36 protein-coding genes (1 of these 36 running past the window's edge) are annotated in these 48,598 nt (G+C 53.1%); 5 read left to right on the top strand and 31 right to left on the bottom strand.

The features are described from left to right. Positions 1–234 precede the first annotated feature (234 nt). Positions 235–1,812, bottom strand: coding sequence for a glutamine-hydrolyzing GMP synthase (guaA, locus tag NNN64_RS05215; protein ID WP_271440706.1), 1,578 nt, complete (start codon positions 1,810–1,812; stop codon positions 235–237). A 63-nt stretch (positions 1,813–1,875) separates the two neighbouring features. Then, on the bottom strand, positions 1,876–3,342 hold the full coding sequence (guaB, locus tag NNN64_RS05210; protein WP_271440705.1) for an IMP dehydrogenase: 1,467 nt from the start codon (positions 3,340–3,342) through the stop codon (positions 1,876–1,878). Between the two features lie 160 nt (positions 3,343–3,502). Here guaB and xseA point away from each other — a divergent pair, with 160 nt between their 5' ends. Further along, positions 3,503–4,876: an exodeoxyribonuclease VII large subunit gene (gene xseA, locus NNN64_RS05205; protein WP_271440704.1), complete on the top strand. Its 1,374-nt coding sequence runs from the start codon at positions 3,503–3,505 to the stop codon at positions 4,874–4,876. Positions 4,877–4,882: 6 nt separating this feature from the next. On the opposite strand, the gene NNN64_RS05200 is transcribed toward xseA, so the two are convergent. The 16 genes from NNN64_RS05200 to NNN64_RS05125 form a co-directional block, all read right to left on the bottom strand. Further along, positions 4,883–10,399 carry an adhesion domain-containing protein gene (locus NNN64_RS05200; RefSeq protein WP_442870699.1) on the bottom strand — a complete coding sequence of 1,839 codons (5,517 nt, stop codon included), beginning with the start codon at positions 10,397–10,399 and terminating at the stop codon, positions 4,883–4,885. Between the two features lie 125 nt (positions 10,400–10,524). After that, positions 10,525–11,496, bottom strand: a complete 972-nt coding sequence (locus NNN64_RS05195) for a SinI family autotransporter-associated protein (RefSeq protein WP_271440703.1) — start codon at positions 11,494–11,496, stop codon at positions 10,525–10,527. A 46-nt stretch (positions 11,497–11,542) separates the two neighbouring features. Further along, positions 11,543–13,735 (bottom strand): intimin-like inverse autotransporter SinH, encoded by a 2,193-nt coding sequence (gene sinH / locus NNN64_RS05190; protein WP_271440702.1) that lies wholly within the window; start codon positions 13,733–13,735, stop codon positions 11,543–11,545. A gap of 193 nt (positions 13,736–13,928) precedes the next feature. Continuing rightward, entirely contained in the window at positions 13,929–14,150 is a 222-nt protein-coding gene (locus tag NNN64_RS05185) for a zinc ribbon domain-containing protein (RefSeq protein ID WP_271440701.1), read from the bottom strand. Positions 14,151–14,202: 52 nt separating this feature from the next. Beyond that, entirely contained in the window at positions 14,203–15,285 is a 1,083-nt protein-coding gene (locus NNN64_RS05180; protein WP_271440700.1) for a Gfo/Idh/MocA family oxidoreductase, read from the bottom strand. Positions 15,286–15,348: 63 nt separating this feature from the next. Beyond that, the gene (locus tag NNN64_RS05175) at positions 15,349–16,890 is read right to left on the bottom strand and encodes a peptide MFS transporter (RefSeq protein ID WP_271440699.1); all 1,542 of its coding nucleotides are present in this window, start codon (positions 16,888–16,890) and stop codon (positions 15,349–15,351) included. A 299-nt stretch (positions 16,891–17,189) separates the two neighbouring features. Beyond that, a complete protein-coding gene (gene der, locus NNN64_RS05170; RefSeq protein ID WP_271440698.1) occupies positions 17,190–18,662 on the bottom strand; it encodes a ribosome biogenesis GTPase Der in 1,473 nt (490 codons plus the stop codon). Positions 18,663–18,780: 118 nt separating this feature from the next. Then, positions 18,781–19,959 carry an outer membrane protein assembly factor BamB gene (gene bamB, locus NNN64_RS05165; protein ID WP_137384790.1) on the bottom strand — a complete coding sequence of 393 codons (1,179 nt, stop codon included), beginning with the start codon at positions 19,957–19,959 and terminating at the stop codon, positions 18,781–18,783. A 10-nt stretch (positions 19,960–19,969) separates the two neighbouring features. Continuing rightward, a complete protein-coding gene (locus tag NNN64_RS05160; RefSeq protein WP_005120429.1) occupies positions 19,970–20,590 on the bottom strand; it encodes a YfgM family protein in 621 nt (206 codons plus the stop codon). Between the two features lie 13 nt (positions 20,591–20,603). Further along, complete coding sequence (hisS, locus tag NNN64_RS05155; protein WP_137384792.1) at positions 20,604–21,878, bottom strand: histidine--tRNA ligase; 1,275 nt, start codon at positions 21,876–21,878, stop codon at positions 20,604–20,606. Between the two features lie 110 nt (positions 21,879–21,988). After that, positions 21,989–23,107, bottom strand: coding sequence for a flavodoxin-dependent (E)-4-hydroxy-3-methylbut-2-enyl-diphosphate synthase (ispG, locus tag NNN64_RS05150; protein ID WP_040233471.1), 1,119 nt, complete (start codon positions 23,105–23,107; stop codon positions 21,989–21,991). Between the two features lie 26 nt (positions 23,108–23,133). Beyond that, on the bottom strand, positions 23,134–24,126 hold the full coding sequence (rodZ, locus tag NNN64_RS05145; protein ID WP_271440697.1) for a cytoskeleton protein RodZ: 993 nt from the start codon (positions 24,124–24,126) through the stop codon (positions 23,134–23,136). A gap of 285 nt (positions 24,127–24,411) precedes the next feature. Beyond that, a complete protein-coding gene (locus NNN64_RS05140; protein WP_271440696.1) occupies positions 24,412–25,578 on the bottom strand; it encodes a bifunctional tRNA (adenosine(37)-C2)-methyltransferase TrmG/ribosomal RNA large subunit methyltransferase RlmN in 1,167 nt (388 codons plus the stop codon). Positions 25,579–25,868: 290 nt separating this feature from the next. Further along, complete coding sequence (gene ndk, locus NNN64_RS05135; protein WP_003037710.1) at positions 25,869–26,300, bottom strand: nucleoside-diphosphate kinase; 432 nt, start codon at positions 26,298–26,300, stop codon at positions 25,869–25,871. Positions 26,301–26,438: 138 nt separating this feature from the next. Continuing rightward, positions 26,439–28,751, bottom strand: a complete 2,313-nt coding sequence (gene pbpC, locus NNN64_RS05130) for a peptidoglycan glycosyltransferase PbpC (protein ID WP_271440695.1) — start codon at positions 28,749–28,751, stop codon at positions 26,439–26,441. After that, the gene (locus NNN64_RS05125) at positions 28,752–33,686 is read right to left on the bottom strand and encodes an alpha-2-macroglobulin family protein (RefSeq protein WP_271440694.1); all 4,935 of its coding nucleotides are present in this window, start codon (positions 33,684–33,686) and stop codon (positions 28,752–28,754) included. A gap of 206 nt (positions 33,687–33,892) precedes the next feature. Between NNN64_RS05125 and sseA the strand changes: the two genes are divergently transcribed. Next, positions 33,893–34,738, top strand: a complete 846-nt coding sequence (sseA, locus tag NNN64_RS05120; protein ID WP_271440693.1) for a 3-mercaptopyruvate sulfurtransferase — start codon at positions 33,893–33,895, stop codon at positions 34,736–34,738. A 98-nt stretch (positions 34,739–34,836) separates the two neighbouring features. On the opposite strand, the gene sseB is transcribed toward sseA, so the two are convergent. From sseB to trmJ, 11 genes are all read right to left on the bottom strand, one after another. Further along, a complete protein-coding gene (gene sseB, locus NNN64_RS05115; protein ID WP_271440692.1) occupies positions 34,837–35,613 on the bottom strand; it encodes an enhanced serine sensitivity protein SseB in 777 nt (258 codons plus the stop codon). Between the two features lie 93 nt (positions 35,614–35,706). After that, positions 35,707–36,990 (bottom strand): aminopeptidase PepB, encoded by a 1,284-nt coding sequence (pepB, locus tag NNN64_RS05110; RefSeq protein ID WP_271440691.1) that lies wholly within the window; start codon positions 36,988–36,990, stop codon positions 35,707–35,709. Positions 36,991–37,051: 61 nt separating this feature from the next. Beyond that, positions 37,052–37,252 (bottom strand): Fe-S cluster assembly protein IscX, encoded by a 201-nt coding sequence (iscX, locus tag NNN64_RS05105; RefSeq protein ID WP_003037694.1) that lies wholly within the window; start codon positions 37,250–37,252, stop codon positions 37,052–37,054. Positions 37,253–37,263: 11 nt separating this feature from the next. After that, a complete protein-coding gene (gene fdx, locus NNN64_RS05100; RefSeq protein WP_003037690.1) occupies positions 37,264–37,599 on the bottom strand; it encodes an ISC system 2Fe-2S type ferredoxin in 336 nt (111 codons plus the stop codon). Between the two features lies 1 nt (position 37,600). Next, positions 37,601–39,451, bottom strand: coding sequence for a Fe-S protein assembly chaperone HscA (hscA, locus tag NNN64_RS05095; RefSeq protein WP_271440690.1), 1,851 nt, complete (start codon positions 39,449–39,451; stop codon positions 37,601–37,603). A 15-nt stretch (positions 39,452–39,466) separates the two neighbouring features. Beyond that, entirely contained in the window at positions 39,467–39,982 is a 516-nt protein-coding gene (gene hscB, locus NNN64_RS05090; RefSeq protein ID WP_271440689.1) for a co-chaperone HscB, read from the bottom strand. A 108-nt stretch (positions 39,983–40,090) separates the two neighbouring features. Next, positions 40,091–40,414: an iron-sulfur cluster assembly protein IscA gene (gene iscA, locus NNN64_RS05085; RefSeq protein WP_003835203.1), complete on the bottom strand. Its 324-nt coding sequence runs from the start codon at positions 40,412–40,414 to the stop codon at positions 40,091–40,093. 20 nt (positions 40,415–40,434) lie between these two features. Further along, a complete protein-coding gene (gene iscU, locus NNN64_RS05080; protein WP_002913991.1) occupies positions 40,435–40,821 on the bottom strand; it encodes a Fe-S cluster assembly scaffold IscU in 387 nt (128 codons plus the stop codon). A gap of 34 nt (positions 40,822–40,855) precedes the next feature. Continuing rightward, positions 40,856–42,070: a cysteine desulfurase gene (iscS, locus tag NNN64_RS05075; RefSeq protein WP_271440688.1), complete on the bottom strand. Its 1,215-nt coding sequence runs from the start codon at positions 42,068–42,070 to the stop codon at positions 40,856–40,858. Between the two features lie 167 nt (positions 42,071–42,237). Continuing rightward, complete coding sequence (gene iscR / locus NNN64_RS05070) at positions 42,238–42,729, bottom strand: Fe-S cluster assembly transcriptional regulator IscR (RefSeq protein WP_005120405.1); 492 nt, start codon at positions 42,727–42,729, stop codon at positions 42,238–42,240. Between the two features lie 242 nt (positions 42,730–42,971). Then, on the bottom strand, positions 42,972–43,703 hold the full coding sequence (gene trmJ, locus NNN64_RS05065) for a tRNA (cytosine(32)/uridine(32)-2'-O)-methyltransferase TrmJ (RefSeq protein ID WP_271440687.1): 732 nt from the start codon (positions 43,701–43,703) through the stop codon (positions 42,972–42,974). A 118-nt stretch (positions 43,704–43,821) separates the two neighbouring features. Here trmJ and suhB point away from each other — a divergent pair, with 118 nt between their 5' ends. Then, positions 43,822–44,625 (top strand): inositol-1-monophosphatase, encoded by an 804-nt coding sequence (suhB, locus tag NNN64_RS05060; RefSeq protein WP_003835237.1) that lies wholly within the window; start codon positions 43,822–43,824, stop codon positions 44,623–44,625. 67 nt (positions 44,626–44,692) lie between these two features. On the opposite strand, the gene NNN64_RS05055 is transcribed toward suhB, so the two are convergent. Together NNN64_RS05055 and NNN64_RS05050 are read right to left on the bottom strand one after the other, a co-directional pair. After that, positions 44,693–45,673 carry a nickel/cobalt transporter gene (locus tag NNN64_RS05055; protein ID WP_271440686.1) on the bottom strand — a complete coding sequence of 327 codons (981 nt, stop codon included), beginning with the start codon at positions 45,671–45,673 and terminating at the stop codon, positions 44,693–44,695. After that, positions 45,664–46,302 (bottom strand): DUF1007 family protein, encoded by a 639-nt coding sequence (locus tag NNN64_RS05050; protein WP_271440685.1) that lies wholly within the window; start codon positions 46,300–46,302, stop codon positions 45,664–45,666. The genes NNN64_RS05055 and NNN64_RS05050 overlap by 10 nt, the downstream gene beginning before the upstream one ends. A 417-nt stretch (positions 46,303–46,719) precedes the next feature. Here NNN64_RS05050 and NNN64_RS05045 point away from each other — a divergent pair, with 417 nt between their 5' ends. Further along, the gene (locus NNN64_RS05045) at positions 46,720–47,703 is read left to right on the top strand and encodes an autoinducer 2 ABC transporter substrate-binding protein (RefSeq protein WP_006683457.1); all 984 of its coding nucleotides are present in this window, start codon (positions 46,720–46,722) and stop codon (positions 47,701–47,703) included. 103 nt (positions 47,704–47,806) lie between these two features. Continuing rightward, positions 47,807–48,598, top strand: the 5' portion of a protein-coding gene (locus tag NNN64_RS05040) for a sugar ABC transporter ATP-binding protein (RefSeq protein ID WP_271440684.1). The gene runs 717 nt beyond the window's last position; 792 of the gene's 1,509 nt are visible here — the first part of the coding sequence; it begins with the start codon at positions 47,807–47,809; the stop codon falls past the right edge of the window.

Below are 48,598 nucleotides of genomic sequence, written 5' to 3'. Positions count from 1 at the left end.
TAATTAAGTTATAAAAAACAAATACCATAACTCAACCGAAATTTATCACATGGTACTTTTTCAAACCTGAATTCAAAACCAGAGAGTACCATCAAAAATTCCATTGAAAAAACCGTGCTTCCCGTTGCTAACAGCTGCCAGAAAGTGCCAGACATAAAAACAAAAAAACCCGCAGTTACGCGGGCTTAGAGGTACTTTACTGCTTTTACGTGCAGGCTGTTGCCAGACGCGAAATCATTCCCACTCAATGGTCGCTGGCGGCTTACCGCTGATGTCATATACGACGCGGGAGATGCCGTTAACTTCGTTGATGATGCGGTTGGAAACGCGGCCCAGGAAGTCATACGGCAGGTGTGCCCAATGCGCGGTCATAAAGTCGATGGTTTCTACAGCACGCAGGGAGACAACCCAGTCATACTTACGGCCATCGCCCATTACGCCAACGGAACGAACCGGCAGGAATACGGTGAACGCCTGACTTACTTTGTTGTACAGGTCAGCTTTGTGCAGTTCCTCGATGAAGATAGCATCCGCACGACGCAGCAAATCACAGTACTCTTTCTTCACTTCGCCCAGCACGCGAACACCGAGCCCAGGACCCGGGAATGGGTGGCGGTACAGCATGTCATACGGGAGACCCAGTTCAAGACCAATTTTGCGCACTTCGTCTTTGAACAGTTCACGCAACGGTTCAACCAGGCCCATCTTCATCTCTTTCGGCAGGCCGCCTACGTTGTGGTGAGATTTGATAACGTGTGCTTTACCGGTTGCCGAAGCAGCGGATTCGATCACGTCAGGGTAGATAGTTCCCTGCGCCAGCCATTTAACGTCTTCCAGCTTCAGCGCTTCTTCGTCGAATACTTCAACGAACACGCGGCCGATGATCTTACGTTTGGCTTCCGGATCGTTCTCGCCTTTCAACGCGTCGAGGAAGCGTTGCTCGCCTTCCACGTGAATAATGTTCAGACCGAAGTGATCGCCGAACATATCCATCACCTGCTGAGCTTCGTTCAGACGCAGCAGACCGTTATCCACGAAGACACAGGTCAGGTTTTTGCCAATTGCGCGGTGCAGCAGCATTGCGGTAACGGAGGAGTCAACGCCACCGGACAGACCGAGGATCACTTTGTCATTCCCAACCTGCTCACGAATACGTGCAACAGCGTCGTCGATGATTTTTTCCGGCGTCCACAACGCTTCACACTGGCAGATGTCACGCACAAAGCGCTCCAGCATGCGCATACCCTGACGGGTGTGGGTGACTTCCGGGTGGAACTGCACACCGTAGAAGCGTTTTTCTTCATGCGCCATGATGGCGAACGGGCAACTGTCGGTGCTGGCAACGGTAACAAAACCTTCCGGGATAGCAGTCACTTTATCGCCGTGGCTCATCCATACGTCCAGCAGAGGCTTGCCTTCGGCAGTCAGGGAGTCTTCGATACCACGGATCAGCGCGCTATCGGTCTGGACTTCAACCTGTGCATAACCGAACTCACGCTCGTTAGAACCTTCAACATGTCCACCCAGTTGCATTGCCATGGTCTGCATGCCATAGCACACGCCAAAGACCGGCACGCCAGCATTGAACACGTACTCTGGTGCACGTGGGCTGTTTGCTTCGGTGGTACTTTCCGGACCACCGGAAAGAATAATACCGCTTGGGTTGAATTCGCGAATTTGTGCTTCCGTAACATCCCATGCCCACAGTTCACAGTAGACGCCCAGTTCACGTACGCGACGTGCAACCAGTTGAGTGTACTGCGATCCGAAATCGAGGATGAGAATGCGATGTTTATGAATATTGTCTGTCATTGACGCTAATTCCGAGGCAAGTGAAACAAATTCGCCCGGCATAGAGCCGGGCGCGGAAACTTATCAGGAGCCCATGCGGTAGTTAGGGGACTCTTTGGTGATGGTCACATCGTGAACGTGACTTTCCTGAATACCCGCACCGCTGATACGGACAAATTCAGCCTGAGTACGCAGCGCGTCGATAGTACCACAGCCGGTCAGACCCATACAGGAGCGCAGGCCGCCCATCTGCTGGTGAATGATCTCTTTCAGGCGACCTTTATACGCCACACGACCTTCGATACCTTCCGGAACCAGTTTGTCAGCAGCGTTATCGCTCTGGAAATAACGGTCAGAAGAACCTTTGGACATCGCACCCAGGGACCCCATACCACGGTAAGACTTGTAAGAACGCCCCTGGTACAGTTCGATTTCCCCCGGAGACTCTTCGGTACCTGCCAGCATAGAACCCACCATGACAGCAGCAGCACCTGCAGCAATCGCTTTAGCAATATCGCCAGAGAAACGAATACCGCCGTCGGCGATAACCGGAATGCCTGTCCCTTCCAGTGCTGCAACCGCATCAGAAACGGCGGTAATCTGCGGAACACCCACACCGGTAACGATACGGGTAGTACAGATTGAGCCAGGACCGATACCGACTTTAACCGCGCTACAGCCTGCTTCGGCCAGAGCGCGCGCGCCTGCCCCCGTAGCAACGTTACCGCCGATGATCTGCAGATCAGGGTATTTTGCACGTGTTTCGCGGATACGCTGCAGAACGCCTTCAGAGTGGCCATGAGAGGAGTCGATCAGCAAAACATCAACACCGGCGGCAACCAGCGCATCAACACGCTCTTCATTACCTGCGCCTGCACCAACCGCAGCACCCACGCGCAGACGACCATGCTCATCTTTACAGGCGTTAGGTTTACGTTCTGCTTTCTGGAAATCTTTTACGGTGATCATGCCGAGAAGATGGAAGCTTTCATCAACAACCAGCGCTTTCTCAACACGTTTTTCGTGCATTTTTGCAAACACAACATCACGCGCTTCACCTTCGCGTACGGTTACCAAACGCTCTTTCGGCGTCATGTAAACGCTAACCGGCTGGCTGAGGTCGGTCACAAAGCGTACGTCACGGCCAGTGATGATACCGACCAGTTCGTTGTCTTCCGTTACAACCGGGTAGCCTGCAAAGCCATTACGCTCGGTCAGTTCTTTCACTTCACGCAGCGTGGTGGTTGGCAGTACGGTCTGCGGGTCGGTCACCACGCCAGATTCGTGTTTTTTCACACGTTTAACTTCTTCGGCCTGGCGCTCGATGGACATGTTTTTGTGGATAAAACCGATGCCGCCTTCCTGAGCCAGGGCAATTGCCAGGCGTGCTTCCGTCACGGTGTCCATTGCCGCAGAGAGCATAGGAATGTTCAGGCGAATGGTTTTCGTCAACTGCGTGCTGAGGTCAGCTGTATTCGGCAGAACGGTAGAATGAGCGGGAACGAGGAGGACGTCGTCAAACGTCAGGGCTTCTTTAGCGATACGTAGCATGGGCAATATCTCACCTGGGAGGTTATTAAATATTGCCGCGGCATTATACAGAGCGTAACCGATTGCATCCACACTTTTTTGCAAAAAAACCTTGCGCTCCTCTGTGAGCATGTTACTTTCGATTGAATAACCTGCTGATTTAGAATTTGATCCCGCTCACATGTTATCCTCTCAAACCACCTCAATTTTTACCGTAAGCCGCCTAAACCAGACGGTTCGTCTGCTGCTTGAGCAGGAAATGGGACACGTGTGGATCAGCGGCGAAATCTCGAATTTCACCCAGCCCTCGTCAGGCCACTGGTATTTCACGCTTAAAGATGACACCGCCCAGGTACGCTGCGCAATGTTCCGCAACAGTAACCGCCGGGTGACCTTCCGCCCGCAGCATGGACAGCAAGTGCTGGTACGCGCCAACATTACGCTGTACGAGCCGCGCGGCGACTACCAGATAATCGTCGAGAGCATGCAGCCTGCGGGCGAAGGTTTGTTACAGCAAAAATATGAACAGCTGAAGGCCAAATTACAAGCTGAAGGGTTGTTCGATCAGCAATACAAACAACCGTTGCCCTCACCGGCCCATTGCGTCGGGGTGATCACCTCGAAAACCGGGGCTGCGCTGCATGATATCCTCCATGTTCTGAAGCGTCGTGACCCTTCCCTGCCCGTGATAATTTATCCAACCGCCGTGCAGGGTGATGACGCACCCGCCCAGATCGTACGCGCCATTGAACTGGCTAACGCACGTCAGGAGTGCGATATCTTAATCGTCGGCCGTGGCGGCGGATCGCTGGAAGATTTATGGAGCTTTAACGACGAACGCGTGGCGCGGGCAATATTTAACAGCGCCATACCGGTTGTTAGCGCCGTCGGCCATGAAACCGATGTCACTATCGCTGACTTCGTCGGCGACTTGCGTGCGCCTACGCCGTCTGCGGCTGCCGAAATTGTCAGCCGTAATCAACAAGAGCTGCTACGCCAGATTCAATCTGTACAGCAACGCCTGGGAATGGCGATGGATTACTACCTTGCCAACCGTACCCGTCGCTTTACTCAGATCCATCATCGCTTGCAACAACAGCACCCTCAGTTGCGTCTGGCACGCCAGCAGACCTCACTTGAGCGTCTGCGTCAGCGGATGAACCTCGCCCTGGATAATCAACTAAAACGCGTAGCATCACGTCAGTTGCGTATTACCCAGCGATTGAACCAGCAAAACCCGCAGCCTCGGATTTATCGTGCCCAGACGCGTATTCAGCAACTGGAACATCGTCTGGCACAGAACATTCGTACACGGCTGAGCGATCAACGTGAACGTTTCGGCAATACGGTGACGCATCTGGAAGCTGTCAGCCCGTTAGCCACGCTGGCGCGCGGCTATAGCGTGACCACAGCCAGCAGCGGCCAGGTACTAAAACAGGCCAGGCAGGTAAAAGCAGGTGATGTCATGAAGACACGACTGGAAGATGGCTGGGTGGAGAGCGAAGTCACGACTGTAACCCTGCAGAAAAAGTCACGCGCCCGTAAGGCGCGTTAAGTTTTCCTACTCCACGCAGGTGGCAAAACCAGCTGTTTTCTTAGCGTCGATATACGAATTCACCGAGCCATTGGTCTGGTTAACGCCGCAATAGTTACTGCCGCACTTGGTGCCCGACAGATAGGCATAGCTTGATGTCGATGGCCACCCTGAGCTGCTGAAGACGAAAACCAGTGCTTTCAAATCATCCAGCGACGCTGCCTGGCTCAGGCTACCGCACTGCGCCGCTAAATCCCATGTACTGGTATCCACCGTATGTGCCAACGCCCACTCTTCTTTGTTGAGTAAAATAAATAACGGCGGTGTTACGCCTGAAGGCAACTCTGCCACCAGCAGCGGGCGATGTAACATTTTACCGTTAGCGCTTACTGTATCAGGCATATGTCCCCAATAATGAGCCTTATCAGTATCCGGGCTGGTTGGTACCGTGAAGATGGTATCCAGCGACGATTGCAGCCGGGTATCGCTCACTAATGTCGCAGTCAGCGTTGTTTTCAACCCCAGGCTCTTGTCCTGACTTAGCGTAAAGGTTGCCTTGCCATCCGTGCCGGTCGTTCCTGTAAAAACACTGGCGGCAGTTGTCATATCGCTGATATCACTTGCTGGAGTCAGTTCTCTGAGAACAAGGTTGTCACCTCCCATATCAGCTTCTACATCACCATCAGTAATCACTACGCCCGCCCGGTTCGTCGAATCGCTACGAGAAAGTGTGAAACTCGCACCCGACACCGGATTACCACTACTGTCTTGTACGGTAACCGTTAATGGCATGGCATCGCCTTTTTCTGCCACGGCGGCATCTTTTTCCGCCTCCATCGCCGTTGAGCTCAACGTAATCGACGATGCCGTTATACGGGGATCAACCAGACACACCTGCGCAGCCGTGGCACCTGAGCTACTTGTTGAACTGTTACCACCACTGTTCAGCTGAACAAACTGATAATTCCCGGTGCCTGCCTCGCGATCGGCCGCCCACCAGAATTTATTTGCCCCAACCGGCCAACCGTAAATCGTCCCGATACCACCGGAAGTCCTCATGTTATCGATATACAGCGTTTGCATATCAGCCACCAGCGGCTGATAGGCTAAATCGCAGCCTGTTGCACCCGCTTCCTGTGCCTTTGCCGCAGTAACCAGCGGCCAGACTTCGTTGTTATAGGTATATGTTGAACTGTACGATGACATCTCTGCGGCCAACAAAGGACGGCGGAAGGTCACTCCCGCGCTATTCGTCGCCGTTTCCGGCATGTGGCCCCAGTAATTTGCTTTATCCGTATCCGGGCTGGTCATCACGGTGAACACGGCAGGTAATGACTGTCTGCTCTCACTCAGACCATCGATCGTCGCCTGCAGCGGCGTGATAAATCCCGCACCGTTATCCTGACTGATGTCCAGCGTCAACGTCCCATCATCCCCGGTAACCGTATAATATTCGGCGCTGCTGGTACGCCCTTCTTCATGGTTAATCTGCATCATGGCGGCATCGCTGCTGTTGATGTCTTTACTGGCACGTCCTGTACTCTCGCCTCGCGCAAAAATCACTGGTGTATTTCCGACAGGATTGCCCTGCGCATCCAGCGTCGTTATCACCAGCGGAATAGTTTCACCCACCCTGGCTTTAGCGTACCCCTCACTCGCGATATACAGCGATGATGTCAGCGTGAGCTGTGTCGCGACGGTATGCGCATTTTGCAAGCAGGAAAAATAGAGTTTTTCACTCCAGAGTTGCGAAGTAATGCCGTTATCTCGGAGATTGAGCGATTTCACATACCGGTTTTCACTGCTTCGGCTGAGATCGACCGTGCTGTTTTGATAGTTTTTTTCATCCAGTGGCCACCCCTGCTGTGTATTCATTGCCCCGCCCGGCCAGGCCTCATAGAGCGACTGCAAATCGGCAAGAGCCGGGACATATTCAGCACCACAGATGTTGGTAATGCCATGATAATCTGCGGTTCCCCAAGTTTCGTTGTTCTCTTTGCTGCTGCCGGCAACACTGTCAGAGATCTCAGCGAGCAACAGCGGGCGCTTGAATACTGTACCGTTAGCCGCGGTCGTCGTTTCCGGCATATGTCCCCACATCGCTGCTTTATCGCTGTCCGGGCTGGTTGCGACGGTAAAAATAGTATCGATACTGTCACTCACGCTGGCATTGTCGTACAGCGAAGCGGTAATCGCGACTTTCGTTCCGTGTGTGTTTGGACGGGTAACATTGATGATTTTGCTGCCGTCTGCGCCCGTCAGTCCGCCGATTTTGGTAGAAGTATCGTTAAGCGATTCACCATCAATCACGACGGGTGACACAATACCGTCGCCACTGCCGGCTGTATGCTGAACCCCCTGGCGGGTGTAGCCGTCTCCGCGACGCAATACAAACGGCGTATCCGGTAGCGGTTCACCGCTGGCATCTTTCACTGTGACCCTGAGTTGCAGGGTATCGCCTTTCTTCACCTTTGCAGCCTGCTGAGTATCGCTCCACTCAGTGGCATCAACCACCTCAAGGGTAATGGTGGTGGCGACAGCGTTGTCACTTGCCAGACAGCTGGTATAAATGGATGCGCTACCGTCGCTCCCCTCATTGCCGCTGGCAAGGGAGAGCGTTTTCCACGTCGTCGGGCTGGCAAATGTCGCTGACCAGTACGGCTCAGTAACTGGCCAGCCCTGGGTGTTGTGTATTGCACCATTGCTATTAGCGCTATAGAGCTCACTTAGTTGGTCAAGTCGCGGTAACCGCATTGTCGCACACCCACCGACGCCCGTATTACCGGCTGCATCGGCATGGGTAACCCGCGCCCAGGTTTCGTTATCTTCTTCCTGAGTGCGCGTTGCATTGACTTCCGACGCCAGTTTGGGGCGTTCAAACGTCAGATTACCGACGGTAATGGTATCCGCCATATAGCCCCACATCTGCGCATCTGCTGTATCGGGGCTGGTAGGAACCAAAAACTTAACGCTGCGTGATACCGGTGTAGTGATGTACGAGTTAACAGGTACAACGGTGAGTTGCGTCAGCAGTCCCACGCCCTGCGGTTGCTCTATCACTATCGACGCATTGCCCTCGGCATCGGTCATCCCTTCATAAGTCATGGATGACTCAGAAGAACCGTAGGTTTCGCCCCCCATAACCAACGCGCCGTCAGTGCTGTCGCTGAAACCTGTTGTCAGGCCGTTGCGGTTTTTACCGTGTGTCATCGTGATCGTAAATTTGGCACTCGGCACCGCCAGGTTGTTCAGCGCATTCACGGAATGGACATGCATCGTAATCGGTTCGCCCACTTTTGCTGTAGCCTGACTGAGGGTCGCATCGTCGTTGAACCAGACCTCCAGCCGGGTCACCAGTTCATTACCCGAACAACTGAGGTAGTTCGCTTCCATACCGCTGAACAGTGTATCAGCACCGTTTACCAGATTGACATGCGCGGTCTCTGTGCCATCAGTATCAGCAGAGATATAGCTATGGCCAGCTGTTGGCCAGCCATAGTTCGTCGCCATCGCATTGCCGGAATGTGCCTGATACAGCGAGTCCAGTGACAACTGCCCTGGTACCTGATTAGCACCGCACTGGTTGGTTGCCGCCGTCACCGAGTTGAAAGTAGCCCAGTCTTCGTGGTTCTCCACCGTCGAGCCCGTCTGCGCCCTCGCTTCAGACGCCAGTAACGGGCGCTTATAGATATTACCGGCTTCAACCACCCCCTGCATATGGCCCCACATCCGCGCCTGCGAGACATTCGGGCTGGTCACTACGGTAAAAATAACGTTAGCGAAAGCTTCAGTGCCGTCGGTCAGCACCACGCGCAGCGGCGTCATCACGCCAGCGCCGTTATTCTGCGTCAATTCAACGGAAAGCTGACCATCTGCACCGGTAATACCATGATAATGTTCCGGTGTCCCTGAACCTTCGATGCTCGCCAGCACCGGATTATCATTCCAGCCATAGCTCTCGCCCTCAGCTTGTGCCTGGGCATTCGTCTGCCCTTTTCGGTTCTGTTCATCACCCAGATACAGATCAAAACTGCGGTACGGTAGCGCTTCCCCCGTTACGTTATCGGTGACGGCAACCTTCATATTGATTGACTGGCCCACGTTAACCTTCGCTGCATTGGCTGTGCTGTCCATGCTATCCAGCGTAAGCGTGACAATCGGTGTCACCGCTGGCGAGGCCTTATCAACACAGCTCACCACGGAGGTGGTGCTATCTGGCTCATCAGCAACGCTACGGCTGAGCATATTGACGCCCAGATGGTTCTGGCTCAACGTCCCTGTCGAAGACGACCAGTATTCGTTGGTTCCCGCCACTGGCCACCCCAGAGAAGTGACCAGGTCGCCGCGGGCAATTTTTAACCCCATAAGCTGACGCGCATCCGGCAGAATGTCACAGTCGTTATCCGCTCCGCTCCAGGTAAACAACGCCCAACTTTCATTGTTAGCCGCCACAACCCCATTTTCGCCATCGGTTTCCGCCGCCAACTTTGGCCGTGTAAACGTGTACGTATCCCCATCAACCGTTGCACTGGCACTCTCGGTCATATGGCCCCACATATTAGCGTTGGCGCTGTCCGGGCTGGTTAACGTTGTGAAAATCACATTGATATCGGCTTTTAACGTTACGGCATTCGTGGGATAAACCGTCAGTTGCGTTTTCACGCCAGGACCATTGGTCTGCGTAACCGTGACGGTAGCCTTTCCGTTAGCATCAGTGGTACCGTGATATTCAGTGCCCGGCGTAGTCAGTTCAGTATCCCCCACGTGCACAGGTGCGTTATTGTTGACCTCTCCCTGGCGATTCAACGCATCACTACGGGTGATAACAAATGCCGTATTACCAACGGCCTCCCCCTGACAATCACGCGTAGTAATGCTCAACGTAATGCTCTCTCCAGCCTTCACCTTCGCCGCCTGCAACGTATCATCATAATGATCGGCCGAGATCGATATTGGATCGCCCGCCGCCGCTGCGATGGAAATCGGTATCTTCTGACTCAGCAACGAGACGGTATTATTAAATGGCGTGCCGGTCGTGGTTTGCAGATAGAGCGTGGTGGCGGTATCGGCATCAATTTGCGGCCAGACGACAAACTGCCGTCCAGCCATATTTTGTGCACAAAAGGTCTTATTGGCGGCAGGCTGTGGATCCAGCGGCTCGTCCGGCGTACTGGCATCTGCCCAGATGAGTTCAACGACAGGCATCTGACTTGCCCAGCGTAATGGTGGTATAGCGAAAATATCGCCTTCGGTGTCAACAGGGTTCACCAGTTGCAATGCACTCGGCGTATCATCCGTACTGAAGTCACGGGGCATCGCACTAAAGCTGACAGTGTTTGTGTCCTCCGGATTAAGCAAAACACTCCCCTGATAAACCGGAATTGTCGCACCATCGGCCTGCGGGACAGTACCGTTGATGGCATCTGTGGCACTGCTCAGTTCCTGCCAGGCCCCGCTTTTCAGCGCCGCAGAGGCGGGCAATGCCATGCAGTCAACAAACAGCAGCATAGCCAGTAAGAAACGATATATTTTGTAACAACGCAGATTGCCATCCATGAGCGATATCCACCTGTAATTTCGGGAGCTTTTTCAACACGTTTTGCTTAGCGTGCGGCTAAGCAAAACGCATGGAAAAGGCCATCCCCTTGCGGGAATGGCCTCGTTGAGTATTACTTGCGTTGGTAATCGATTGACAGTCCGTAACCCTGGACACCATCGTTGCCAAGGGTAACACCACCGCTCTCGCCGTTGTCGAATGCCGTTTTCGCCTCAGCATTGGTGACAGGAATAACCAGATCGCTGTTGTTGAAGCTTTCGTTGACGATACCGCCCGCCGCGCCAAGCTGCAGGCTGGTCCCGGTAAATTTCCAGCGATAGTTATAGCTGCTGGTAACATCTTCACCGGTATCATAAGTATTGTTGCCGTTTTTATCTTTCCACAGCAGAACTTTATAGGTGGTATTGGTTTTGAGTTTGGTGGACGTATTACCCAGCAGGTTCGCCGTTGTTCCAGACTCATAGATAGCCACTTTCACGTTATCATCAACAACCGGGCCTTCCGGAATATCATCGTCGTCCGCACCGCCGCCCGCGTTGGTGGAAAGGTCATTCAGCAGTAAGACTGTCGCGACATTCGGATCACCGGTGGTTGTGGTTGGCGTAATCTTGATACCAAGATAATAATCAGCATCATCGGCCTGGATGGTGTAGGTGTCCTGGCCCGTCGTTCCACTAATCTCTTCAGCATCCGAGCCGTCCTGGTTCTTCGAACGCACCCAAATAACAGTGGCTTTGGTGGCAGTATTGCCCTTATCCAAATCGCCTTCTGTATCACCAATCGCCCAGTTGACTGTTACCTTATCGCCAATATGGAACTGCTTATCACCGTCGCCGGAGCCAATAGTACGACTGCCGCGATCGATAGTGACAAGAACGTGGTTCTTATCGGTTTCCGCAACCTTATCTTCCGCCCGAGTGATCCACGGAATCGTCCCCTGGATAGACCCTGTGCTATCAGTCAAAATCTGCCATTGACCGCTTTTTAAATTGCCGTCCGCCGCCATTGCCGGAACCGAGCAGTATCCTGCAACCACCAGCGCCAGAGCGACCCTGGTCAATCGTCTATTAAATAATACCTGCATTAAGACTCTCCTTTTTCTTCAACAATCAGCGGTAAACTCACTGACGCTATTTCTGGCTATACATCACCCGTATGCCGTAACCCTGAACGCCATCTTCCTCATTGGCAGTAAATTTTTGTGCCGCCTCTTTATTGGTTATTGGCAGCACTAAATCTTCATTACGAGTATTGGCCAGCGCCCCGGTATGTCCGTTGGTGCTCTGCCCGATAAATTCCCACTGGTAGTCGTACCGCGTCATTTCATCCTCCACGAGCTGCTCTGACATTTGGAATACGCCATCGTTGTTTTTGTCGCGCCAGAGGACGAAACGGTAGGTATTGTTAAGTATGGGGTGGCGGTCTTCCTTGCCCGCCAGATTCGCCGGATTTACCGCTTTTAACTGATAGATGATGGCCTTGAGGTCAGTGGTGCTCTCACTCAGGAAAGTAATATCGACATAGTTGCTATCGCCATAAGCATCCTCTTTGACCTTCCAGCGGAAGGCTCCCGGCAGCGTACTCGCCAGGGTGATTGTCCCTGCAGTTTTATCGCGGCTGGTGATGAATACACAGGGTGTTGTTGTGGTGCAGGCCGTCGACCCTAATGTAACTTTGTTGTCGTTACTGTCGTACAACTCAGGAGTCATTGCCTTATCGACCAGTTCGTTGCCATTGCTGTCGGTACTTTCACCAAAAGAATCCGTTAGCAGTACCCCCATTACAACACCATCTACGCCATCTGCCAGTGCGCTGGCAGCATGGCTACGATCGGTACGATCGGCATCAGCAATATTATCGACAACGAGCTCAATCTGACGATTCTGCTGAACCGTTATTTCCGCAACGCCCGAATTCTGTTTATTGCCCTTTTCATCTTCCAGGGTAATACGTACTTTCCAGGTGTTTTGCGCTAGTCGTGCTTCTTCTGTGCTGGCATTCACCCATGCAGGAAGCACCAGATTCCAACGGTTGTTGTTGCCTTCGGTGAGCGTATTGGCTTTGACCACGGGCATAACCAACGTGCGATTCGCATTGTTTTTCGCCTGCCACGATGCCGTCACTATCTTGTAGCGATGGTTGATTAACGCGTTGATCGTCCATTTACACTTTTCCAGCCCCACTCCCGCTTCAGGCTGATCCTGGATGATGCATTCGGGGTGTTCATTGGTTGTATCCGCCTTCAGCCACAGGGTGACATCAAGAGGATCTTTCTCGCGGTACTCAAGAACAATAAAGTTATTACGATCAACAAAATCGGTACGACTCCCGATTAACGAATGTTGTGTTTTTACATTTTCCGGATCAAGTTGTGCTGCTATCGGTGTACCAAACTGATACGTCAATGAAGCACTCATACTTAAATCAGTGTTGTCTCCGGTACCCGCTTTATAATCGGTACTCAGCGTAACCAGAGGAACTGGCGTGTAGCTAAGACCAACCGTCAGTGCATGCGGATCTTTTTGCAGATTATCGGTCCCGAACAACGCCACTTCATCGCCATAATACTGTTCATAAATTAGTTTTCCGCCAAGTTGCGGATAAAAGGGTAACCACGCTTCAGTACGAACATCCCATCCCCGTGCCGGGCGTTCTTCGTAGAATTCAAAATCTTTAGAATCTTTCCAGCCTGACAGCGGATGGTAATAGTTACCGGAAAAACGCAGAAAATCGGTCCATGCTTCACTGCCTAAACCCAGTCGGCGATGACCACGCGTAAAATCGTAGTCATAAAACATGTTGCCGCCCAGTAGCCAGTTTCCAACATTCTGCCGCACACCAAACCCCAGATTACCAATAGTACGATCTTCTTTACGCTGGGCTGAAAGCTGGCTAAAAAGCAGCGTCTGCTGGTTATCATACCAGGGGACAAAATAATCCAGACTACTGCCTTCCAGATTACCCCTCTCGCCAATCGCCAGATTAGTACGCACCTTGCCATAAGGTGACAGGAGTGATTCAACGCCAGATTGTGCAGATGACGTGATTTGTCCCTGAAGATAGCTTCGGGCCTGAGATTCAAGGGCTTCTGGTGTCAGGTTATCGAACCCTTGAGTGGCAGAATTAATAAAATAGTCGGCACCTTTATCCGTATATGCTTTGCCGCTATTATCCTGTTCCGTTTTTTTCGCAGAATCGCTCGCTAAATCAGGCAATGCTGATTCACTGAGTTCTCCTGAAATAGTCGATGCATTAGCACCTGAAACTGAAATAGCCACACAAGGTAGCCACAGCAGAATAAAAATGCGCATCCATTGCGCCATACGACAACCATCCTTGAGTTCATCGCAGTGATTAATATAATATTATTTACGGTGAAAAAAAATAACAGAACCCATTTCATCATTAATATCTATTTAATATGCCAATAGATATTAATGACTCAATGAATACTGTCTTATTCAATGGTAGCAAACGTAAAAACAGACAATCAAATAAGAAGTTCTTAACTCACTTTTAATTATTTTTAATCAAGAACGCCACGCGTTTCTTAGAGATAAGCCCGTGCCCATTCTGGCAGAAATAATCGACCGCACCGCAGGCTTTTAACACCTGCAGCGGCTGATGGCACTCCGGGCAATGCGCTTCAAGCAGAATATCTTTATTACAGTTTTCGCAATATGCCACGCCGTTTTGAGGCTCCAGCGAAGTATGACAATCAGGGCAGATAATAGACATGGTGACTCCTGTACGGGGAATTCATTACTACCCTGATGTTAACACGGTGCACTTAATGTTGCCCGCGCAACTGCTGCTGTAGCATTAACAAGCGCTCCACTTCTTCCAGTCGGCGCTGCGTTGTCCGCCCGACTTCCTGCGGGCTACGTTCAAACAAACTTTGCCCCCCCAGGATATGCTCTGCCAGGCAGTGCGCATAAACCGCCCCCGCAAGACTCCAGCGCAAAACAGTATCGCCCTCAATAAGTTCCAGCACATCTTCTGCACCGCGCCGGTCATGGCTAATGATTCGCCCATCTCTCAGATACAGGCGCAGACCTTTTTGCCCTCCCGCAGGTCCCGCATATTTGTTGAGCCAGATATCCAGCGGAATACCGCTAATCTGCCCCTGAAGATGAGCTTCACCTTCTGCCGTGGTCAGGTCACCGCGGGAGATATCACGCCCCAGACGGTCTTTCGCGGTTATCACCTGCAGCACCATCTCATCACTTCCCCCGAGGTAGCGAACCGTTTCACGCAACATTGCCAGCACATGCGTACCTATATCCAGAATCACACCATCCGGGTGTCGAAGCTCGCGCGCATCCGGCTCACCGGTGGCAAAGTTGAGCGCGATAGGTTCCCCGGCGGTGTTAAACCCGCTTGGCTCCTGCAAGAATCCTTCAATTTTAACAATGTCCGAAAAGTGGGAAACCAGTGCCGGTTGTGGGTTATCGCCCAGCCACAACGCTCCGAGTTTCCCCAATGCCAGCTGCATTGCGCCATTACGCGCCATCCAGTGGTCTAGCGCCAGTACACGATCAGCGACGCCGGGTTGAACCAGCAGCATTTTCAGTTTTTCAATTTGGGAAAGCGTGGCGACAATCGGTTTTTCGACCACGATACGTGCGATGGGCGAAGCGAGCGCCTGTTCCAGCACTTCAAGATGGTGCAGGGATGCGGTGGTGATAAACAGGGTATCAAGCGGTGTTGCAAGAAGTTCAGCAAGCGATGCGCAGCGTGTCACATCTGCAGGCTGTTTTGCGGGTTGCACATCAAATCCCACACAGCGGAGTGAATCACCGAACATGTGACGTAATGCGGGCAAGTATGCCGTTTCAACCACCGCGCCAAGCCCCACAAACCCTAACAGCATACTCTTACCTCGTAGATTGAATTGCCGGAGCAGAATGCCCGCCCCGGCAATGTCGAGGTTTTATCAGGCGCTGGTAACCGGTTTAGTCTGTGCATTCTCCAGCATACGGCGTACCGGAACAATGAGGACTATCAGTACCGCAGCACAGATTATCAACGCGATGGAACAACGTGCAAACAGATCCGGCAGCATATCCAGCTGATCGGCTTTCACGTGGCCGCCGATCAGGCCCGCAGCCAGGTTACCCAGTGCACTTGCACAGAACCACAGTCCCATCATCTGACCGCGCATTCTTTCCGGTGCCAGCAGCGTCATTGTCGCCAGGCCAATCGGACTCAGGCACAGTTCACCAAGTGTCAGCATCAGGATGCTGCCCACCAGCCAGAAAGGCGAAACGCCTGCACCGCCATTATTCAGCACGTTTTGTGCTGCCAGCATCATCAGGCCAAAACCCGCTGCGGCACACAGAATACCGATAACAAATTTAGTGATACTGCTCGGGCGAATGTTCATGCTGGCAAGCTTTGGCCACGCCCAGCTAAAGACCGGGGCCAGCAGGATGATAAACAGCGCGTTAATCGACTGGAACCAGACAGCCGGGATTTCAAAATCGCCGATCATACGGTTAGTGTAGTCGTTAGCGAACAGGTTAAACGACGTTGGCTTTTGCTCAAATGCCGACCAGAAGAAGGCAGCGGAAACCAGCAGAATAAAGCAGACCAACAATCTGGCGCGCTCTTTACGGTTCAGCCCTGCAAATACAAACAGGTAGATGAAGTAGAGGGCTACGGATGCCGCAATCACATACACCAACACGCTGGCTACCGCGACCGGGTTAATCACAATCACACCTTGAGCTATCAGGGTAACAATGACTGCCACACCTACCGCCAGCGCCAACAACCACGTGCCTACGCCCTTTCTTTTGACTACCGGGCTGTTCCAGGTAGAGTCCAGCCCGACTTCGCTGTCGTAGCGCTTCATCGCCGGAACAGCAAACACGCGGAAGATAATCAACGCGACCAGCATCCCGATGCCACCGATACCAAAACCCCAGTGCCAGCCATGAGACTTAATCAGCCACCCGGAGATCAACGGAGCAATGAAGGAGCCCATATTGATACCCATGTAGAACAGCGAGAAACCGCCATCACGACGCGCATCGCCTTTTTTATACAGCGTCCCAACCATTACCGAGATACAGGTCTTGAACAGACCTGAGCCGAGCACGATAAACATCAGGCCGATAAAGAACAGGTTGTCACCCATGATGGCAGAGAGCGCAATCGACAGATGGCCAAGGGCAATCAGGATAGAGCCATACCAGACAGCTCTTTGCTGACCGAGCCAGTTATCCGCCAGCCAACCGCCCGGCAGCGCGGCAAGGTACATCGTACCGGCAAAAATACCGACAATTGCCGATGCATTTTCACGCGCCAGCCCCATACCGCCGTCATAAACGGTAGCAGCCATAAACAGGATCAGTAACGGACGAATGCCATAAAACGAAAAGCGCTCCCACATCTCAGTGAAGAACAATGAGCCGAGCGGATAAGGATGACCGAAGAACGTTCGGCTTTCTTTTTGATTAACAGAGGATTGCATAATTCTCCCGAAAAATATGTCGTGTGCTTGTAAACACCGTGATGTACGCCGGCCAGTTACGTAGCTGGTCGATTTTTTACATACGGCGAAGAGTTATTTAACCATTTGATAACCTGACAGTAGTTTTGTCTAGTACCAACCGGGTGACTTTAAGATGAAAATTCGACAATTGTCTACTTTCTTAGATTTAAACTTGGTAAAAAGCGAATAGTCATTGACAGCAAACAGACAGGTACAGACTAAAAAAGGGCGAAAAAAAGCCCGCGATTTACGCGGGCCTCTATCGCCATCAGCAAGGGTTACTTGCTTTTTTTGATGTGCTTAATCAAACGCTTACGCTTACGCATCTGCGTTGGTGTCAGTGTATTACGTTTATTCGCAAACGGGTTTTCCCCTTCTTTGAACTGAATACGGATTGGCGTCCCCATTACTTCCAGTGATTTGCGGAAGTAGTTCATCAGATAGCGCTTGTATGAATCCGGCAGGTCTTTCACCTGGTTACCGTGAATCACCACAATCGGCGGGTTATAACCACCGGCGTGAGCATACTTAAGCTTCACACGGCGACCACGCACCAGCGGCGGCTGATGGTCTTCTACCGCCATGGTCATAATGCGGGTCAGCATCGCGGTGCTAACGCGGCGGGTTGAGCTGTCATACGCTTCGCGCACGGATTCGAACAGGTTGCCTACGCCGCTGCCATGCAGCGCGGAAATAAAGTGAACGCGGGCAAAATCGATAAAGCCCAGGCGGAAGTCCAGAGTCTCTTTTACCTGTTCTTTCACTTCCTGCGTCAGGCCGTCCCATTTGTTGACGACGATAACAAGTGAGCGCCCACTATTGAGGATAAAGCCCAGCAGCGAGAGGTCCTGATCGGAAATCCCTTCGCGTGCGTCAATCACCAGCATCACCACGTTGGCATCTTCAATTGCCTGCAACGTTTTGATTACGGAGAATTTTTCTACCGCTTCGGTAATTTTACCGCGCTTACGTACACCCGCAGTATCAATCAGCACATATTCGCGTTCATCACGTTCCATCGGAATATAAATACTGTCGCGCGTGGTCCCCGGCATATCGTAGACCACAACGCGGTCTTCACCGAGAATACGGTTAGTCAGTGTGGACTTACCTACGTTCGGGCGCCCGACAATGGCCAGTTTGATGGGCAGATCCTGTGGATTGAAATCATCTTCAGGCTCTTCTTCACCGTTTTCTTCGGCTTCCAGTTTCGCCCAGTATTCCGCATCTTCATCTACTTCTTCCTGCGGCGCGACATCGTCCATCCACGGTAGCAGAACGTGTTCCAGCAGGCTAAGGACACCACGACCATGAGACGCCGCGATAGGGTAAATTTCACCCAATCCCAGTGAATAGAAATCGACAACGGCCTGATCTGGATCGAGTCCGTCAGTTTTGTTGGCAACGAGGAAGGTTGGTTTCTGGCGCGCACGCAGATGCTTGGCAATGGCTTCATCTGCCGGCATCAGACCAGCACGCGCATCCACCATGAACAGCACAACGTCTGCTTCTTCGATAGCCAACAACGACTGCTCAGCCATACGGGTTTCAACACCGTCTTCGGTGCCATCAATACCGCCAGTATCAATGCAGATAAACTCGCGGCCTTCAATTTCCGCACGACCGTACTTACGGTCACGAGTCAGACCCGGGAAATCCGCAACCAGCGCATCTCGGGTGCGAGTTAGACGGTTAAATAACGTGGATTTGCCAACGTTAGGGCGCCCGACAAGCGCGACCACAGGTACCATGTTTAAAGCCTCATTTAAAAAATCATCAGACAATGGACGCTATTTTTGCGCCATTGTTAAAAACAGTAAAACGGCCCCTGCACCAGGAGCCGTTTTTCAAAGCGAGCGGCCAGGACGATTAACGCGTAATGGAGTACAACGTACCGTCTTTCGCCTGGATCAGCAGTTTACCATCAGCAGAAACCGGCTCGGTCAGGAAACCTGAGCTGTCGACCTTCTGCTGAGCGACAAAGCGACCATCTTCAACGTTAATCCAGTGCAGGTAGCCTTCGCTATCGCCTACAACCAGGTTACCGTTATACAGAGCCGGAGACGTCAGCAGACGGTGCAGCAGATCGCTTTGCGTCCACAGCGTCACGCCGCCATCGGTCGTCAGCGCCAGCACACGGTCATTCTGATCAACCAGATAGATACGATTACCATCAACGATGAAATCATTCACCGAGCCGAGCTCACGTTTCCACATGATCTGGCCGCTGCGCAGATCCAGCGCCGTCAGGTTACCATTATAAGCCAGTGCGTAAACTACGCCATTGACGATAACCGGCGTGGTATCGACATCACTCAGACGATCGATTTCGGTTGGGCCAGTGGCCTGAGAGATACGCTGCTGCCAAATCATCTGGCCCTGCTGCATCAGTACGGCACTTACGCGACCATTATCGCCACCCACAATCGCAGCGCCAAAGGCGGTCGCCGGAGCAGATTCACCACGTAAGGAAAGTGATGGCATGTCGAGGTTCACAGTCCATTTGATGGCACCGTCAGCTTCGTTCAATGCCTGCAACTGACCGTTACTGGTATGGATCAATACCACGCCATCGCTCACCACCGGGCGAGACAACGCTTCACCGGCAACTTTCGTTTGCCATGCAGTTGTACCGTCACTGGTGTTAAGCGCATAAACCTGTGCTTTTTCGCTGCCAATATAAACATGGCCGCCCGACACGGTTACACCGCCAGAAAGCTGAGCAGATGCACGGGAGAACCAACCGTCTTTCTCACCCAGATTAACAGACCAGACTTCTTTGCCGTCGTCTGCATTCAGCGCTTTCACCACACCTGCGCGATCGGCTGCATAGACCACGTTATCCGCCAGTGCAGGATGAAGGTTAGAATAGAAATCGCCAATACCGTTGCCTACAGAAGTGCTCCAGGCAGTAGACGGAGTAAACTGGTTTTCAACCACCGGTAACGGGGACATCTTAACGACATCTTCTTCGCCACTAAACAGTGAACAGCCGCTCAATAGGGTAACGGAAAGCAGCCCTGGCAGAAGTAATTTACGCAATTGCATCGGGTCCCTCTCAGATGGACAAATTATTGATTTTCATCTGCATCATTTCGCTCAGAGCAGGAGAGGCATCGCTTTTCACACCCGCTTCCCATGCGCTACGCGCACCTTGTTTGTCGCCTTTGCTCAGCAACGCTTCACCACGCAGATCGGCCACAATTGCCGCCCACCCTTCACCTTTAATGGTATCGAGTGTTTTCAGCGCGGTATCAGCCTGCTTAAGCTGAACCTGAACACGAGCAAGACGCAGATTAAGCACCGCTTTGAGATTCTCATCGCTGGTGGCGGCCAGGCCTTGTTGTAACTGGGCCGCGGCTTTCTCTAGTTCGTTTTGGTCAACAAACTGCTGTGCCAGTTCCATTGACGCTAACGCGCCATAGGTGTTTTTGTTTTCCGCTGCAAATTTCTCTGCGGCAGGAATACTATCAGGCTTACCTGCGCTAACCGCAGTCACCGTATTTTGATATGCCAGAGAAGCAGAGCGTGCGGACTCCGTCTGATGACTGGTCCAGTAACGCCAGCCGACCAGCGCGCCAACCCCTAAAATGACCCCAACAACCAGCGCTTTGCCGTTTTCAGCAAAGAAGCGTTTTACCGCATCAACCTGGTCGTGTTCGTTCTCGTAAATTTCCACGCTGTCCTTCTCCTTAGCCCAGTAGAGTGCGCAAATGCGTGGCAACGCTATCCTGCGCTACTGCCGTTTGCTCACCAGAGCGCAAATCCTTCACTACAACGGTACCGTCAGCCACTTCGGACTCACCCAGTACCAGTGCAACGCGGGCGCCCCACTTATCGGCGCGAGCAAACTGTTTCTTAAAGTTGCCGCCACCGTGGTTAGTCATCAATTTCACACCGGGAACGTCATCACGCAGACGTTCAGCAAGCCGCATTGCGGCTGACTGCGTATCCGCACCTGACGCAACCAGGTATATATCGACAACAGGATCTGCGTTAAATTCCGGATTAACTGCCTGAACTAACAAAACAAGTCGTTCCAGACCCATAGCGAAACCTACCGCTGGCGTGGCACGACCTCCAAGTTGCTCAACCAGACCATCATAGCGACCACCTGCACAGACGGTACCCTGTGAACCCAGGCTATTGGTTACCCACTCAAATACGGTACGGTTGTAGTAGTCGAGGCCGCGAACCAGACGCTGATTAACGGTGTAGGCAATACCTGCGGATTCCAGCAGTTTGCACAACCCCGCGAAATGTTCGCGAGAATCATCATCAAGATAGTCACCCAGTGCAGGGGCATCGTTCAGCAGCGCCTGCACGTCCGGGTTTTTGGAGTCGAGAACACGCAGCGGGTTGGTGTACATGCGGCGCTTGCAATCTTCGTCCAGTTTTTCTTTGTGCTGTTCCAGGTAGGCGACCAGCGCATCACGGTAGTTAGCACGAGCTTCAAGCGAACCGATAGAGTTCAGCTCAAGGCTAACATGCTGGGAAATACCCAGTGCACGCCACCAGCGGGCAGTCAGCATAATCAGCTCAGCATCAATATCTGGGCCTTGCAGACCAAACACTTCGACACCCAACTGATGGAATTGACGATAACGACCTTTTTGCGGACGTTCGTGGCGGAACATCGGCCCGATGTACCACAGACGCTGTTCCTGATTGTACAGGAGACCATGTTCGATGCCGGCGCGTACGCAGCCCGCAGTGCCTTCAGGACGCAGGGTCAGGCTGTCGCCATTGCGGTCCTCAAAGGTATACATCTCTTTTTCAACGACGTCGGTCACTTCACCGATCGCACGTTTGAATAACGGGGTCTGCTCTACAATCGGCAAGCGGATTTCACTGTAACCGTAGCTGCCGAGCACGTTTTTGAGAGTGCCTTCAATGCGCTGCCAGATGGCGGTTTCGCCAGGCAGATAATCGTTCATGCCGCGAATGGCTTGAATGTTTTTTGCCACGTTTATTCTCTTTATGGATATAAAAATGAACCCTCAGCGCTAACCCGAATAATACGGGCGCCATGCGGGTTCAATCATACACGGGAAGCACGCCGCTTCCCATCACGTTATTATTTTTCAAGCTGCTGCACGTCAATGCGTCGCGCTTCGTCCAGGATACTCGCTTTGGCGCGAATACGGGCTTCGAGCTGCGTGATCATGTCATCGTTGTCGAGTCTGTCTTTACGCACGCCGTCTTCATACAGGCCGCTTTTCTTGTTGCCGCCCGTCACGCCCAGCGTGGAAACCAGTGCTTCACCAGGACCGTTTACCACGCAACCGATGATCGAAACGTCCATTGGCGTAATGATATCTTCCAGGCGTTGCTCCAGCGCGTTAACCGTACCAATAACGTCGAACTCCTGGCGTGAGCAGGTTGGACACGCGATAAAGTTAATGCCGCGCGCGCGAATGCGCAGCGATTTCAGGATATCAAAGCCCACTTTGATCTCTTCGACCGGATCTGCCGCCAAAGAAACGCGCAGTGTGTCGCCGATCCCTTCAGATAACAGCAGGCCAAGGCCGATCGCGGACTTCACCGAACCACTACGCAGGCCACCAGCTTCGGTGATCCCCAGGTGCAGCGGTTGATCGATCTGTTTTGCCAGCAGGCGATAAGATTCTACGGCGAGGAAAACATCAGACGCTTTCACGCTGACTTTGAACTGATCGAAGTTCAGGCGATCGAGATGATCCACATGACGCATCGCAGATTCCAGCAGCGCCTGCGGCGTCGGCTCACCGTATTTTTCCTGCAGGTCTTTTTCCAGCGATCCGGCGTTTACACCAATGCGGATAGGAATGTTTTTATCACGCGCGCAATCCACCACCATGCGAATACGCTCTTCGTTACCGATGTTACCTGGGTTGATACGCAGACAGTCGACACCGTATTCCGCCACTTTCAGCGCAATACGGTAATCAAAGTGAATATCGGCAACCAGCGGGACATTAACCTGCTGTTTGATAAGCTTGAACGCTTCTGCAGCATCCATTGTCGGTACAGAGACACGAACAATATCTGCGCCTACACGTTCCAGCGCTTTGATCTGATTAACCGTCGCTTCCACATCCGTGGTCCGCGTATTGGTCATAGACTGTACGGCGATGGGAGCCCCATCGCCGATCGGCACGTTCCCAACGTAAATGCGTGTCGATTTTCTACGTTGAATTGGAGCCTGATTATGCATTAAAAAATCTCCCGCATTGCCGTCTGTTACTGAGCCGGTGATTGTTCGGCATTAACGGTCAGACGCGCAACCTGGTTAGTTCTGATAAAACGACTCAGGTCGACAGGTTTACCCTGGAACTGAATCTGCACTGCCGCCGGAGCACCAATTTTCAGTTTGTACGGTGCCTGACCGGTCAGATTCAAATTGCCATCTTTACGCTGCATGCCGCTAAACAGTTTTTTACCGGTTGCGTCGGTCACTTCCAGCCAGCAGTCAGCGGTGAAATTCATCACCAGCGCGTTAGGATCGGCAGTCGGCGTTGTTACACCCGCCTGGTCAGTCGGCAGTGGTGCCGCTGTCGCGGGTGCAGTAGGCGTGGTCATTGCAGTATCAACATTGGCCTGAGACGGAGCCACAACGGCATTTTGATCTGCGCCAGGCGCCGGGGTCGCTGCAGTATCCGGCGTTTGAGCGGCATCAGCCACTGCGCCATCATCCGGAGCCGGCGTATTGTCCTGGCTTGCGGCAGCGCTGGTATCCAGCGGCACGCTCTGCGCGTTATCTTTACCGGCATTCAGTTCAGCGGAAGATTGATCGGCCATCGTGGTGATTTCTTCCTGCTGCGCTTTATGGTTCTGCCACCACCAGGCACCAGTCAGTCCGACAACGACAAACAGTACCAGCCAGGTAAAGGTCATTAGCCAGCCGTCACGCTTCTTGCGGCGCTTACCGAGCGAAAAACTCTGCATCGGCGCAACTTTGGCAGGGCGAATCGGAGCCTGTTTTTCCAGCCCTGGCAACAGTTCTTCTTCAGGAATATGCACCAGACGCGCATAAGAACGGATATACCCGCGCAGGAATGTTGAAGCGAGATCGGCTGGTGCCTTATCTTCTTCAATATCGCGTACCGTGGAGACCTTCAGGCAGAGTCGTTCCGCGACCACCTGTTGGCTGAATCCGAGTTGTTCACGGGCATTGCGCAGACGAACGCCGGTGGATAGTGCTTCATTTTTGTCGTGCGTGGCTTCAGTATTCATTCGCTACAGCTGCGTAAATTTGGGTTCTGGCGCCGGCGAGCCACAATGCTCACCCACACCGCGAAACATCTGGTCAGTTAACCTTCGTCAGACAGTATAAAACGGTCAGACTATCAATGACAAAACAGCGTAAACCTGAGGGTCTAAACTCTTGTTGCACCGCTACATACTGCCTTAAAGTCGACTAAAACGCACCGTTATTATTGATCAGACGACTACAACAAAGGACCTTATGTAACTTACATTGCACTACGGTACATTATTTATACCGTAGTGCATTCGGCATCAAACGGTTTTGATATCGATAGCATCGCCCTGCATACGCTTACGCAGAGTACGCTTGGTACGGTCGATAACGTCTCCCGCCAGTTGGCCACAGGCTGCATCGATATCATCACCACGTGTTTTACGCACGATGGTCGTGAAACCATAGCTCATCAACACTTTAGAGAAACGATCGATACGGCTGTTAGAACTACGGCCATACGGCGCGCCCGGGAACGGGTTCCACGGAATCAGGTTGATCTTACACGGCGTGTCTTTCAGCAGTTCTGCAAGCTGATGAGCATGCTCAGTGCCATCGTTGATGTGATCCAACATCACATACTCGATGGTCACGCGGCCCTGGTTCGCATTGGATTTCTCCAGATAGCGGCGCACTGCCCCGAGGAACGTTTCGATATTGTACTTTTTGTTGATAGGTACAATTTCGTCACGAATTTCATCATTTGGCGCATGCAGAGAAATCGCCAGCGCGACATCAATCATATCGCCCAACTTATCCAGCGCAGGGACAACGCCTGAGGTGGACAGCGTGACGCGACGCTTGGACAACCCGAAACCGAAGTCATCAAGCATAATTTCCATCGCCGGAACGACGTTAGTCAGATTAAGCAGTGGCTCCCCCATCCCCATCATCACCACGTTGGTGATGGGACGTACGCCTGTAGCTTTCACCGCGCCGACGATTTTCGCCGCACGCCAGACCTGACCAATAATTTCCGACACACGCAGGTTACGGTTAAAACCCTGCTGCGCCGTTGAGCAGAATTTACACTCTAATGCACAACCAACCTGTGAAGAAACACACAGGGTCGCGCGATCGTCTTCCGGGATATAAACCGTTTCAACACGCTGATCGCCAACCGCGATGGCCCATTTGATAGTGCCATCAGAAGAACGCTGCTCTTCCACCACTTCCGGGGCGAGAATTTCAGCCACTTCTTTCAGTTTGTTGCGCAGCACCTTATTGATGTCAGTCATGTCATCAAAATTGTCGCTGCAATAGTGGTACATCCATTTCATAACCTGATCGGCACGAAACGGCTTTTCGCCCATCTCTTTGAAGAATTCGCGCATCTGCTGACGGTTCAGATCCAGCAGGTTAATTTTTCCATTTTTATTTGGAACCGCAGCAATGACGACTTCAGAGGTGTTAACTAATTCAGACATAATTTTTTCCGGCCTCGTTGTTACACGTTATGGCCCGTGGAGGGTTAAAAAGAAACGCCCCGGTAAGCGGTCTGCTCTTCCGGGGCGTTGCATTGTACAAAGTCTGGCGCAGGGATGCCACGTTTGCACGAAGCATTAGCGAAAATAATATGTAAATCGCTAATTCATCTCCAAAGGATTTCGCGTCGCAGGAAGGCGGCAAGTTCGAGCATCCCCGGGAGCATAGAAAACTATGTGACCGGGGTAAACGAACGCAGCCAACGCATCTGCGACGTGAAAGACGCAGGAGATTAGCGAGTGCGCGGGCAAACCTCGCCTTCACCGAAGAAATAGGCGATTTCACGGGCTGCGGATTCAACGGAATCGGAACCGTGGGTACCATTTTCGGTGAAGCTGTCCGCGTAGTCGGCACGCAGCGTACCGGCCAGCGCATTTGCCGGATTCGTTGCGCCCAGCAGATCGCGATGACGCTGTACGGCATTTTCGCTTTCCAGTACGGAAACGACGATTGGACCGGAGGTCATGAATTCAACCAGGCCATCAAAGAACGGTTTGCCGTCGTGCTCAGCATAGAAGCCACGCGCCTGCTCAACGGTCAGGTGCAGCATTTTAGTGCCGACAATTTTGAACCCTGCTGCTTCGAAGCGCGCAAAGATGCTCCCAATAACGTTTTTTGCCACCGCGTTTGGTTTGATGATGGAAAAAGTACGTTCAATAGCCATGATTACCTCTGAAAAAAGATGTTCTGTTATGGTTTACCTGGCGCGGATTATAAAGAGCATCCTGGCCGTTGACTATTGACGAAGGTAACATTTCTTTAAAATAAGATGATTTTTAGCAACAAAACATCTCAACCTGGTCTATTGCAAAGAAAATCTCACCGTCGCCACTTGCCCCGCGTCATCCATCACCAGGAGTTGGTAATCCCCTTTTACTGTGAGTCGCAGGGTAAGACGACGCCCGCGCTCATCCAGTCGTTCACCGTTAAGAAACCACCAGCGCTCACCTGTCCCACCGCTGGTTTGCACCGGTAATGAAGCCTGTTGAATACCGGGTAAACGCTTCACAATCGCGCCATCGCGCACACCTGTCAACTGCAGCGGTAATGAAGCATCCTGCCCCAGCGGCGGACAGATTGTAGAAACCGGCGGTAACCTCGCGCCCCGACGCTCTGATTCCGGCAGCCAGGGTTCCAGCGGCAATGGCCAGACGATTAATGTTTGCTCACGAGCCTGCGAGCAATCCGCTGCAACGCGTTTTCCCTCATCGTCCAGCCAGACAGGAAAACGAATGCCACTCACGCCTTCTTGTTCGGGTAATAGCAACGTTGGCGGTTGGCTACCGTCCAGTAGCCACGTGGCTAAACGACGACGACAGTTACCATCACCATTCGGCAGAGATTGTCCACCAGGCCAGCACACCACACCGCGGCTAACCGAATCAGGACGCGGATCCTCCGGCTGAGCGCTTCCCCGCGCCAGCAGCAAATTATTCACCTGATTTAAAAGAGGAACGGCGCTGGCAAAACCAAACTGCCCGACCACCGGCGTACCGTCGGGTCGGCCGGTCCAGATACCTATCACATAACGTGAATTAACGCCGATTGCCCATGCGTCACGATAGCCATAGCTGGTACCCGTTTTCCACGCCAGAGGAACCACTCTGCTCAGCGCGTTATCCGGTAGCGGTTGTGCTTCGTCAGCCATAATCCGACGAATAATCCACGCCGCGCCTGCTGACATCAACGGGCGCTCCAGCAGTGGATCTGTCGGCTGCAAACGCAGTTTTCCCGCCTTACCATGACGGGCAAACGCGCTGTATGCCGCCGCCATATCTTCAAGTCTCGCCCCCGCACCGCCCAGGATCAACGACAGATTCGGCGTAGCTCCTGCGGGTAAGTACAACGGCAAACCCACATTACGCAATTTTGCGGCAAAACGCTTCGGTCCATAAGCTTCAAGCACCTGAACTGCGGGTAAATTTAGCGAACGTACCAGCGCTTCACTCATGCTCACCGGGCCATGAAAGCCACTATCAAAATTCCCTGGACGATAATCCCCGGTACGACGCGGCACGTCCTGCAGCAACGAAGCCGGGTGAATCAATCCGTCATCCAGCGCCAGGCCATAAACAAATGGCTTCAGCACCGATCCCGGAGAACGAATCGCGTTCACCATATCCACATGACCAAAGCGGGAGTCGTCATTCATATCTACCGACCCCACCCAGCCACGCACGCTCATATCGGTATGATCGACCACAATCATCGCCAGCGAAGTGCGCGCAGGAAGCCGCCCCTTCCAGTTTTGCGCCAGCTCTTCCAGTTGACGTTGCAGCCCGGCATCCAGCGTGGTCACTATTTTGTCACTGCGACTTTTTCCCAGCATCATGCGCGAGAATAAGGGCGCTAACTGTGGCATCTGTCTGGGAGCTAACCAGACTGGTTCTTCGCGCGACTCCTGTACCTGCTTCGCGGGCCAAATCCCTTGCGTCGCCATACGCTCAAGCACTTTATTGCGCGCAGCTTCGGCGCGATCTGGCCAACGATCCGGGCGCAGACGACTCGGCGCTTGCGGCAGAACAGCCAATAGTGCGGCATCGGAGTAACTCAATTGTGCGGGCGATTTGCCCAGATAGGCCCAACTTGCTGCCCCCACCCCCTGAAGCGTGCCGCCAAACGGTGCACGGTTCAGATAGAGCGTCAGGATATCGCGCTTGGAAAGGTGCCACTCCAGTTGCATTGCGCGCCAGAGCTGGCGGAACTTACCGCCAAAGGTGCGAGGATGAGGGTCAAGCAATCTTGCCACCTGCATGGTGAGCGTACTGCCGCCCGAAACCACGCGTCCAGAGGAGAGATCCTGCCACGCCGCGCGTAGCACCGAAAACGGATTAACACCGGGATGTTTCCAGAACCAGCGATCTTCGTAATTGATTAACGCGTCGAGGTATCGCGGCGAGACCTCATCAATTGTGACCGGATAAAGCCAGATACCGTCCGCATCGGCAAAACGCCATAGCGGTGTACCATCGTACGCCACCACGACACGCGCAGGATCGACTTCATGAAGCGGCAGCGGCCAGATTTTATCTGCCGACCAAACCGCCGCCACGAGTAATAGCATAACGGCGACCAGCCAGAGCCAGCAGCCGCGTTTCCCCAACCGGTGCATCATTTACGGTCTGACAATCAGTGGCCCCTCTGCCGTTCCAGTCGCACGCCACTGCGGAACATACATTGATTCCACCTGCGGTACAGGAATCTGATAGGTCCCCGGCGTTACCGCCCGCGCCAGATACACCAGCGTGACCGGTTGTCCTTCGTTGACTGCCACCGCCGCGACAAAACGGTCGTCGCGGAACTCCATATGCTGAATATCAGCCTGCTGCATCTGATTGAGCAGATTCGCCACTTCGCTACCACTGTCCTGCAGACTGGCACTGCCGTTGGCCAGATTCTGGTTTTCCAGTTCCAGCCCAGCGGGCAGCAGATCAACGACTAACGCATCAGGCACGTTCTGGCTGGCATTTACCGTCAGCCAAACCAGCACCAGTTCGCCGCTGCGCAGAGAGTCCAGCGATTTGCTGTGACCATCCAGCCCCAGGATCTGACGTTCAATATGCAGGACATTGCTGGCAAGCGTCGGCGGGTTTTGCGGGTAACCACTGACATCCAGACGCAGCCATAGTGGCAAATTGCCGGTGTTGGTGACCGACAGCGTAGAGAGCGTGTCCGCATCCAGATTATAAGTTTGCGATTTTTCACCTGTCAGAGGCGGTTCGGCAAGTGACGTCTGCGCCTGCCACGTGCCAGGTAAATCCTGTAGCGTACGCGCGGCAAGGAATAGCGCATTATTTTCCTGAGTAGAGAGCCAGCGCTGGCCGAAGGCCTGTTCTGACAACGTATTCAACAGCGTATTCTGCACGTCAGGTTTGAGCTTATTCTCTTCCAACAATGCCAGCATCAGCGCATTATCGCGCAGCTGACTACCGTAATCCGCCATCCATTGCTGCGCATCGCGGAGTGGTGTATTCAATGCCAGCGTCAACGCCTGTTCACTGCGATTCGCATCACCCATGTTTTTCAGCGCAATACCCAGTTGCAGCAGCGGCAAACCAGACGCCGCTTGTGCACGACGCTCCCAGATTTCGCGTAGTGCGCCGAGCGGGGCTTTCTGCTGACGAGCCAGCACCAGTGCTGCGTAAGCCTGTACTGCAAAGCGACTTGCTGAGGTATCGTCGGTATAGCGAATCGACATCATGCCCGGGTCCTGTAAATAGCGCAGCAACCGTTCATTCCCCCGGTTAATCACCTCTGTCGGTACGCTATAACCTTGTTCGTTTGCTCGCACGAGGAAGTCCATAACGTAGGCCGTCAGCCAATACTCTTCCGGCCCGTTCTTGTCCCACAATGCAAACCCCCCGTTATCACGCTGCATCTGCAGCAACCGGGAAATCCCGAACTCTACTGCCGCACGGCGTTTCTCATCGCTGTCGCCCGCTATGCCCAACGCTTTCAGCTGCGCGGCATTGGTATATAACGACGGGAACAGTCCACTGGCGGTTTGCTCGAGGCAACCGTAAGGATAGGCTTTCAGTTCACGGATGTAGCGCGCCAGATTTAGCGGCGGCTTACCGCTGAACAACAGTTGTCCCTGCACTGTAGCCGGTGAAAAATCAACCAACTCTTCACCAGGCAATTGCCAGGTTTCACCCGGCTGGAGCGCAACACCGTTATTGACGGTTTGCGCCGGGAACGCCGGACGCACGCCGATCTTCCATTGCTTGAGTGAAGCAGAGAACGTTTCGCCAGGCAGTTCCAGACCTGAAATCTCAGCCTGAATTTCACCCTCGCCAAATCCCTCCCGGGCACGCACTGGAACAAACAGCGTGGTACGTACGCCTGGTGCCAGATTCACGGGTGCCGGATCTTGCCCCATCAGTTCCAGTAATCCACTGGCGGCAAGCTTGATATTCAGCGTCTGCGGTTTGTCTGTCAGGTTAGTTACATCCAGCGTCAGTCGCGACGTATCGCCCCCGGCCAGGAAACGCGGGGTATTCAATTCAGCAATCACCGGGGCGGCAACGATCGCTTTACTTTCGCTGCTGCCAAAATCATCCGCCGTCCAGGCCTGCGCCATTACCCGCAGCTCGCCGTTGAAATCACCAATCGGTAACGTCACTGTGCCTTCACCCTGCTCGTTGAGCGTAACCGGCAACGCCTGTTGTGCGACGATATTGACGTGATTGACTGGCGGTTTTCCGCCTCGTTTTAACTCATCGCCATCACCGCCAAAACGCAGTGCCGCCAGACGCCCCTGACCTTCGATCACCTGGCCGTAAATATCATAAATATCTGCACCGTAGCGCTTTTGCCCGAAAAATGCCTGCCACGGGTCTGGCGTGACGTAATCCGTAATATTCAGGACCCCGCTGTCAACGGCAGAGACCAGCACGTTAACCTGTTTTGGTACGTCGCCATTTTTAACGCTGGCTTTAATCTTGACGGTCAATGGTTGATTTGGACGTATTTTCGCCGGGCTTTCCAGCGCCAGCGACAGCCGACGATTCTCATCCCCCAGCGGTAAATGCAGCAGTCCAACCGCACGTTTAGGCGTTGCTGAACGGGATTTGTCACCAGGGCGGATCACCAGCGCACTGAGATACAAATCATGGCGGTTCCAGCTTTTATCGACCGGAATAGAGAGCTCAAGACCATCTGCAGGCACCTCGATTTCTTGCCACCACAGCGGACCCTCACTCGATTCCACCATCGCATAGCCTTTACCCGCTGCTGGCGCAGCAATGTGCAGCTTCATGGTATCGCCGGGACGATAATTAGGTTTGTCCAGTTTCAACGTCACGCGATCGGGACGGACCGCTCCGCTACCGTCGCTGTTATCCTGCCAGCTATAACCCGCCCAGAAGCGTACACTGCTGACCGTATCGTTTGGCGCTTTAACCTCGAGGCGGTATGCGCCCCACTCTACCGGGAAGCTAACTTTACCGGTTTCATCGGCCTTAAGATCCAGCGTCTGCTCACCCTCAACCAGATCTTTTTGGTCAAACTGTGATTGCCAGCCCTCGCCATCAGACCAGTTCCAGTAATAATCCCGACGTTCACGGATCAAACGCACCTGCAAACCGGTTACCGCTTTTTTCTCGCCTTGCGCATCGGCATACACGATATCGAAAGCGGCATTGCTGTCTTCATCAACGATGGGCTGATTTACGGTGGTATCGGTGCGGTAGTCATACACGGCTTTCGCCGCAAACTGCGGACGAATACCCGGCAGCGTATCCGCAGGCCAGATAGCTTGTTCTGCCCGACGGGTCACCGGACGGCCGCCCGACTCCAGCAGACTGGCCTGCAAAATTACCTGCAGCGGCGAATGCGTTTCTTGCCACTGGCTACTGGCGATGACCTCACCGCGACCTTGTGCATCTAACGTAAGCTGAACTTCATCGAGGCTACGGGACAGGTTTTCCTCAGCAATATTACCGAACTGGAATCCTGGTAGCGCCTGCACCGCTTCACGCAGCGGCCGCAGGAAAAGCTGGCCTTGCAGGGCGTTACCGTTGGCAGGTGCGCCATACAGGTAGTAGCCCACAACGGAAAACTTCACGTCATCCGCCGGCGCCACGGGCGTCTTTTCAGCAGCGAGATTGAGCGCCATTCGTTCCGGCATAAAGTCTTCGACGTGGAAATCCCACATCCGCGACTGGTTATCACCGGTATTAGCCCGAATATGCCACATACCAGTTGGCGCACTGCTGTCCAGCGGCCAGCTAAAACGATACAGACCGTTTTCAGGTTGGCTGACCACCGAACGTAGCACCTGCCCGTCGGGCTTCACGACCTCCAGCTTAATGGGCTGATCGGGCAGTGTTCTTCCGTCACTATCACGCAGTAATCCGTTGAGGATCACCGTTTCACCAGGACGATAGAGATCGCGCGGACCAAACATAAAGAACTGTTTGCTGTAGCCCGGCGCACCGGCAATATCAAACTCGGCCAGATCCAGCGCCGGGAGTTTCAAATCCAACAATGTGGTTTGCCCATCTTTTCGCGCCAGCAATAAAGCCGCATCTTTATCAGTTTCAAGCTTTACATGCCCCTGCGCATCACTGGTGGCTTGCGCCAATGTCTGCCCTTTCTCATTGAGTAAGGTGATATCAATCCCTTGTTGCGCAGCACCGTTTTCCAGACTCTGCGTAAAAACATCCAGTTGATTATGGTAACGGTGCGCAGACACACCAATATCGCTGAGCGTAAATAACGTCGCGGCATTGCTGTAGTTGTAATGCCCGGCCTGATTCATCACCGCCACGTACACACCCGCCTGCTGCAGCGGCTTGATATCGCTCAACGGCAGCAACAGTTTTTCTCGGGTATTACGCGTTGGATTGAGATCAAAGCGCCCGGTATACACCAGTTCCGCCATTTTCAGCAGGTTATCTGATTCCCAGTTGGACAATGCGTTACGGTATTCCCACTGGCTGACAAAGGCACCGAGCGATTCAGGTTTCACGCGAAAGAAGTTCACATCTACGCTATCAACGTTCAGCGTCATCACCGGTAATCCTTCGATCACTTTGCCCGGCAGTAGCGAGCCACGACTGGCAAACCCTACGCTGGGCTGAACATCGCGGGTGGTAATATTTTTTTCATACTCAATACCAAACGTCGCTTTATTCAATGCCAACAAGTCACGCTCAATGGTGACCACCAGCTCGCGGTTGGGTTCAAGGTGGCGTAAACGCAGCTCTTTCAGATTCGGCGCCAGCTCCCAGGCTCCGTCCACTTTGCCGCTTTTTTTATCGACAACGTGCACGACGCGGGAAAAATCTTGTTCGGGATTGAGAGGAATAGAGAAAGTCAGGACCAGGGTTGCTGCGCCATCAAGCTGAACTTCAGAGGCATCCAGCAGTGTGAGCGACTTGCCCTGACTCTGCTGTATCAGCTTTTGTAATTGCGCCGGATCTTTTACCAGTGCGCTCTGCGGGGCTGGCGCATCATTTTTCGCCGCTGTTGGCGGCTTATCGTTATTATTATCGCACCCTGCCAGGGCCAGCATCAGCATGCAGGCCGCTACGCGAATATATTTCATTTTTCATCCCTGGCCGCAGTGGCCTGTTAGCTACGTAGTACAACTATTATGCGTCAGATTTCTTACGGTGGAAGTCGGCAAGCGAATGATGTTGTCTGAATTTTAATGATTAATGTGGTTCGGCCTGACAAATCAGCCTCTTTTACTTGTCGCTTTACAGTAAACATCCGACAATTTGCCGAAACCTGGTAAAAATGGAGATGCCTATGACTACCGCCTTCTTTGTCGCTGCCGACTGGCTTGTCGAACATATCGACGACCCGGAAATACAAATTCTTGATGCCCGGATGGCACCTCCAGGCCAGGAAGATCGCGATGTTGGCGAGGAATATCGTGCAGGGCACATCCCTGGCGCTGTCTTTTTTGATATTGAAGCCCTCTCTGACCACACCTCCCCCTTTCCGCACATGATGCCGCGCCCGGAAGCCTTCGCCGTCGCCATGCGCGAGTTAGGCGTGCACCAGGATAAGCACCTGGTGATATACGATGAAGGTAACCTGTTCTCTGCCCCGCGGGCATGGTGGATGTTGCGGACATTTGGCGTTGAGAATGTCTCAATTCTGGCTGGCGGTTTGGCTGGCTGGCAGCGTGATGAGCTCCCCCTGCAGACAGGAAACGTTGACTTGCCCGAAGGTGAATTTGATACAGCATTCGCGCCTGAAGCGGTTGTACGCGTGACCGATGTGCTGCTGGCCAGCCATGAAAAAACGGCACAGATCGTCGATGCCCGCCCGGCGGCACGTTTTAATGCCCAGGTTGATGAACCTCGTCCAGGCCTGAAACGCGGTCATGTTCCAGGAGCACTGAACGTGCCGTGGACAGAACTGGTACGTGACGGAGAGTTGAAAACCACCGATGAGCTGGATGCGATTTTCTTTAGCCACGGCGTGAGCTTTGACAGACCAATCATTGCCAGTTGCGGTTCCGGTGTGACGGCTGCCGTCGTCGTGTTGGCGCTTGCCACGCTGGAGGTTCCTGATGTGTCCTTGTATGACGGTGCGTGGAGCGAATGGGGATCGCGGAGTGATTTACCGGTAGAACCGGTATTATAAAGCTGGAAATGTCGGATGGCGCTTCGCTTATCCGGCCTACAAAATAGCGCACATCCCAGGCCGGGTAAGACATATGCGTCGCCACCCGGCCTGGTCTTTTAGATAATCCGATTCTGCTTAAAGTCGCGCAGGAAACCGCCCCAGCGGCGTTCATAGAACGGTGCAATGTGCTCGGTAATAAAGTGGCTGACGCCCTTCTCACCTTTCTTCACCTGGCAAATATCAATGGGTTCATCGCCCGGTAACGTGTCAGTTGCAACGCTGCCAGTAGCATGAATAATCTCTTCGATATCGCCATCGGCTTCAATACCAATCAACAGGTTCGGCTGAGCATCCGCGCTCTCTCTAATTGAGCAGAGAAATGCGCGCTTCACCGGTTTAATGGTTTTAAACAGCGTGGTCAACGAGTCAATCATCTGTGCGGGCGGTTCGGCAACTTCGGAGAGAATTAGCGATTCACCGCCTTCCAGTACTTCCTGGGTACTCAGAGGGTTGCCTTCTTCCCCCATCAGCAGACTGATTTCGCGTGGCATAAACTCTTTGCCCGTTGGCAGCTTAGCATTGAGAAACAGTGTTTCGCCGAGCGTCATTTCAAACAATGTGCGCACCGGCATAACGACGAACGCTTGTTCATCTTCCACGGCCTGTTGTAAAGCTTCCAGAGAGGTGAAGAACGGAATCACCGTCGTGCCGTCTTCTTTTTCCCAGTGCTGCAGATCCAGCGCACTGTCTTCTACGACCGCCTCACCTTCTGCGGCAGTACCCGGTACCCAGACAGTAGACTCCAGCAACGTGCGGAAAAAGGCCGGACGGTGCGCTGGCTCAGTCGCTGCTTGTTCCAGCAACGTTTCTAATTCGTTTTTTGTTTCAGACATAGGATCACAATAGAGATGCATGTAGGGCGGGCAAGCGAAGCGCCCCCGCCGTTATCTTGCCGGATAGCGCTAACGCTTATCCGGCCTACATAATTAAGCGGTTAACAAGTTTGCAATTGTGCGCACACCCAGACCAGTTGCGCCAGCAGACCACTGCTCAACCGGCGCTTTGCGATAAGTTGCAGAACAGTCGATGTGCAGCCAGCCTTGCTGGTAGTTTTCCACGAAATGGGACAGGAAGCCCGCCGCAGTGCTTGCGCCAGCCGGGTAGGCCGCGCTGCCGGTGTTATTCAACTCGGCAAAGTTAGACGGCAGCTGGTTACGGTGGAATTCCGCCAGGGGCAGACGCCAGAACAACTCGTTTTCTTGTGCAGCACTTGCCAGCAGGCGAGCAGCCAGTTGGTCATCAAAGCTGAACAGCGCGTGGTAATCATTACCCAGTGCTGTTTTCGCGGCACCTGTCAGCGTGGCAGCATCAATAATCAGTTCCGGTTTCTGCGCGCTGGCATCGATCAGGCCATCGGCCAGAACCAAACGACCTTCTGCATCGGTGTTCATCACCTCAACGTTTTTACCGTTGCGATAGTGAATGATATCGCCGAGCTTAAAGGCGTTGCCGCTAATCAGGTTATCCGCGCAGCACAGATACAGCTTCACGCGCTTGTTCAGACCACGGGTGATGGCAAATGCCAACGCACCGGTGACCGTTGCCGCACCGCCCATGTCGGACTTCATTGAGTCCATAAATGCGCTTTGCTTGATGCTGTAACCACCGGAGTCAAAGGTGATACCTTTGCCGACCAGACACGCATAAACCGGCGCTTCTTTATCGCCAGTTGGGTTGTAATCCAGCGCCAGCAGCACCGGCGGACGTTCAGAACCGCGTCCCACCGTATGCAGTCCCATGTAGTTCTGCTCACGCAGATCTTCACCTTTTGTGATGCGGTAAGAGACGTTATCGCACGCGACAGAGCACAGCAGATCAACCGCGCGCTGCGCCAGTTGTTCCGGGCCGAGTTCTTCCGCCGGGGCATTGATGGTGTCACGCACCCAGTCGATAATTTTCAGACGGTTATCCAGCTCTTTGCGCTGTGCCTCGTCCAAAGCAGCCCACTCAACTTTGCGGCTGCCTTTCGGCCCTTTATAGCCCTGCCAGAATGCCCAGCTGCGCTCAGTATCCCAGCCTTCACCGTCCAGTTGAACGTGTTTAATCCCCAGACCGTCAATTTTACGCGCGGCACGCTGGATAAGGCCAAGGTCATCTTTTCCGTTCAGGTGCAGGGTAATGCCATCATTATTGATACTGTATGTTGCCTTTTCACCCCAGCGGGCATCGGCAGGTTGCGTGGAAAGCGTAATTTTCATGGCTTCTGTCATTTTATTTATCCTTATTTTCGCGCATACAGGAAAACGGGCCACCCGTGGGCAGCCCGTTGACTTATTCGGCTTCGTCCAGCCAGACCAGCAAAATGGCCTCAAGGATTTTTTCGTTCGATGCCTGTGGATCATCATCGAACTCTTCCAGGTCACAGATCCATTGGTGCAGATCGGTGAAACGAACGGTCTTGGGATCGAGATCGGGGAACGCGTCGTACAACGCCTCACCGATTTCGCGGCTATCGGTCCACTTCAGTCCCATACTACCCTCTGTTAATGCTCACGCGCATGATTGATTGTGTAACGTGGGATTTCGACCACTAAATCGTCTTCGGTGACACGGGCCTGACAGCTTAAACGGCTCTCCGGCTCCAGACCCCAGGCTTTATCCAGCATGTCGTCTTCTTCTTCTGTGCTTTCCGGCAAAGAATCAAAACCTTCACGTACGATGCAGTGACAGGTCGTACAGGCACAGGATTTCTCACAGGCGTGTTCAATCTCGATACCGTTACGCAGGGCAACGTCGAGAATCGTTTCGCCAGTCTCAGCTTCCAGAACGGCACCATCGGGACAGAGATCCTGATGAGGCAAAATAACAATCTTTGGCATATTAAACCTCGTCCACAGAATGGCCTTTCAGCGCGCTACGGACAGATTTGTCCATGCGGCGAGCGGCGAAATCCTGGGTTTGTTTGTCTACGTTTTTAATGGCTTGTTCGATAGCGTCAACATCGTCGCCCTGTGCAACCTCGCTCAAATGCGCGGCGGCGGCGTCGATAATCTGACGTTCTGCGGCGCTTAACAGCGCGGCATCAGCAGCGAGCGCACCGGACAGGCTTTCCAGTACACGTGCTGCTTCGACTTTTTGTTCTGCCAGCATACGCGCTTTTACATCCTGCTCGGCAAAACTCATCGAATCCTGAATCATAGAGGCGATTTCGCTGTCCGTCAGACCGTAGGACGGTTTGACCTGGATGGAGGATTCAACGCCGGTGGATTTCTCCATGGCGGTCACACTCAACAGGCCATCAGCATCCACCTGGAAGGTCACGCGGATATGCGCCCCACCCGCAGGTAGTGCCGGGATGCCGCGCAGTGCAAAACGTGCCAGCGAACGGCAGTCCTGCACCAGCTCACGCTCGCCCTGCATCACGTGAATCGACATCGCCGTTTGCCCGTCTTTAAAGGTGGTAAAGTCTTGTGCCCGTGCCACCGGAATCGTGGTGTTACGCGGAATCACTTTCTCCACCAGACCGCCCATGGTTTCCAGTCCCAGGGACAGCGGGATAACGTCCAGCAACAGCATTTCGCTGTCCGGTTTATTGCCAACCAGAATATCGGCCTGAATAGCCGCGCCGATGGCAACGACTTTATCCGGATCAATCGAGGTCAGCGGCGTACGGCCAAAGAATTCGCCGACGCGTTCACGCACCAGCGGCACGCGCGTTGAACCACCAACCATCACCACTTCCAGAACGTCTTGCGCCTCAACGCCAGCATCTTTCAGTGCGCGGCGGCAAGCCAGCAGCGTGCGCTTAACCAGTGCGGAAATCAGTTCATTAAAGGTTTCACGGGTGATTTCACCCTGCCATCCCGCCACGTTAACGGTGACAGAGTCCGCATCGCTGAGCGCGATTTTAGCGGCAATCGCGGCATCCAACAGTTCACGCTGTACGCGGTTGTCGCTGCGATCGGCAACGCCCGCCTGCTCACGGATGTAGTCGGCCAGCAGATGGTCAAAATCGTCGCCACCGAGTGCGGAGTCACCACCGGTCGCCAGCACTTCAAACACGCCACGGCTCAGGCGCAGAATAGAAATATCAAACGTACCGCCGCCAAGGTCATAAACGGCAATGACACCTTCCTGACCTGAATCCAGGCCATAGGCAATCGCGGCAGCGGTCGGTTCATTCAGCAGACGCAGTACATGCAGGCCCGCCAGACGCGCAGCATCTTTCGTGCCCTGACGCTGAGCATCATCAAAGTAGGCCGGAACGGTGATCACCACACCGTCCAGTTCGCCGGACAGCGCTTCGGTTGCCCGCGCGGCTAGTGCTTTCAGAATGTCAGCAGAGACGCGTACTGGATTGAGTAAGCCAGCAGCAGTTTCAATCATCGGCAGACCGTTCTCACTCGCCTGGAACGTATAAGGCAAATGCGGGTAGCGCGCCTGAATATCCGCCAGCGAGCGGCCCATCATGCGTTTTACCGAACTGACGGTATTTGCCGTATCCAGCGCCGCGTTAGCACGCGCATCGTAACCGACTGAGTAGCCCTGCTGCTGATAGTGAACCACTGACGGCAACAGGTGGCGACCGTCGTGGTCGGCCAACGTTTCGGCCTGGCCGCTGCGTACAGTTGCAACCAGGGAGTTGGTGGTGCCTAAATCGATGCCTACCGCCAGACGACGCTGGTGCGGCGCAGCGCTCAGACCAGGCTCACTAATTTGTAATAAGGCCATTTTCGCTTCCGGAAATTAAAAATCGAGCAGTTTTTCTTCGAGTTGTTCTGCACTGCTTCGCAGTTTATCGAGAAAACGCAGCTTACGCACGGTATCTGCCGCCGCGTCCCACGTCTCGCTATCCAGCTGTTCTACCATCAATTGATGGCGAACATTGTACATGTCGCTGACACGTTTCATAAACGCATCCAGTCGTTGACTGTCTTTTGCCTGCTCAATCTCATCCAGCTCTTCACGCAGCTCCAACTGTTCCATCAGGAAAGCAGTGTCGCGCACCGTGTGCTGTTCACTTCTGATATCAAAACCGTGTAAAGACAGTAAGTATTCGGCGCGCATCAAGGGATGACGCAGCGTTTGCCAGGCCTGGTTGATAGTGGCGGACTGCGAAACTGCAGCAAGTTGTTCCGCCTGAGAACCGCTGGCGAATTTATCAGGATGATACTGACGTTGTAGATCCTGAAAACGTAGGCTCAGCGCCTGAGTATCGAGCTGATAACGGGCCGGTAAGCCAAAGAGGGTGAAGTAGTCCATAACATTCTCAGGGCATCGATTCTCTGTTGTTCGATGAGGCAAAACCAGAGAGTCAGGTAAAACAAACCCCACGCGCAGGCGACCACGGTGGGGTTATCAGTAAGCGCGTTACACGTGGAAGCTTTCGCCGCATCCACATTCGTCTTTCACGTTCGGGTTAGTGAACTTAAACCCTTCGTTCAGACCTTCTTTGACGAAGTCTAACTGCGTACCGTCGAGGAATTGCAGGCTCTTTCCGTCGATCACGACTTTTACGCCTTTGTCTTCAAACACGGTATCTTCAGCCGCCGGCTCGTCAACAAATTCCAGTACATAGGCCATACCTGAGCAGCCGGAGGTTCTCACGCCCAGACGCAGACCAAACCCTTTACCGCGGTTCGCCAGGAAGGTATTTACACGCGCTGCTGCACTGTCGCTTAAGGTAATCGACATAATAAAACCTCAACTCTTAATTATTTTGCTTCACGTTTGCTTTTGTAATCCGCAATCGCGGCTTTAATCGCGTCTTCAGCCAGAATAGAACAGTGAATTTTCACTGGTGGCAGTTCAAGTTCGTCTGCGATATCGGTGTTCTTAATCGCCTGTGCTTCGTCCAGCGATTTCCCTTTTACCCATTCGGTAACCAGAGAGCTGGAGGCAATAGCGGAACCGCAGCCGTAAGTCTTGAAACGCGCGTCTTCAATGATACCCTCATTGTTGACTTTGATCTGCAACTTCATCACGTCGCCACAGGCCGGTGCACCCACCATGCCGCTGCCCACGTTCTCGTCGCTGTTGTCAAAAGAGCCCACGTTACGTGGATTCTCGTAATGATCGATAACTTTTTCGCTGTAAGCCATGATGAATTCTCCTTATTGGTGCATTGGTGCCGAATTAGTGATGTGACCATTCAATACTGTTCAGATCCACGCCCTGCTTGAACATTTCCCACAGCGGAGAAAGGTCGCGCAGACGGCCGATGGAGTTACGAACCAGATTGATGGCGTAGTCAATCTCTTCTTCGGTAGTGAAACGACCTAAAGAGAAACGAATTGAGCTATGTGCCAGCTCGTCAGTCATCCCCAGTGCACGCAGCACGTAGGAAGGTTCCAGGCTTGCAGAGGTACATGCAGAACCGGAAGATACCGCCAGATCTTTCAGCGCCATAATCAGCGACTCGCCTTCAACAAAGTTGAAGCTGACGTTGAGAATGTTCGGTGCGCCATGCTCGAGGTCACCATTGAGGTATACCTCTTCCATGTCTTTCACACCGTTCCACAGACGGTTACGCAGACCGCGCAGACGCGCCATCTCGGTTTCCATCTCTTCTTTGGCGATACGGTAAGCTTCACCCATACCGACAATTTGGTGAACAGGCAGCGTACCGGAGCGCATGCCGCGCTCGTGACCGCCGCCGTGCATCTGCGCTTCGATACGGATACGCGGTTTACGACGCACATACAGCGCGCCGATACCTTTCGGGCCATAGATTTTGTGGCCAGAGAAGGACATCAGGTCCACTTTCAGCTGGCTCAGGTCGATAGGCAGTTTACCTACACTCTGGGTTGCATCAACGTGATAGATGATGCCACGCGCGCGGCACATTTCGCCGATCGTCGCAATGTCCTGTACCACGCCAATTTCGTTGTTCACGTGCATGATGGACACGAGGATGGTGTCATCACGCATCGCCGCTTCAAGTTCTTTCAGGTCGATAATGCCGTTACGCTGCGGGGCGAGGTAGGTGACTTCGAACCCTTCGCGCTCCAGCTGACGACAGGTGTCCAGCACGGCTTTGTGTTCGGTTTTGCTGGTGATGATGTGCTTGCCTTTTTTCTGATAAAAGTTGGCTGCACCTTTAATCGCCAGGTTATCGGATTCAGTCGCACCGGAAGTAAAGACGATTTCACGCGGGTCAGCGCCCACGAGGTCGGCAATCTGGTTACGGGCGATATCTACCGCCTCTTCAGCCTGCCAGCCGAAACGGTGTGAACGAGACGCTGGGTTACCAAAGTTTCCGTCCAGGGTCAGACACTGCATCATTTTCTCGGCAACACGCGGGTCCACCGGCGTGGTTGCGGAGTAATCGAGATAGATCGGTAATTTCATTGCTCTATAAACTCCGTACATCGCTTCAATGCAAGGAATCAGGCAACCGGCTGGATGTACGACCGAGTTAACGGGATGTCTGACATCCCGGCCTGATTCTGAAATACTTTTTACGCTTCATCTTGCTGGTTGCCTTGATGCAAGCAGAAGATAGTGCGTAATTTTTATTAGGCACGCAGTTTGACGTCGATAGCGTCTTGCGTACGGGTGCTGCGTGGAGCGTCATGCGTGTGCTGGCGACCAGACACATCGAGGACTTCCTGATTATTTACCAGTTCGCCCAACGTAATGTTGTTGAGGAAACCGGTCAGGCGGTCGCTAAGATCGCGCCACAGCGCGTGGGTCAGGCACTTATCGCCGCCCTGACAACCGCCTTTACCCTGGCAACGGGTCGCATCTACAGACTCGTCAACAGCGCTAATAACTTCACCTACTGCGATGCTGCCTGCATCTTTACCCAGCAGATATCCGCCGCCTGGTCCGCGTACGCTGGAAACCAGACCGTTTTTACGCAAACGGGAGAACAACTGCTCCAGATACGACAGGGAAATGCCCTGACGCTCAGAAATATCAGCCAACGGTACCGGGCCCGTTTCGGAGTTGAGCGCAACGTCCAACATTGCGGTCACGGCATAACGCCCTTTTGATGTCAGTCTCATGTCTTACTTAGCCTCAAACTCGCCCCTGCCCGGGGTTTTTTATTGTAAAATGGGGGTATTGCATAGCAGGGGCAAGTCTGACATTCCCGACTAAATCAGTCAACTATTTACTTGACTAATTTAGTCAGGTATTTTGCGTTCCGTGCGGTATTCGTTTGCCGGATGGCGCTTCGCTTATCCGGCCGACAAATCGTGCGGCCTGTAGGCCGGATAAGCGAAGCGCCATCCGGCGTAAAGACAGGTTACTTCCCTTTATTCTGTTGTTCAATCGACGCTAAAATCCCGCGCAGGATATTCAGTTCCTGGCTCTCTGGACGTGCGCGAGTAAACAGACGACGCAGCTTGTTCATCACCTGCCCCGGATGGCCTTCACGGATAAACCCGGTCGACAGCAGTGTCTGTTCCAGATGACCGTAAAAACGCTCTAAATCGTCGACCAGTGGATACTGGGTTTCTTCATAGTCAGCTGCTTTACCGCTTTCCTGCGTTGCCAGCCAGGCCATGCGGACTTCATAAGAGATGACCTGAACCGCCATCGCAAGATTGAGCGAACTGTATTCCGGGTTCGCGGCAATGGCGACGTGATAATGGCACTTCTGCAGCTCTTCGTTGGTCAGGCCAACGCGTTCGCGGCCAAACACCAGCGCCACCGGGGAGTTCGTCGCTTCAGAAACGCTTTTTAAACCACATTCACGCGGATCCAGCATCGGCCACGGTAATGTGCGCGAGCGCGCACTGGTGCCTACTACCAGACTGCAACCCGCCAGCGCTTCATCAAGCGTATCGACGATCTGCGCGCTGCCAATCACATCGCTGGCACCTGCCGCCAGGGCGATGGCCTGAGAGTCCGGTTTAACCAGTGGATTGACGAGCCACAGATTGGTTAAACCCATAGTTTTCATTGCGCGGGCCACAGAGCCCATGTTGCCAGTGTGAGAGGTTTCCACCAGCACGATTCGAATATTTTGCAGCATTGTATTTCTTCGGCTAAAGATTATTCGGGCATATTATCATAAAACGAAGACATATTCCGAACTCGCTGCTATACTCTGCGCCGTTTTCCCGTTCTTTAACATCCAGTGAGAGAGACCGATGCATCCGATGCTGACCATCGCCGTGCGCGCAGCGCGCAAGGCGGGTAATGTAATTGCCAAACACTACGAAACACCAGACTCTGTAGAAACCAGCCAGAAAGGCAGCAATGATTTCGTGACTAACGTCGATAAAGCCGCCGAAGCGATTATTATCGAAACAATCCGCAAATCTTACCCTCAGCACACCATCATCACCGAAGAAAGCGGTGAACATGTTGGTGAAGATCTGGATGTTCAATGGGTTATCGATCCACTGGATGGCACCACCAACTTCGTAAAACGTCTGCCGCACTTCGCGGTTTCCATCGCAGTACGCATTAAAGGCCGTACTGAAGTCGCCGTTGTTTACGATCCAATGCGTAACGAACTGTTCACCGCAACTCGCGGCCAGGGCGCACAGCTGAACGGCTACCGTCTGCGCGGCAGCACGGCTCGCGATCTGGATGGCACCATCATCGCCACCGGTTTCCCGTTCAAAGCGAAGCAGCACGCCGCTTCTTATATGAAAATCCTCGGCAACATGTTCACCGAATGCGCGGACTTCCGTCGCACGGGTTCTGCTGCGCTGGATCTGGCATACGTTGCCGCTGCACGCGTTGATGGTTATTTTGAAATTGGCCTGCGCCCGTGGGATTTCGCTGCAGGCGAGCTGATTGCTCGTGAAGCTGGCGCACTGGTATGCGACTTTACCGGAGGTCATAACTACATGGCGACTGGCAACATTGTTGCTGGTAACCCGCGCGTCGTTAAAGCCATGCTGGCTAACATGCGTGACGAACTGAGCGACGCGCTGAAGCGTTAATCTGCTGTGGTGCCGGATGCGACGCTTTCGCGTCTTATCCGGCCTACAATTCCTACCGCTCACTAATCTAAAACGGTCTTAATCCCCTGCCCACCGGCACCGCGCTCATCCACATGACTACCGCAGCAGCAATCAGCACCGCACCACCGGTTAATGCCAGCGTTGTCCAGCCAATCTGTCGCCACAATACCGGCGCTTTATGTCCGCTAAGTCTCACCGCCAGCGAACGGAAACTGTGTACCAGCAGAGCCAGTGACGTAATCGTCAAAGAGGTTCCAGCCGCCATCGCCAGCGCCGATGCCATCCCCCAGTTAAACACGCCAACCACTTTGCTAAACAGCAGCACCATGATGGCTCCGGAGCACGGGCGCATGCCCATAGACAGAATTATCATCAGTCGCGCACGCCAGTCATCCCCGTGTTGTATCTGCTCAGGGTCTGGCAAATGTTGATGCCCACAACCACAGCCATCATGATGGATATGCTGCGGTGCAAAAGCGGTAAACGTCGGGCGACGCAGCAACTGGCGCAACTTTCTCAGCGCACGAGCGCACAGCAGCACCCCCAACACCCCCACCAACGCATAACTTCCTTTCTCCAGCCAGAAACTGCTCATATGCAATTGCCGGGCCGGTAGCTGCAGTACCGTAAGCACCACTATCACCAGCCCAATTGCGACCAGTCCCTGTAACAACGAAGACGCCAGCGTCAGCCCGATACTCGACTTCAACTTCGACGGATGGGTCGCAAGCCAGGTGGTAATAACAATTTTCCCGTGTCCCGGCCCCAGCGCGTGTAGTACCCCATACAGGAAACTAAACAGCAGCAGCGATCCCCCGGCCCGGGTCGGATTAGCAGCAACCGCTTTGAGCAACCCACTCATCTGTTGATTAACATCGCGCTGCCAGACGACACTTTTCATCATGACCTGCGGCCAGATCTGCCATAGCCACAGTATGCCGCCCGTCGCCAGCAGCAAAAACAGCGCCAGCGGCCATAGGCTAAGCCAACGACGTCTGACCGTGTGTGGTCGATAAATTACTGACATTGTAACGTCACCGTCTGTGCAAACTGTTTACCTAATTCCATATCCTCCGGCGGTGCATCTTCTTTATCCAGCGACTGTGCAAAACTCAGCGTTTGTTCATTCGGTGTCGACGTATGCACGGAAATCCGGCATTGCTGGCGTAGGGGCTGTGCCAGAGAGGCATCACTGTCTTTGTCATAGCTCATATCGACGTAGTAGGTCGGATCGAACGTTGAAATACTATATTTTTGTCCGTTCAACGGCTGCGGCTCTGCCAACGGCAGCACAAATGTCAGCACCGCCTGATGATCCTCACGTTCCATACCATATTCCGTCGGCCGATTTTTAAACTTTACCTTTTGTCCCGCATGCCACACTTCAGTGAAATAGTGCTGCCCAAGGACGTTGGCCATCACTTCTGCCGCCAGTTTTTTCCAGATCTCATCACCCGGTTTGGCATTCCCCGCATCATAAAGCAGATCAGTCGAGGTGATTTCATCCATCGTCCAGCGCATTTTCAGCGCTACAAACTGGTTATTTTCACTCAATATCTCAGTTTTCAGGTGGATAAAACTGTGGGGATGCGCACCGACATTAAAAGACAGGATAGCCAGGATCAACGTGACAATGATGCGTTGAACGCGTTGCATGAGTTCTCCACGGTAACAATACAGGCCGCCACAATGATGACGTCCTGGGCGAAAAGAGTGGTGAGCATATCATCGAACGGAAAAATGTTGAGCACCCTTTTCCGGTATCGATTCAGTTCTCAATTTCGACATTTTATTATTTTCCCGTCACCGTAAAAACGACGATTCATGGCTTCAATTTACGTCAAATGATGCATAGATGTTAATTATAAGTTTCATATTAATGAATTATTAACAAATATAGCGTCAGATAAAATCCAAATCTCATCAAATTTAACCAAAAATTAACTTAAAACTCTCCAATAATTAACAAAAATGGGCATAGATCACATTCATCAAACTTATGATTCATTCCCTCTTCCATTCGTTGTTAACTTCACGCCGTAACATGCCCTGCCCCCTACTAAAGGTACAACTATGAAATTCAAACTCGCATTACTCAGTGCAACCCTGGTTTCTGCATGCATGTTGTCCGGCACGTCGTTTGCGGCGGAAAAATATGAAATTGCTGTGGTTGCCAAAGTCACCGGTATTCCGTGGTTTAACCGAATGGAAACCGGCGTGAATGAAGCAGCAAAAAAACTCGATGTAAATGCTTACCAGACCGGCCCGTCAACACCAGATCCGGCACAGCAGGTAAAAGTCATTGAGGATCTGATCGCTAAAAACGTGAATGCGATCATCGTGGTTCCTAACGATGCCAAAGTCCTCGAACCTGTACTGAAAAAAGCACGCGATAAAGGCATCGTGGTCCTGACGCACGAATCTCCGGACGAGCACATCGGCCAGTGGGATATCGAAACGATTGATAGTGAAAAATACGCGCAGGCCAACGTCGATGAACTGGCGAAAAATATGGGCGGCAAAGGGGGATATGCTATCTATGTAGGTTCGCTGACCGTGCCGTTGCATAACGCATGGGCTGATTATGCAATTAAGTACCAGAAAGAAAAATATCCGGAGATGTTCGAAGTCACCTCCCGTTTACCCGTCGCGGAAAGCATCGATAAGTCCTATGCCACCACGCTGGATCTGATGAAAACTTACCCGCAGATGAAAGGCATTATCGGTTTCGGCTCACTGGGTCCTATCGGTGCAGGCCAGGCCGTTCAGAAAAAACGCGCCAAAGATAAAATCGCCGTCGTCGGTATCGCAATGCCGGCACAAGCAGCGCCTTACCTGATGCGTGGCGACATCAAAAAAGCGCTGCTGTGGGATCCGAAAGACGCGGGCTACGCGCTGGTAACGGTTGCCGATCAGCTGCTGCAGGGCAAAGAAGTCAACGCCGATTTGAGTATCGATGGTTTAGGGAAAGCCGATATCGACACGGAGAAGAAAGTGATCCGCTTTAACAAGATCCTCGAAGTCACCAAAGACAACGCGCAATCACTCGGTTTCTAAGGCTTTAGCCAACACCAGGGAACCTTAACGCCGACCGTCTGGCCGGCGCTATCTACCAAACTAACACTCAGCGTCCGCGAGGACGCTCGCAGGGGTATTGTCCATGACAGACACCACCGCATTTATCACTCTTGAGAATATCAGCAAACAATTCCCGGGCGTGCTGGCGCTGGATAAGGTGAATTTGACGCTGAAAAAAGGCGAAGTTCACTGTCTGGCGGGTCAAAACGGTTGTGGTAAAAGCACCATTATTAAAGTGATCTCCGGGGTCTATAGCCCTGAAAAAGGCGCACAAATTTTACTCGACGGTAAATTGTTCCATCACCTGACGCCGCAACTCTCTTCCCACTATGGGATTCAGGTTATTTATCAGGATTTGTCGTTGTTTCCCAATTTTAGCGTCGCGGAAAACATCGCGGTCAACCGCTATCTGCCCGGCGGCGATATCTGGGTACGGCGTGGCGCCATGAAACAGCAGGCGCTGGCGGCCATGAAGCGCATCGGTGTGAACATCGATCCCGATAAAAAAGTCGAAAAACTCTCGATTGCCGACCGACAACTGGTCGCTATTTGCCGGGCAATCGCCGCCGATGCCCGGCTGGTCATTATGGACGAGCCCACCGCCTCTCTGACCCGCCAGGAGGTTAATGGCCTGCTGCGAGTGGTCAACGAACTGAAGGCTGCCGGAATTTGCGTGGTGTTTGTCAGCCATCGTCTGGATGAGGTGATGGAAGTGGCGGACCGAATTAGCGTGATGCGCGACGGTAAACTGGTGGGGACATTCCCGGCCAGCGAACTCGACAGCCACGAACTGGCCTTCCTGATGACCGGACAACGCTTCCACTACAGCCCACTGCCACAAAGGCCAGCCATTGAGCAGGAACCGCTGCTGGAG

It is taken from the genome of Citrobacter sp. Igbk 14, from assembly GCF_028069825.1.
In the GTDB taxonomy this organism is placed as follows: Bacteria; Pseudomonadota; Gammaproteobacteria; order Enterobacterales; family Enterobacteriaceae; genus Citrobacter.
This window is presented reverse-complemented; position numbering and strand designations above follow the sequence as displayed.

Excerpts from the sequence above, each read along its gene's own strand:
- guaA (WP_271440706.1), bottom strand. The coding sequence starts at position 1,812 with ATGACAGACAATATTCATAAACATCGCATTCTCATCCTCGATTTCGGA.
- guaB (WP_271440705.1), bottom strand. The coding sequence starts at position 3,342 with ATGCTACGTATCGCTAAAGAAGCCCTGACGTTTGACGACGTCCTCCTC.
- xseA (WP_271440704.1), top strand. The coding sequence starts at position 3,503 with ATGTTATCCTCTCAAACCACCTCAATTTTTACCGTAAGCCGCCTAAAC.
- NNN64_RS05195 (WP_271440703.1), bottom strand. The coding sequence starts at position 11,496 with ATGCAGGTATTATTTAATAGACGATTGACCAGGGTCGCTCTGGCGCTG.
- sinH (WP_271440702.1), bottom strand. The coding sequence starts at position 13,735 with ATGGCGCAATGGATGCGCATTTTTATTCTGCTGTGGCTACCTTGTGTG.
- NNN64_RS05185 (WP_271440701.1), bottom strand. The coding sequence starts at position 14,150 with ATGTCTATTATCTGCCCTGATTGTCATACTTCGCTGGAGCCTCAAAAC.
- NNN64_RS05180 (WP_271440700.1), bottom strand. The coding sequence starts at position 15,285 with ATGCTGTTAGGGTTTGTGGGGCTTGGCGCGGTGGTTGAAACGGCATAC.
- NNN64_RS05175 (WP_271440699.1), bottom strand. The coding sequence starts at position 16,890 with ATGCAATCCTCTGTTAATCAAAAAGAAAGCCGAACGTTCTTCGGTCAT.
- der (WP_271440698.1), bottom strand. The coding sequence starts at position 18,662 with ATGGTACCTGTGGTCGCGCTTGTCGGGCGCCCTAACGTTGGCAAATCC.
- bamB (WP_137384790.1), bottom strand. The coding sequence starts at position 19,959 with ATGCAATTGCGTAAATTACTTCTGCCAGGGCTGCTTTCCGTTACCCTA.
- ispG (WP_040233471.1), bottom strand. The coding sequence starts at position 23,107 with ATGCATAATCAGGCTCCAATTCAACGTAGAAAATCGACACGCATTTAC.
- rodZ (WP_271440697.1), bottom strand. The coding sequence starts at position 24,126 with ATGAATACTGAAGCCACGCACGACAAAAATGAAGCACTATCCACCGGC.
- NNN64_RS05140 (WP_271440696.1), bottom strand. The coding sequence starts at position 25,578 with ATGTCTGAATTAGTTAACACCTCTGAAGTCGTCATTGCTGCGGTTCCA.
- ndk (WP_003037710.1), bottom strand. The coding sequence starts at position 26,300 with ATGGCTATTGAACGTACTTTTTCCATCATCAAACCAAACGCGGTGGCA.
- pbpC (WP_271440695.1), bottom strand. The coding sequence starts at position 28,751 with ATGATGCACCGGTTGGGGAAACGCGGCTGCTGGCTCTGGCTGGTCGCC.
- NNN64_RS05125 (WP_271440694.1), bottom strand. The coding sequence starts at position 33,686 with ATGAAATATATTCGCGTAGCGGCCTGCATGCTGATGCTGGCCCTGGCA.
- sseA (WP_271440693.1), top strand. The coding sequence starts at position 33,893 with ATGACTACCGCCTTCTTTGTCGCTGCCGACTGGCTTGTCGAACATATC.
- sseB (WP_271440692.1), bottom strand. The coding sequence starts at position 35,613 with ATGTCTGAAACAAAAAACGAATTAGAAACGTTGCTGGAACAAGCAGCG.
- pepB (WP_271440691.1), bottom strand. The coding sequence starts at position 36,990 with ATGACAGAAGCCATGAAAATTACGCTTTCCACGCAACCTGCCGATGCC.
- iscX (WP_003037694.1), bottom strand. The coding sequence starts at position 37,252 with ATGGGACTGAAGTGGACCGATAGCCGCGAAATCGGTGAGGCGTTGTAC.
- fdx (WP_003037690.1), bottom strand. The coding sequence starts at position 37,599 with ATGCCAAAGATTGTTATTTTGCCTCATCAGGATCTCTGTCCCGATGGT.
- hscA (WP_271440690.1), bottom strand. The coding sequence starts at position 39,451 with ATGGCCTTATTACAAATTAGTGAGCCTGGTCTGAGCGCTGCGCCGCAC.
- hscB (WP_271440689.1), bottom strand. The coding sequence starts at position 39,982 with ATGGACTACTTCACCCTCTTTGGCTTACCGGCCCGTTATCAGCTCGAT.
- iscA (WP_003835203.1), bottom strand. The coding sequence starts at position 40,414 with ATGTCGATTACCTTAAGCGACAGTGCAGCAGCGCGTGTAAATACCTTC.
- iscU (WP_002913991.1), bottom strand. The coding sequence starts at position 40,821 with ATGGCTTACAGCGAAAAAGTTATCGATCATTACGAGAATCCACGTAAC.
- iscS (WP_271440688.1), bottom strand. The coding sequence starts at position 42,070 with ATGAAATTACCGATCTATCTCGATTACTCCGCAACCACGCCGGTGGAC.
- iscR (WP_005120405.1), bottom strand. The coding sequence starts at position 42,729 with ATGAGACTGACATCAAAAGGGCGTTATGCCGTGACCGCAATGTTGGAC.
- trmJ (WP_271440687.1), bottom strand. The coding sequence starts at position 43,703 with ATGCTGCAAAATATTCGAATCGTGCTGGTGGAAACCTCTCACACTGGC.
- suhB (WP_003835237.1), top strand. The coding sequence starts at position 43,822 with ATGCATCCGATGCTGACCATCGCCGTGCGCGCAGCGCGCAAGGCGGGT.
- NNN64_RS05055 (WP_271440686.1), bottom strand. The coding sequence starts at position 45,673 with ATGTCAGTAATTTATCGACCACACACGGTCAGACGTCGTTGGCTTAGC.
- NNN64_RS05050 (WP_271440685.1), bottom strand. The coding sequence starts at position 46,302 with ATGCAACGCGTTCAACGCATCATTGTCACGTTGATCCTGGCTATCCTG.
- NNN64_RS05045 (WP_006683457.1), top strand. The coding sequence starts at position 46,720 with ATGAAATTCAAACTCGCATTACTCAGTGCAACCCTGGTTTCTGCATGC.